Below are 57,671 nucleotides of genomic sequence, written 5' to 3'. Positions count from 1 at the left end.
GTTTTTTATTGTTGGCGTTCGGATCAGCAGAAGGTTCCTCAATGCTTGTGTAATCATCGCCCATACCTTCGGCCGAAGTTCCATAATTTACAACCATACCGCCCATACCCAATTCTTCTGGTGGCTGGAAAGAACCAATCACAATAATAAAGCTTATGGCCAGTAAAAGAGCCATAATGCCCATTGAAATGGCAACCGCTTTTGGATAATTATTTTCTTCTTTATGAGTCATTATTTTTTAGGCTCAACAGCTACAACAAGCTTTAATTTTAATTTATTTGCAATATCGTTTACAACAAATCCATCCTGATAAGTCACATTGCGTGATACATATAAAAGAATGGTCATATCGGGTGCTAATTTTTGATAACCTTCTAATACTGGTTGCAATTGTTCTATGGTTACTGGTTTTTTATCAACGAAATATTTTAAATTTTCGTCTATAGTTACGGTAACTGCTTTTTTAGCAGTAGATTGTTGTCCACTTGATGATTGTGGCAAGAGTAGTTTAACTACCGTTGGATTTACCACTGCAGAGGCCAATAAGAAAAACAACATCAGAAAGAACATGATATCGTTCAGTGCTGATGTATGTACTTCTACACTTCCTTTTGTTCTTTTGCGTAAATTCATTATTTGCCTGGTTCTTCTAATAAATCAATAAAATCAATTGCATCGGTTTCCATTTTGAGAATAATTTTCTCAACCATTATATTTAAAATGTGGTATAAAACGTAAGCGATAATACCAATAATTAAGCCGGTTGCTGATGTAATCATTTTGGTATATAAACCACCAGAGATGGTTCCGATTTCGATAGCACCTTTAATGGATACCTGGTGGAAAATTGTAATTACCCCAACAATTGTACCCACAAAACCTAGCATTGGCGCAATACCGGCCACAATTCCTAAAATGCTAATGTTTTTTTCTAATTTGGAAACCTCTAATTTTCCTACGTTTTCTATTGCTCCTTCGATGTCTTTAATCGGACGACCAATACGTTTTAAACCTTTTTGCAACATGCGGGAAAGGGGAGAGTTGTTGTTTCTTAACATTGCAGATGCGCCTTCCAAATTACCTGATTGAATATAAGATCTAATCTGGCCCATTAAATTAGATTCATCTTTAGTAGCTTTTTTGATGGTTAAATAACGCTCGAAAAATATAACTAAGGCTAAAACGGCCAAGAAAGCCAAAGGAATCATTACCCAGCCACCTTTAAAAAGCAAATCAATAAAATGTATTTCTGGTGCGGGCTGACTTAAATTTGGATTAACCGCGTTTGCCGTGTCCTGCAATGCTTGTGTGGTGTCTTGAATAATTGTTAATAAGGTTGTCATTATGGTGTGTTTATCTGTTTAATATCTAATTCTTTTATTCTAACTTTTTTACTTAAAGCTGGTCTGGCATCGAAAGCTTCTTTCTCTGTTCTAAATGATGCAATACTTACTTTTTTATATGGGCCTTCAATAGGTACAATTTTAGCAGAAATTCCATAACCTTTCATTTGTTGTATAAACTGTTCGGCTTTTCTAGTTGTTTTAAACGAGGCCCCAATAATGTCGTATGTTACTGTGGGAGTTTTTGCAACAGCTGCGATGGCTTTTGCCGGAACAGCAGTAGTTTTTTTAATAGAATCCTTTTTCGGTAAAACCTGGTTCGCTTTTAAAATACTATCTGTCTTTGCTATTGAATCCTGTTTTAGCTTTGCAGTATCCACAATAACTTTCGGCGAATCTGCAATTGCAGCGGGAATTGGGTTTTTATCAACTTTAGCTACTGGATTAAATAATTCTGGATTGACGAAATAAACAATTGCGGCAATTACAATTAATATTAATATGGCAACAAATACCTTTGGCCAAACTGATTTACCTTCTTCAACTGGTTCATCCAAAAGTGGATCGTGGCCAAAACGATTTGGATGTTCGGCGTGCTGTTCCTTAATAAATTCTGGAGCTTCTATAACTTCCTCATGAGGAACAATTTCTTCATGTTCCTTAACTTCATCATGTAAATTGATGTAAGTTTTTGGCAACTCAGTTTCGGGTGTATGCCCAAAACGGTTTGGATTTTCCTCATGCTGTTCTTTAATAAATTCAGGAACAACAACAACTTCATCCTTTTCTTGTTCTAAAAGGTCATCTGATTCTGGCTTATGCCCGAAACGATTAGGATGTTCTTCATGCTGTTCTTTTATGAATTCCGGAACCTCAACCTCAGCTTCTAATGGTTTTTCGCTATGCTTTAAGGTGTTTTTAAGATCATCATGAACTTCATCCAATTCTACATTTTCTATGATGGGAAAAGCAGTTTCGATCTCTTTTGTTGTTTCGGTTTGAGCTGGCGCCGATGGTGCCTCAGCAATCTCATCGTAAATCTCTTCTTCATCTTCTTTTTTAGAAGGAGATTTTATTTCTTCTACAGCAGTTTCAGTTTCTGGCACCACAGGCAAACCATAAAATTCTGAGCCGTAGTTTGTACTTTTTGCAGGTTCGAAACTTAAACCTTGGTGTTCCGTGTAAAACAGTCTACCTGTGTTTACCAGCTCTGCTTCGTGTTCAATCTCTAGCTTTTTATTAACATCCTCAACAAACTGAGCGATGTAATATTTAGCGCTTTCTAATGAGATGTTTCTTTTGCTAGAAACAAACTGCGCCAGAGATTCTTCATCTTGAACATCTGTAGTAAACTGCAAAGTATATCCCGGAGGTAAAAACGATTGTTTTTCCTTATCGTATCTGCCTGGAAATTTCTTTTTATAGAAAGTTCCCAAGCCAGTAATACCGACTTCCTTGCTTTGTTGCAAAAGTTCTAAAAGGTATGATAAGATATCCATTCCGGTAAAATTAAGCGTTTTTTCTAAACCTACACAATAATTAATTTAATGCGCTTAAAATGAATAGGTTAGTCCGCCAAAAATGTTAAATCCGTTTACCTGATAAAATAAATACTTGCTGTAGTTGCTGTTTAAAATGTTATTGGCCTTTGCAAAAACAGAGAATTTATTATTGATTCTATATTCTGCACCTAAGCCTAAATCAACATAACCTTTAACGGTAACGATAGATTCTATTGCAGGATTTGGAACAACATATTGTAATGGATTAACCGGTGCCGATATATTTATTTTGGCCTTAACATCATCTTGAATAACTACACCAGCGTTAAAGCTTAGTTTTTTATTGTAGGTATAAACGAAGTTAGAGCTTACCTTTAATCCAGGTTTAAACCAGCTGTATGTTTCTTGAGCAGGTTTCCAATCATCAATGTTTAACTTTCCAGTCCATTTTAATGCATCACTTACCTGAACGGAAATTTCACCCTCTAAGCCTGTTAACTTTGTTTTCCCGAAATCATAAATTACATCGAATTTATTAAAATCTGTGTAGTTGTTTACGAAAAGAGGCATATCATCAAATTGCTTAACGTAAACACGGGCTTTGTAACCAAAACCGGGTCCGCCGGTACCTTTAATACCAGCACTAAAGCTTAACTTTTCAACGGTGTTTTTAACTAATATATTGCTGTTTAACCAAGGATTTTCATCGGTAAATCCTTTTAAAGAGTTTCTATTAACATCGCCTTTTACTTCTCCAAAAATTTGCAAATAATCTGGAATCAAGGTAAAGTCTGCGGTAACAGCCGGAAAAATTCTCGAACTGCTATAAGCGCCGAACTCTTGAACAAAGTTAACTCCAGCTGTAATTTTTGCACCTTTAACCTGCAAACGGATGTACGGATTTAAGCGCAGTAAATTATTGCCCACACTTGTTAAAACATCTTTGGTATTTCCAAATTCTGCTGCCGCTGCCAAACCTAAGTTTAAAGAGCTGATGCGTTTATTTAAATAACCATTAACAGTGAAATAATTTTCTTTAGCACTAAATTTATCACTCCAAACATATCCATCGGCTTTTAATGCATAACTTAAAGCATCTTCATCCTCGGTAAAGTTTTTTACCAATTCACCTTCAGCTTCAAACATGGTTAAAGCTTGTTTTTCTGGATTCGGGTTTAAAGCGGGGCGGTCGTTATCAATGCCGTAAAAATGAACGCCATTACGTTCGAAGTTGACCCGGCCACTAACGGTATTTTCATCTAAAATGCTACGACCGAAAACACTGAGTTGCTGACTGCTGCTGTTTTGTTTATTTAATTTTCCTTCTTGACTGAAATGTTTAAAATAACCACCAATCTGGAGACCTTCATCTTTTCCGGTGTTAAAATAAGCTTCACCTAAAAGGGTAGCTTGAGAACCAAATGCACCTTTAACGTAATTGTTAATGAGTTCGGTTTGTTTTTCATCTACAAGTTGTTGGGCCTGGAGTTTTTTTATATCGCTGTTAAGCTCTAATTTTCTATCGGTAAGGCTATAATTTAATTTTGCTTTGTAAGTTTTAACGTCATCCAAATTCGGACTTCTTCTTAGCTTTACAGCTTCTGCCAAAATGGGCTTATAAGGACGTACCACTTCAATTTCTTCGTTAACAGCAGCTTTTTCTTCAGGCTTTTTATCCTGAGCCTGCGCCGTCATTAATCCGGCCGTCAAGAAAAAAAGTAAACTATATATATATTTGATCGACTTCATAATTCTACTTCTTCTGGTTTAGTTTTTCTAATTTTTGTTTCGCAGTAGGGATGATATCATCCTTACCATCATAATTATCGATAATGCTTAGAAGTGTGCTTTTTGCCTGTAAATTGTCTTTCAGCGCAATGTAGTTATCTGATAATAAGATGAATGCTTTAGCTACCCAATAATCATAAGAAGCCATGTTGTTAATAATATCGAAGCACGATTTTGATGAAGTTTTATAATCACCTTTGGTATATTCCAATTGAGCCAAATTGTATTTTGCTTCGGCAGCTGCAATGGTTTTCGTGGTTGCAACAACGTTTTTAAACTCTTTTACAGCAGTTGTTGTATCGCCTTTTAATAGATATGCTTTACCTGCATACAAGCCCGAGCTATTTTTTTCTTCTTCAGATGCTTTTTCAGATTCTTTAGTTAGCTGAGCATATTTTAACATATCATCAGGCATATTAAGCGCAGTATATGCCTTTAATAAACTGTTGATTGCATAACTGTAATGTGCTTTATAATCGGTTGTTGTTTCTAATCTTTTTAGATATACAATTGCCTCGTTGTATTTTTTCTGATCTAAGAAGACCTGAGAAATACTCAATAAAGAGCGCTCCGTATAATCACTTGTCCAATCGTTTAATATAAACTCGTAATCCGCAACAGCTTCATCTGGGCGCTTAAGTTTAACTAAAGATTCTGCTCTAATAAACTTTGCTTCTTTTTCATGAATTGCTTTTGGAAATTTATCGAAATATGCATTAACGGCCTGTAACGCTCCATTTACATCGCCTTTAAGGTATAAGTTATTGGCAGCGCTAAATATGATATTATCCTGCTCAGCATTAGAATAATTTCCAAGTGGTGTGGTTCCTGCGTAAGCAATAAAGCCATTTGCATCACCCTTATCCACATAAATGTTCTTGATAGATTCTAAGGCCTGTTTGGCTTCATCAGCGCTTGGGTAATCGCGAATAACCTTTTTGAAAGATTCTAACGCCGCATCGTCCTGATCTTGATTGTACTGAACCAAGCCAATCGTTACCAAAGCTTTAGGAACATAGCTGCTTCTTGGATATTTAGCAACGAGTTCTACCAAATCAGATTTAGATTTATCAAAATCGCCTTTATTAAAGTAAGTGTACGCGGTTTCAAAACCAGCATCATCAGCATAGTTAGAGTTAGGAAATGTTTTTAACAAACTTTGCATCGTCGCAATTTTGGTATCATACTGAGTTTCCAAACCTTGAATCATCCCTTTTTGAAACAAGGCATAATCTTCTGCACTGGTTTTGCGACTGATGATCTTGTTATAATTCGCCATTGCATCGCCATAATTTTTATTTACAAAATAAGAATCGGCTAAGCGGATGGTTGCATCGTCTATCGTTTTTTGATCTTTATCGTTTCCAGCTAAAAATTTCTCAAAGTAGTTGGCTGCCTTACTGTATTTTTCATCTTCAAATGCGGCGTAGGCCAAAGCATAATTGGCAAAATTGTAAACCCCGGTTTTATCGGCATCAGGCATTTTTAGGAAAAGCTCAAATGTTTTAACAGCTTCGCCAAATTTACGAAGCTCATACATAGATTCTGCTTTCCAATACGTGCTCAAGGCATTTATCTCATTGTCTTCAGGGAATTTTTCCGAACGTAAAAACATGGATAAAGCGTTAGGGAAGGCCCTTTCGTTATAAAACTCTAATCCGCGGAAATAGGTCACTTTTTGATAAGCTTCCCTAGCTTCTAGCGTTTTATTCGGAATAGGTTCCAGAATATCTACTGCAGCCTGATAATTTTTCGTGGTCAATAAAACTTCGCCCAATAAGGTTTTGGCCTCGTTTGTTTTTTTAGAATTTGGGAATTGTTTTAAGAAACCCTGAGTGGCGTCTAAAGCCTGCTGATGAAATTCTAGCTCGTAACTTAACTTAGCATAATTTAGCCAGGCTTCTTCTTGAATGGCCTTATCAAAAGTTAATCTAGATGCTCTAAAAAATGCACTTTGCGCTTTAGGTTTATCGCCCAGCTGAATAAATGCTTTTCCTAAAGTATGCATTCCATTTTGAAGGTAAACATCATCGGTGTTAAGCTTTTCTAAAACGGAAACCGATTCTTTATATTTTTTATTTTGGAATAACGAATAACCATATTGGTAAATAAAGAGGTTGTTCTTGGTATCGCTTTTATCTTTTGCATAAAATTCGGCAAAATATTTTTCTGCATTTTTAAATTCAGATTTGGCGAAATAAGAAGCCGCTACCAAACTTAACATTTCCGGTTCGAACTGTTGTTTGGTTTTTTGCATCGCTGGGATTGCATAACTAATCACATCATCATAACGCTCATCTAAGTAATACATAGATGTGATATAATACGGATAACTGGCTTCGTAAGTGGGAGAGCCCTTTAATTTTTCGAAGTTTGCAAGTGCCGTTTTGTATTCTTTGTTTAGGTAATTGATGTAAGCAAAATAGTAGGTCGCACTTTCCTGGAAATCGCCCTTTTCTTTTTTCACCTGCTCAAATAAAGGCTCAGCCTTTTCGTAATCTTTTAATTCGAAATAAGCGTAACCTTGCTTAAATTGATATTCGTTGCGTTGCTTCCCTGAAAGTGTAGATGGATCTGTTTTTTCGAACCACTCCAATGCTTTTTTATAGTTTTTCTGGTTGAAATAAGTTCTGCCAACATAAAAATAAGCAAGCTTTGTATTGGGATTTAAAGGATAATCGCGAATAAATGCCTGAAATAAACTTTCGGCATCGCTGTTGGTAAGCTCTAAAGCGCACACGGCAGCATAGAACTTTGCATTTTCTTTTAGTAAAGATAACTCGGCATTGCTCTCGGTTTGTGTAGAAGGTTTAAAGCGTTGTTGTTCAACAAGTTTAAACTGTTGCGAGGCAGCGGTATATTTTTCTTTATCTAATAATTCTAAACCCGTTTGATAGTTTTTATTGAGGTTTTGCACTGCGCTAACCTGAGCGTATGTACTAAAACTTCCTGCTAAAAATAGCGGAATTAGTAAGTATTTTTTCTGCATTGGTTTCAAATATGGTTGGTACTAAATTATAAATAGTATCAAAGCTTATCAACAGAAGTAATTAACATCTGTTAATAACACAAATAAACGACGGGATTTTTGGTTTGGTATTCGGATTGGGGCAATTGTGGAAAATTAGACTGGTTCATTGGTTCAGTCGTCATTAGTTGATAGGTAGAATTGGCTCAAATTGGGTTAAGCACTTAATTGTATAAATCGGTTAATTGGGGTTAAGCGCTTAATTGTATAAATCGGTTAATTGTCTATCAAAGCTTGGTTGATCGCGATAAACCATTGACTATTGAACCAATGACTAATTAACTATTTTACCCTTGACTTGCCAATAAATAAAGTACGGCCATTCTTACGGCCACTCCATTTTCTACCTGCTCCAAAATAATAGATTGCTTACTGTCTGCAACATCGCTGGTGATTTCCACGCCACGGTTAATTGGACCTGGGTGCATTACGATGATCTCTTTATCAAGATTATCCAGTATCTGTTTGTTTAAGCCATACATCATTGCATATTCCCTGAGCGATGGAAAGTATTTAATGTCTTGACGCTCCAGCTGAATTCGAAGCATGTTTGCCACGTCGCACCAGTTTAGTGCTTTAATTAAGTTGTGCTCAACCTTTACGCCTAGTTGATGGATGTGTTTAGGAATTAGCGTAGTTGGTCCGCAAACCATGACCTCGGCGCCTAAACGCTGTAAGCAAAGAATGTTGGAAATGGCAACCCTAGAGTGTAAAATATCTCCAACAATGACCACTTTTTTACCTGCAACGTCACCAAGTTTCTGGCGAATAGAAAATGCATCCAATAATGCCTGGGTTGGGTGTTCATGTGCGCCATCGCCAGCATTTACAATTTGTGCCTTAACATGTTTGCTCAAAAACTGACCTGCACCAGCATACGGATGGCGCATAACAACCATATCAACTTTCATCGATAAGATATTGTTAACGGTATCTATTAAGGTTTCGCCCTTACTTACCGATGATGATGAGGCTGCAAAGTTTACAACATCTGCAGAAAGCCTTTTTTCTGCCAGTTCGAAAGAAAGTTTTGTGCGGGTAGAATTTTCAAAAAAGATATTGGCAATGGTAATATCGCGAAGAGAAGGCACTTTTTTAATGGGCCGATTGATTACTTCTTTAAAATTATCTGCAGTTTCGAAAATCAATTCGATATCATTCCGGTTAATATCTTTAATGCCTAAAAGATGTCGGGTTGATAGTTTGTCTGCTGCCATTTTTTATTTATTGTTTTTCTGATAATAAAATCACTTTGTCTTCTGCGCCCTCACTTGCCCAAGTTACTTTTACCTGTTGCGAATTTAAGCTGTCTACCTGATGGCCAATATAATCAGGCTCGATAGGTAAGTGTCTGCTAAATCTCCTGTCAATTAAAACCAAAAGTTCAACTTTCTCTGGTCTGCCGTAAGCCAAAAGTGCATCTAATGCAGCTCTGATGGTTCTGCCCGTCCAAAGTACATCATCAATTAAGATTACTTTCTTGCCTTCAATTATAAAATCGATAGAATTGCTGCTGGCCGTTACCAAACCATCTTTTCTGCGGAAATCATCTCTAAAGAAAGTTATATCCAGGTTTCCCTTTAAAATTTTCTTTTTCTTAAGAATAATCTGAAGCTCCTGCTGAATCCGGTCGGCCAAAAAAATTCCCCTCGGCTGGATGCCAATTAAAACGGTATTCGCGAAATCGTCGTGGTTTTCAATTAATTGATGGCAAAGCCTCTTAATTGTAATCTGAATTTTTTGTCCGTCAAGAAGTGTTTTCTTTTGCATTGAAGAAGGATTGGGCAAATATATAAAAATGTTTTAAGGATGGAAAGTTGCGGGCAGATTGTTTTATTGTATCAAAGTTAAATCATTCTGTTACAAGGCCAAAATTGTTTTTATAAATGATTTGAAAAGCAGGTTTCGGTTTGCATCGGATACATCAGTCCGGCTTTCCGCTTTACTTTCCCGAAGAAAAATCGGGATGCGTGCCCGCTTCAATCCGGTTTAAAGGGCAGGTTTAAGTGCACCTATTTATTGTCTAAACCCTTACCTTAAACTTGCTGATCTAACTCAATTAAAGTTAAAAGCTTTTGGTTAATTATATCCGTAATTGTATTTTTCCCATCGCCAATTAATTTTCCATCCACTTTGCTTACCGGAAAAGCATTTTTTGTAGAACTGCTGATAAATGCCTCTTTCGCATTATATACTTCATCCAAAGAAAAATCTCTCTCGGTAAAAGTATAATTCGGAAGCTCCAAGCTTAAAATTTTACTTCGCGTAATTCCATGTAAAATCTCGTTTTTGGCAGTTATAATCTCGTTTTCGGTAACGATGAAAAAATTTGCCCTTGGGCATTCTCTTACTTTTCCATTATTATGATAAAGAAGATCATCGGCATGGTTTTCCTGTACAAATCGCTGCAAACGGATGGCCTGTAAATAATCGATGGTTTTAACCTGTGGGATTTGGCGTTGATGATTGTAACTTACCAAAGCCATGCCCTGATTGGGTAAACTTTTTTTAATTTCTAAGGGGGTTTGTATAATAATCAAGTTAGGTTTCATCATGGTATAACCATCTTCAGCATAACCTCCTGTTAAAATAATTTTGATTCCCGAATTTGGGATATTGTTTTCCGCTATTAATTTTTGAATGGTATTTCGAAGTTGTTCTCGATCCAATTCTACCATCAAATTCATTTCCCTGGCAGAGTTGTAGAAACGATCTAAATAATTTTCAATAAAGATTGGTTTGTTGTTAATCGTTTTTAAAAAATCAAAAATGCCATAACCTCTTTGGATGGATAAATCAGAAACCGATATTTTGGCCTCTTCATTTAAAAACAGCTCATTATTTATAGAAATATACATGCTTATTGCGCTTTAATAAGTTGAGCTAATGTACAGGAATATTCATTTTATTGCCAATAAAATTCTCATTTCAGATATTAAAAATACAGAAGTCTGATTTTTATTAAAGCTTTAATACCTAACTTTATCTATGGTTCAACCGGTAATATTCTTTGATGGCGTGTGCAATCTCTGTAATGCATCCGTTCAATTTGTTATTGAACACGATCAAGAGAAACTGTTTAAGTTTACAGCCTTGCAGAGTGCTTATGCAAAAGAGATTTTACCACAATTTAATGTTGATCCGGAGAAATTGAATTCTACGTTGTTGTTGGAAAACGGAGTGCTTTATACAAAGTCTTCTTCAGCATTGCGGGTTGCCCGAAGGTTAAGCGGACTATGGCCTTTGCTTTTCGGATTTATTATTATCCCAAAATTTATTCGCGATTGGTTTTACGATCTAATTGCAAAAAACCGATACAAATGGTGGGGAAAACAGGAAAGTTGCTGGGTACCAACACCCGAATTAAAAAGCAGGTTTTATTTGTAAATCTGCTTTATGATTGCTTAATCTTTCTGCTCGAGATCCAGAGCCAAAGGGTTAAAATCACCAGAGGGATCGTTATGCTCAGCGCCGTTAATTCCAATTGATTTCGTTGGCTTACAATATCAGCTTCTGTTGATGTGTAAATATAAACTGTTTCTTTAATCGCAAACACGGTTATTACAGTACAAAGAACGGCTAGGATTTTACGCATATTTTATTTTGCAACAAAGATTGGATTATTTTTCGAAAACTGTAGTTAAAAAAGCCAGACGGATTTTTTATAGTAGTTGCTATACCTAAACCCGAATTTGTTTTTTCCATGCCTCTTTAATTAATTTAAACAGTGGGTAAGCCAGAAAGCTCAAGAATTACGCAAAAAGAAAATTAATTTTCTAAATACCTTTTAGAATAATTAATCCCCATTAAATCGTATCGTTTAAATTGGGTTTTCAAACGTTTTAAAAAATCGGGGTAGTTGCGTTTATCTTTTGGACTCCATAAAATTTCGCTCAAAGCATCCAATCGGGGAAATAACTGATATTGCACTTTGGCCGGATTGGTAATGTATTCGCTCCACAAACAGCCTTGTCCACCCCAAATGTATTTCGCCTGTTCTGCAGTTAACTCAGTAGCAACGGGCTCATAACTGTAAACATCAACCAGGAGCGATGGTTTGTTTGCGGTTAAGCTATCTTCTTTTATAAACTGCGCATGATTGAAATACATTTTGTTTTCGGGAGTCATAATTGCTTTATGATTCTGTTGAGTTGCTTCAATACCGCCCTTTTCGCCTTGCCAGCTCATGACTACAGCATTTGGTGCCAAGCCACCCTGCAAAATTTCGTTCCAGCCTATAATGGTCTTACCCTTACTATTAACGAATTTTTCCATTCTTCGGATAAAATAGCTTTGTAATTCGCTTTCATCTTTCAAACCATTTGCCTTCATAAACTGCTGTGAAACTGCAGATTGTTTCCACCAAACTTTTGATGCTTCATCGCCACCAATGTGAATGTATGGAGATGGAAATAATGCCATCACTTCAGTTAAAACATTTTCTAAGAACTTAAAAGTAGTATCTGAGGCCTGCAAAACATTATTGTATTTGTTCATCATGCCCCAGGTTTCGGCAACCTCATATTTTTTGTTTGGCTCGGTTCCCAGCTCGGGGTATGCTGCAAGTAAAGCCATACTATGTGCGGGCATTTCAATTTCGGGGATAATGGTAATGTACCTTTTCGCGGCGTAATCAACCACATCTTTTATTTGCTCTTGGGTATAAAAACCGCCATATCGAATGCCATCGGTTTTAATCACCGCATCTTTTGGGGTAATTTTTATCTCTGCGGGCAGCACTTGGTATTTTATGTTTTCATTTCCTTTTCCTGGCCACAAACCAATAATACTTCCATTGCGCCAAGCGCCGATTTCCGTAAGTTTAGGGTATTTTTTGATTTCTATCCGCCATCCATGGTCATCTGTTAAATGCCAATGGAAATAATTCATTTTGTGTAAGGCTAAATAATCGATGTACTGTTTGATGAATGCTACATCAAAAAAATGGCGACTCACATCTAAGTGCATTCCACGATAATCGAAACGAGGGTAATCGGTAATGGAAACCGATGGGATTTGCACAGGAAGAGCCATGCGTGAATAGGGTAAAAGCTGTATTAGCGTTTGTATACCATAGAAAATTCCTTTTGAAGATGAAGCTATAATCTGAATCTCCTTAGAATCGGCATTAAGCTCATAACGATCAGGGGTGGAGGTTTTAATATTATTTACTGCTAACTTAATCACATTGCCTTTTTTGCTTAAAGTAGTATCTCTTTTGATGTTGATCCCATAATATTTTGAAAGGTAATCTTTAAAAAAAACAATGCTGTTAATTAGGGAATCTGGAGCAACGATCTGCGTGTTGTTATCGATTGTGAAAGGGGATGCTTTAGAATTTAGTGTCAGTTTTACAGGCTGAGGAATAATATTTACTTCTTGTGCCCAAAGATTTAAGCCAAAGGCAATGGATAAAAACAGAAAGATGATCTTCTTCATAACATGAGGTTTCCTTCCCAAAAGTAGTAATTATAGGGGGATGAAAGCAAAAGGAAGATAGTACGAATTACTTATATTACATAAACCCGTGTTTCGACAGGTTCAGCATGACAGAAGTTTCAAAAAGATTGAACGAATAGCGAGGCAGGAGTTACCGAAAGGCTGTTGCTCTATTTTTCAAATTATTTAACCATATAAGACATGTAAGTAAATATAAGCTCAAAACTTAAATGCTCTCAAATTCCTTATATGGTTAATTAAGGGAAGATTGCCCTTTTTGGTTTCAATGAAACAGATGCTTCGACAGGCTCAGCATAATAATCGTAAAAAGATTAAACGCATAGAGCAAATAATACTTTTGGTTAAAAGCACATTCTTTTGTTTCCCTCTCTTCAAGGAGAGGGACTGCACTAAAAAACAAAAACCTCTACCTTTGATAGGGTGAGGTTAAAATTCTGTGCTTCTTTAGAATCGGATTGCGGGCGTGAGTTACCGAAAGGCTGTTGCTCTATTTTTCAAATTATTTAACCATATAAGACATGTAAGTAAATATAAGCTCAAAACTTAAATGCTCTTGAATTCCTTATATGGTTAATTAAGGGAAGATGCCCTTTTTGGTTTCAATGAAACAGATGCTTCGTGCCTCAGCATGACAGAAGTTTCAAAAAGATTGAACGAACAGCGGGGCATGAGTTACCGAAGGGCTGTTGCTCTATTTTTCAAATTATTTACCATATAAGACATGTAAGTAAATATAAGCTCAAAACTTAAATGCTCTTGAATTCCTTATATGGTTAATTAAGGGAGATTACCTCATCGGCCGAAAAAGCCTCCTCGCAATTACGAAACTTTGAACATAAAAAAATCCCGATAACTTTCGCTATCGGGATTAATATATTTAGTTAAAAAGACTAGCCTTTTTTAGCTTTGCTTTCTTCGCCTTCTAATTGCGATTTCAATTGAGCCAATACGTCTAAATCTCCTAATGTAGATTTCTCTACAGAATCTTTAACTTTTTTAACTGCTGTGATAGATGCTTTAGCTTCTTTCTTTTTAGCATTTCTTTCTTCTGCTACAGCTTCAGCTTTAACTTCTTCCCAAATACGAGCGTGAGAAACAACGATGCGTTTAGCTTCTTTGTTAAACTCGATGATTTTGAAATCGTTAGTTTCTTCTGCTTTAACTGAAGTACCATCTTCTTTAACCATGTGTTTAGTTGGTACGAAACCTTCAACACCGTATGGTAAAGCAATAACAGCACCTTTATCAGTTACTTTAACAACTGTACCTTGGTGAACCGAATCTAAAGTGAAGATCGTTTCGAATGTATCCCAAGGGTTTTCTTCCAATTGTTTGTGACCTAAGCTTAATTTACGGTTATCAACGTCTAATTCTAAAACAACTACGTCTAATACATCACCAACCTTAGTGAATTCGTTAGGGTGGTTTACTTTTTTAGACCATGATAAGTCAGAGATGTGGATTAATCCATCAATACCTTCTTCGATTTCAACAAACACACCGAAGTTAGTCATGTTTTTAACCGTTGCTTTGTGCTTGCTTCCAACTGGGAATTTAGCAGCAACTTCTTGCCATGGATCGTTAGATAATTGTTTAATACCTAAGCTCATTTTGCGCTCGTCTCTATCTAAAGTTAAAACTTCAGCTTCGATCTCATCACCAACTTTTAAGAATTCTTGTGGATTTCTTAAATTTTGTGACCAGCTCATTTCAGAAACGTGGATTAAACCTTCAACACCTGGGATGATTTCTAAGAAAGCACCGTAATCTGCAACAGTTACGATTTTTCCTTTTACTTTAGAACCAACTTGAATGTCAGCACTTAAGTTTTCCCAAGGATGTGGAGTTAATTGTTTTAAGCCTAAAGCGATACGTTTTTTCTCATCATCGAAATCTAAAACAACTACATTGATTTTTTCATCTAATGATAATACTTCTTTCGGATGCTCTATGCGGCCCCAAGAAATATCAGTAATGTGAAGTAAACCATCAACACCACCTAAATCGATGAATACACCGAAATCAGTAATGTTTTTAACAGTACCTTCTAATACTTGTCCTTTTTCTAATTTAGAAACGATTTCTACTTTTTGGCTTTCTAAATCGTCTTCAATTAACACTTTATGAGAAACTACTACGTTTTTAAACTCATGGTTAATTTTAACAACTTTGAATTCCATTGTTTTACCCACGTATACATCGTAATCGCGGATAGGTTTAATATCAATTTGAGAACCTGGTAAGAAAGCCTCAACGCCCATGATATCAACAATTAAACCACCTTTAGTACGGCTCTTAACGAAACCGTTGATGATTCTATCATTTTCAAGCGCCTCGTTAATAGCTTCCCAAGATCTTTGAGTTTTTGCTCTTTTGCGAGAAAGGATCAATTGACCGTTAGCATCTTCCGGTGCTTCAACGAATACGTCAACTGAATCGCCGATTTTTAAATCTGGTGTATCACGGAATTCTGAAGTAGAAACTAAACCGTCTGATTTAAAACCTACGTTTAATACTACGTCTTTGTTGTTAATTGAAACAACGATACCGCTAATGATTTCACCTTTAGTGATTTGATTGAATGTTCCAGCATACATATCTTCAAACTTTTTACGGTCTGCATCATTGTAATTACCGAAAACTTTTTCATCTGCATCCCAGTCGAAATCTTCGGTTGGTGTTGCTAATGATGATTTGATCGATTCGATCGAAACTGAATCAGCTTCTGATTCAATAGTTTCTTTTTCAGTTAGGCGTCCGCCTTCTCCCTGAAGTTCAGCTGTTTTAGCTGCTAATTCTTTTTCTGCTACTTGTTTTTTAGCCATTAATTAATTATCTCCTTTTTTCCCTATTTAGGGACTGCAAAGGTAAAACTTTTTTAATTAATAGAAAAGATTTTTTTAATAAATGTTGCTGATTTTAAGCTCATTATAAATCTGCCAATCGTCATGCTGAATTTTTCATATTGTATATGTTTGTTTTTCATTTTGCATTCAAGAGGGCTACGCCGTTTATTTCGGCATCTAAATCGTAAAATTCACGAATATGGAATTGATTTTTATTAATTATTTGGAAATGAGCGTTCAGTAATTCTTCGGTCAATGTAGCCCCGCTTTCGCTTATAGTCCTCGCCCGATAGAAAAAATCGGGCTCTGGGCTATTCAGCTCTATCGGGTTTAGATTGAATGACTTGTGTAGAAATCTAAACCAAAAGTTGCGCCTATCATTAATGATTTAAAAGATTATTTTTTTGTAAAAGTTCCCCTCGTAAAACCCTCACCAACTAAGGTATTATCATCTCTAATAAGAAGCATAATCGTATTTTGCTGATCGTATAGTTTAATCATTTCACCATCAATAACATATTTTGATGTAAAAACAGAATCTGTATAAGCATCTGTTACAGTAACCGAGTCTTTCGATTTAAAATTAAAATTCTTGTACTGTATATCTTCACTACTAGAAAAAGTACCCGAAACCACCTTTGCCTGAATAAAAGTAATGAAGCAAAAATATCCTATAACTAAAATTACAATTACAGAAAAAGCAATTAAAAACTTGTTTCCGCTGGCATATTTTATTGAGAAATATAGAATGGTGAATAGTATAAGGGCAACAATTACAAAAAAGATAATATTTGTATAATCTTTAGTTTCTTGTGGTACCGATGCCGTAACTGTTGATTCTGCAGTCGTTGCTTTTTTAACTGGCGAAACCCTAACTAAAAACTCCTTGCTTACCCAGCCTTCGCCATTGGTTACCTTAATTTTGAAATAACTTGCATCAGCAGAGTCGATAACAGCCACATTTTCCTTTTCAGGCAAATAACCAATTACCTTGCTTTTTGGGTCTGCCTTTGCTCTAACCCGCAAATTATCAGTTGTAACCCGATAAATCACATCCGCTGTTGTACCGGCGTTTGTAGCTGTTGGTGCTGTATCTTGTTTAGCCTCAGTTGTTGGTGGAGTAGTGGCTTGTGCAACTTTTTGGACAAAATCTTTACTAATCCAGCCCTCGGTATTTTTAAGCTTTACTTTATAAAACTTAGCGTTGGAAGCATCTAAAACAACAATATTTTCATTCTGATTTGCTGTTGCCACAACTTTACTTGTTGAGTTATTGCTTGCCCTTACATTTACTTTATCTGCCGTAACACGATACGTATCTTGTGCATGAACACGATTTGAAAAAATAATAAGAGCAATTAGTAAGTAAAAAATTTTAGTCATGGATTTTAGATTTCAGCAAAGCATTTATAAGATTGCAACGTCGAACAGCGCAAACATCGTGCTAAGTAAGGCAAAATTAGGAAATACTTTTAAACAGATACCAATAAGTTTTAGCCTATAAAACTTACCAGCTGCCGCCTGTTCCGCCACCACTGCTGCTTCCACCGCCCCAACTGCTGCTAGATGAGGATGATGAGGACGAGCTGCTTGATGAAGATGAACTAGACGAATCACTAGACTTTGTGAGCATAGCCAAAGTAATCCATTTTATAAACTCGGTTTTTTTACAAAAGCTACATTCATTTATTCTTTTAGCCTGTCCATCATGGCTATAAGTTGCAGCGGTAACTGTTACCAATAGATTAAGTTTGTAAGTTCTAAAACCACACGCAGGACATTCTATATAGTCGCTATACTCTTCCGCTGGCCAGGCTTTAATAACATGTTCTTTATGATCTTGGCTTTCCCAAATATCATAATCATAAGCTTTTATAACCTCTTCTTTGCGTTGCCCAGGGGTTAAAAATGGTTTGCCTTCAATATTTACATCTCTATCTATTCGAAGCATTTCATTGTTTTTTCTATCCAGAATGGGCTTAAAGCGATCAACAGTTTTACTTCTTTTAATTAAATGAACAATTATGGCAATTGCAATTATTGGTGAAAAAAAGATTAACCACCAATTCTTTCTATTAAATGACTTTACATCATTAAAAAAGTTTTTATCATCGTTGTGTGCTTTTCTTAAACTGGAAATATAAAAAAGATACCTAAAGAAAAGGCCAATAGCCAGAATGGCATATAAGATTATTGGAATGTGTACTAACCTTATTTTTTTGAATAAATCAAAACTTTCTGTAAAAACTATAACAAAAATGGAGATGAAAGCTATAAGAAAAAGAATACCACAACCTTTAGCAATTGCAAGATCTGAACTTGGTTTTTTTATAGAACTACTGCCTGAAATGTTTTTAGCCTGTCTGTTAACAATTTTAAATATTCCGAAAAATACGAGTAGAATTATAGCACTTGGAAGCCAGACATTTCCCCAGTCATTATTGTATTTTGTTTGCTGAGTAAAAAATTGATTGAGCTCTGATTTATTTTCTGGTTTTAATATTATAAGCCCTAGCGCATCAACAGTATTAATTATTCCTGTGCCGAAATCATTCTCTTTAAAGGCGGGGATTAAATGGTTTTCGGCAGTATGTTTAAGCGTAACATCTGGCAAAACGCCTTCAGCGCCGGTTCCGGTTATAAACCTGTACTTACGTCTGGTCTTCGAAATGAATAGAAGAACTCCATTATTGCTCGTTTTTTGCCCAATTCCCCATGTATTAAAAAGTTCGTAAGCAAAATCGAAGTCTTCTTTATCGTGGTCAAAATCATTTACAATAATTACTGCAAGCTGTAAGTTTGTTTTGCTTTCAAAATCTGCAATGGTATTGTTAAGTGTCGAAACCTCATCGCTGGTCAAAATTCCATCGGGATTACTTACATAACCACCTCCGTTATTCTTTGGGTCGGGAATTTCACCTACTTTATATTCAGTTTGAGCAAGTGTTGCTATTGAAATAAATAACGTAAGTAAAAATAACCCAATTCTTTTATTCAAATATTTTTTTAACATTTATTTTGAGGTTAAAATTTATGCGTTGCACATTTTAACAATAGGAAGTCGGATTTTACTCTTTTAATATTTTTTCCAGAATCTGATCAAGCTTTGCTTTATTTTTAAAGTAGGGCTCTAGATTATAAAGTTGTACGGTTTTAAATTCTATCGGATGGCTTTCGCTTTGAAGTGCAATGTAACCAGATGTTAATGCTTTTCCATCAACTTTAACTTTTGGATCAAAATTGGAAACATTACCACCGCCAACTTGTGGTTTTGTATATTCTAACACAACTTCTCCATCAATGATGTGTTTAACGACAGAATCCTGTAATACCAAAAATTCGGCTGTTACCCATTGATCGCCAGAGTAAGTCTTTGACTTTGAATCTAAGCAGTGTGGTGTAAATAAGGCGCCATTATAATTAATAACTGTTCCTGGTGTACAAACATTGCTGGTATGTCGCTCATGTTCGCCATCTCCGCCCAAAATCTGCCCTTCAATAGAAATTGGAAAATCCTGGTCTTTTAACATTGTTGATGGATCTTGGCAATGCAACATTGCACCGCTATTTCTTAAAGCCCAGCCTTCTCCGCCTTTTGCCTGCTCTCCAACAAAACGGTAAGTTACTTTTAGTAAATAGGCTGAAAATGGTTTTTTGTAAAAAATATGCCCATATTGCTGATCAAAATCCTTATACCCATCATAACTTACTTTTATTAAACCATCGTCAACACGAAAAGTATTGGCATAATTTTCTTTATAATCATGCTTAGAAATCTTGATGTTCCAATCTTTTAAGTCTTTTCCATTAAAGAGATTGATCCATCCTTTTTGGGCAAAAAGATGTTCGACAGAGATTGTGGAAAAGAAAAGTAACGCACAAAATATTTTAATTTTCATATGTAGGAGAATTTGGTTCTCGCTAAAAATATGAAATTAATTTAAACAGACGCAGTGATTAAGTTAAAAAAGGTTCTACTCTTTCTAGTGCAAAAGCCAATTGCTCATCTTGCGTTAAATCTGTATTGTCTAAGATAACGGCATCGTCTGCTCTAACCAGCGGACTTTCTTTACGCGTTGTGTCTGCGTAATCGCGATGTGCAAGATTTTCAAAAACTTCTTCCAAAGTTGTTTCATTATTGCCCTTGCTTTCCAGTTCTTTGAACCTTCGTTCTGCTCTGATTTTGGGATCAGCTGTCATGAAAAATTTAACAGGCGCATCGGGAAAAACCGTAGTGCCAATATCACGCCCATCCATTACAATGTTTTTTGATTTTCCCATTCGCTGTTGTTGTTTAACCATTTCATGGCGAACAATTTTATGCGCAGAAACTTCGCTAACATTTTCAGAAACGGGCATTAAACGGATTTCATCCGAAACTTCCTCACCGTTTAATGTTATATGCGATTGATAATCTCGAGAATGAAAATTAAGTTCGATGTGTTTTAAGGCATCAATAACTTTGGCATCATCAGAAATATCTATATGGTTTCTTAGGAAGTATAAGGTAACCGCACGGTACATGGCGCCGCTATCGATATAAATAAAACCTAATTTTTTAGCCAGCGCTTTTGCTAAAGTACTTTTTCCGCAAGATGAATAGCCATCAATAGCTATAACCAAGTTTTTTTTCATTACCACAAAGGTAAAAAAAGACAATGTACTTGCTTAATTTTTTATCGCAAGGATTCTAAAAAACTATACCTTATTTAAATTCAGCTTTTTATTTATCGAATTTAGCAATCCACACCGCTGTGTAAGGATGAAGCCAGCCCTTGTGCTGCAGATACCAGAATAAACCCTCGTTTATATGGAACTCGAATAAACCGTGCATGGCATGAGTGGCATTTCTGGTTGTATAATTTTTACGATAATGAAATGGAGTAATTAGAACGGCTTTTTTATAAGTTCCTTCATCAGTAACCTCAATTGTACATGGATCAAATGCAGCAGCGAATCTAAAATTGCCATTTAAACGCTCATTCCATTTATTCCATGCTACTACATTCTTGCCTTTTTTATCTAATAAAGGTTTGATATCCTGAGCCCTCAAATATGCATTACTATAAAATACCCTTGTTTTATTTTCTTTAGGAAACAGCATGTAAAAATTCATTACGCTGGCTTCGCGAAGTGGGATATAATCCAGAACAATGATCATTAGCACATTGCCATAAATACCGCATTTTTCTTTAAAGGTTAATGATTTTCCTCTGTTAACTCTAGCTTGAAAGCCAGCGGCGTTACTATTGTACTGTGATAGGTTATATGGTGTAGCGATTAGAAAAATTAATAAACCAACCACTAAAATAGCCGAAAGATCTCTCCTTTTTTTTCTTCGGAAGTAAAGAATTAAACCAATGGCTAAAACAATAACAAAAACGTAAAAAATGCTTAATGAGTAACAAAATGTCCAAATTGTTAAAAAGAGATAGACAATGCAAAGAATAGTAAACAAGAATGCTTTTAGAAAGCGCTTGAGTTTTTGGCCGAAAGATTTTAAAGTCATGGGACGATTGATGGGTATTTAGAGCTTAATATGGATGAATTTTTGAAGTTAGGATTTTATATACGAATTAACAAAAAGTGTATTCGTTTAAAGCATATTTTAACATTATTGGTTTAATTTTTTCTAAATATATTTGCATTTTATAAAAATCACAAAAATAAGATGTTACCTACCAGAGAAGAAATTTTAAAATCAGCTGTATTCAAAACTTCTCGAAGTGGGGGCAAAGGTGGTCAAAACGTAAACAAAGTTTCGAGCAAGGTAGAATTGATTTTCAATTTGGCAAGTTCTGAATATCTAACAGAGGATGAGAAATTGCTTATAAAATCCAGAGTTGAAAATCGACTGGATTCAGAAGGTTTGTTACATATTGTTTCGCAAGAGGATAGGAGCCAGCTTTTAAACAAAGAAAAGACCATTGCTAAATTAATCGATCTGCTTAAACGTTCCCTGGTAGTCCAAAAAAAACGCAAGCCCACTAAAACTCCAAAAGCTGTAATTCAAAAAAGATTGAAGAATAAATCTGTTAATGCAGAGCGAAAGGAAAGTAGAAAAAAGCCTAGTTTTGATTGATTTTAGATTTTGCCAAATCTGTAATATAAACTTAAGCCACCATAATTCTGTGCTTTCGCAACACTTTTAACTTCTTTGGTTTTAAAGATGATGTTAAAATCTGCCGTAAATCTTTTAGAACTATAATTAACGCCAAACTGTTGCTCAAAAACAATGGGTTTAACACCAAAAGTTACTGGACTATCATCATTAAATAAACTTCCCTGTATTGTAGCATCATACGCAACTACATTTAACTGGGGTTTTGCATAAAAGAAAAATTCTGATTTGTTTAGGCTGGCAGTTTTAGAGTTTCCTATAACTGCATTATGATAAGCGCTGTTAAATAATTGATTTAATCTTCCTGCTCTAAACAATACTGAAGCACCTAGGCCAGAAAACGTTGTGCCTAAGTTGGCATAACCCTGTCCGCTAAAATCGATAACATTATCATCTGTACGGTAAAGCAGTTTACTGTAATTGGCAGCTAAATTTACAGCAACTTCGTTTTTTATTTGATAATCCCAGCCAGCAGGGGTGTAGAAACCTACGGTTTTATGAAGAAATCTTTGTGCATCTTGAGCAAGTGAATTCGGGCCAACCGTTCCAATTTCAGTGCTCAATTTCAGTACGCTTTCATTTTTATAAAATATAGAATAAGCACCTCCGGCATATAAATATCCTGCAAAAGGTCTGTCTTGATCTGCTTTATTAGGCACCTGGCCCCAATATGGCGTGTACATTTTTTGGCCAGCAGAAATTTCGTAAGTTTTTTTCTCTATTTTTTCTCCAAATTTTTTAGGATTTATCGCCCTGCGGAAATAAATAAACAATCCATTGGTATAATAACGATCGTTTAACGTGGCCAAATAGGCGTCGTTTTCGGTTTTAAAGCCAAACTCGTTTTTATAAGATTGTGCAAAGCCCGTAGATAGAACTAATGAAAAAATTACTGCGGATAAAAAAGATTTCATAAAAAAGCCTAGGTATTTTTAACCTAGGCTGTAAAAGTATTTATTGTAATCGAATTTTAGTGCTGATGAGCCAAAAGATTACAAATTAGTTAACGATTGGAGCAACTTTAATACTTAAATCCAATGGTTTTTTAACTTTATTTTTTGTTAAGGCAAGTTCAATTACTTCGCTCATTTCAGTAACGTAATGGAAAGTTAAGTCCTTTACGTAGCTTTCCTTAATCTCTAAAATATCCTTGCGGTTGCTTTTACAAAGGATAATTTCTTTGATGTTTGCTCTTTTAGCTGCTAATATTTTTTCCTTAATTCCACCTACTGGCAATACTTTTCCACGTAAGGTAATCTCGCCAGTCATGGCTAAATGTTGTTTTACCTTACGTTGCGTAAATGCAGAGGTTAAAGCTGTTAACATCGTTACGCCGGCCGAAGGTCCATCTTTAGGCGTTGCGCCTGCAGGAACGTGAACATGAACATCCCAATTGTCAAATAACGAATAATCGATTCCAAATTCTGAAGCATGTGCCCGTAAATAAGCCAATGCAATTACCGCAGACTCTTTCATCACATCGCCAAGATTACCTGTTAAAGTCAGTTTTCCTTTACCTGGACTTAAGCTGGATTCGATGAAAAGAATGTCGCCGCCAACACTTGTCCAAGCTAAACCGGTTACAACTCCGGCAACTTCATTGCCTTCATATAGATCTTTATCGTAAATTGGAGCACCTAAAATACGTTCAACATCAGCAATGTTTAAATTTACATCATAAGCTTCTTCCATTGCAATTTTAGTAGCAACACCACGAACCAATGAACCGATTTTTTTCTCTAAACCACGTACTCCAGATTCTCTTGTGTAATCTTCAATTACTTTTTCAATCAAAGATGTTTTTAAATTGATGTCTTTGTTTTGAAGTCCGTGATTTTCTTTCTGTTTTGGCAAAAGATACTTCTTTGCAATCTCAATTTTCTCTTCTATGGTGTATCCGTTTACCTCGATAATTTCCATACGATCTAACAAAGCTGGCTGTATGGTACTTAAAGAGTTGGCTGTTGCGATAAATAGAATATTCGATAAATCGTAATCCATTTCCACATAATGATCATAAAATGCACTGTTTTGTTCGGGATCCAAAACCTCAAGTAAAGCCGATGAAGGATCGCCACGATGATCAGTACCTACCTTATCAATTTCATCTAGAACAAATACAGGGTTATCTGCACCAGCTTTTTTAATGGATGAAATGATACGGCCTGGCATTGCACCGATGTATGTTTTACGGTGACCTCTGATTTCGGCTTCATCACGGATTCCGCCTAAAGCCATACGTACATATTTACGTCCTAAAGCTTTTGCGATTGATTTGCCCAAAGATGTTTTACCAACTCCCGGAGGGCCAACCAAACATAAAATCGGTGCTTTCATATCGCGTTTTAACTTTAAAACCGCTAAGTACTCAATAATGCGTTGCTTAACCTTTTCTAGCCCAAAATGGTCTTTATCCAAAATACGTTGAGCACGTTTAAGATCAAAATTATCCTTTGTAAACTCGCTCCAGGGTAAATCCAGTAAAAGTTCTAGATAATTCAATTGGATCGAATAATCTGGCGCCGCCGGATTCATTCTGCCCAGTTTATCTAACTCTTTATCAAAATGTTCATCAACTGCCTTGGCCCATTTTTTCTTCTTCGCTCTTTCCTGTAGGGCATCGAATTCCAAATCTGCAGAATTTCCGCCAAGTTCTTCCTGAATGGTTTTTAATTGCTGATTTAAGAAATAATCACGTTGTTGCTTATCAAGATCGGTACGAACCTTAGATTGGATTTGATTTCTCAGCTCCAACATTTGCAACTCCACCATTAAAAGCTCCATAACTTTTTGAGCTCTATCCTGCAATTTATCCATTTCAAGGATTTTTTGCTTATCAGCCATTTCGGCATTCATGTTCGATGAAATGAAATTGATCAGAAATGAATTGCTTTCAATGTTTTTTAATGCTATGCTGGCTTCGCTAGGTATATTTGGAGAAAGTTGAATAATTTGAGACGACATCTCTCGGATAGAAGCAATTAAGGTTTTGAATTCTTTATCCGCTTTATGTTTCTGTTCTTCAAATTTCCTTACCACAGCTTTAATATAAGGCTCGTTTTGAACCTCTTCTATTAAACTAAAACGTTGCTTGCCCTGAATAATAACGGTTGTGTTACCATCAGGCATTTGAAGTAATTTTATAATATTGGCAACCGTTCCAACGGTGTTAAGTTGCTCAAAGGTAGGATCTTCTATAGAAACATCTTTTTGCGAAACAACTCCGATAATCTTGTTTCCCTTATATGCTTCTTTAATTAATTTGATGGATTTATCTCTTCCAACGGTAATTGGAATTACAACTCCGGGAAATAAAACAGTATTTCTTAATGGCAAAATTGCCAACGTTTCAGGCGTCTCCTCGTTATTCATTTCCTCTTCATCTTGTTGAGACATTAGGGGGAAAAACTCGGTATCTTCATTTATGATCGGCATCGCTGAATTGAAATCAAATATATCTTGTTTACTCATTATCTACATCTTCCTCTAACGACAAACTGGCAGTATTATCGTGTATTCTTTGCTTAATTTAATTGTTAAGGTAATAATTTCAATCCTTATGCCAAAGTGAAAATAGTATTAATCTTTTGTTAAAAAGGCAGATTCATTTTTAAATATTTATTGCATTATCATATTAAGCAAAATTTAGCGTTAAAGCTAATGTTTGCAGCATGCGGTTGTGTGAAAGAAATTAAAAAAACTTTTAAATTCTCAGAATAGGATTATATTGCGGAAAAATATTCCTTATAAATCCCACTGATGTGTAGATTTGTTAACTTATTATTAATACATGAACTATTTTAAACAAGCCGTTTTAGGACTTATTCTTTTCTCATCAACCAGCAGCTTTGCCCAGAGCAATTATGATAAAAGCATGCAGGCAATGATGAAAGGCGATTATAAAACTGCAGTTGTACAGTTGGAAAAGGCCGATACAAAGGATCCTGATAATGCAAACGTTTTAAAAATGTTGGGTTATTCTTATTTTCAAAATGGAGAATACGAAAAATCTATTTCTACTTACAGCCGTTTGGTTGTTATAAAACCAGGCGAGGTTTCTGCTTATTATTATCGGGGAAAAGCCCGCTTAAATATTGCGAACGATCCTAAAGAGTCGTTAAACTCTATGCGTGAAAATTTTTACACGGCTTCCATCAAGGATTTTACCAAGGCAATTGAAATTAGTGGGGAAGAAGATTCGCAAATGTTGCAAAATAGAGCTTTGGCCTATAAGGATTATGCTATTTTTAGATCTTTCAAAGTAAAGAAAAAGGAAGAGAAAGCGGCATGTGTAGCATTGTTTAATAACTCTATTGCTGATTTTCAGAAAGTGTTAACCATGCAGCCTTTAAGAAAAGATATTATTGATTGGGTAGCCTACGATAAAGCTCAGATTTTGAGTTTAAAATAAGTTATATAAATAACAAAAAAAATAGTCCTGAAATTTTTCAGGACTATTTTTTTTATTTTATTTTTCCGCTAATACTGTATTTCTTTGAACTCAGTAATCTTATTTTTTGTTGCTTTTTAATTAAATACAAGCTGTCAGGATAGTAAGTTAAGGTATCATTTGAAGTATAAAGCAGGTTTTTATTCGAAATAAAAATTTCAACTTTCTTGATGTTATTGCCCTGTTTTTCGATTACAATTTTTTTTACCGGAATCCTTTTGCTTGAGGAGGTATAGTTTTCCTGAGAATCGTTTTTAGAAGCCACAAAACTTCCTTTCCACGAAGTTTTATTAATGTCGGCATCAACAAAAACAGCAAGTTCCTTATTCCAATCCTTAATCACCAAAGCTTTACTTTCTGTTGCTCCGTTTATACTCACAGACTTTTTAACAAGAGGTTTAAGCTGTTGCAAGTGTGTAATTTCTTTCGCAAAATATCCCTTAACGTCAAAATAAAGAAAATCTGTATTTGCTTCAGATTCTTTTCGCTGATTACAGGAAAAAAATGCGAAGGCAAATACAAATAAATATTGTTTTTTAATCATTATACCAAAACGTTTCCTGTCATTTCTTCTGGAATGGCTACACCTAGTATTTTTAAAACGGTTGGTGCAATGTCTCCTAATTTGCCATCGGCAATGGTTTTGTAATCGTTATCAATTAAAATACATGGAACCAGATTGGTTGTGTGTGCGGTATTTGCAGAACCATCATTGTTTACCATAAATTCAGAATTGCCATGATCTGCTAAAAGGATGAAGGAATATCCATTTTCTAAGCCTTTATTTACTACGATTTCAGCACATTTATCTGCCGTTTCTACTGCTTTGATCACTGCGTCGAAAACACCTGTATGGCCAACCATATCAGGGTTGGCAAAATTTAAACAAATAAAATCGGCCCAGCCACTTTCTATTTCGGATGTAATGGCTTCCGTAATTCCTGCAGCGCTCATTTCTGGTTGCAAATCGTAGGTGGCTACTTTAGGCGAAGGAATCAAAATGCGTTTTTCATTTTCAAACTCAGACTCTCTGCCACCTGAAAAGAAGAATGTTACGTGCGGGTATTTTTCTGTTTCTGCAATGCGGATTTGATTTTTTTGATTGCTTGCCAATACCTCGCCTAAAGTTTTACTTAAATCATCTTTAGTGAATACAACATTTACTTTTTCAAAACTTTCATCATAGGTTGTCATTGTAACATAATACAATGGCAATTTGTACATTTCTTGTTCTGGAAAGTCTTTTTGAGTTAGGGCTGTTGTAATTTCCCGCCCTCTATCGGTACGGAAATTAAAACAAATTACCACATCATCATTTTGAATAGTTGCTACAGGCGTACCATCATTTTTTGTTAACACAACCGGTTGTAAAAACTCATCTGTTACTCCAGCATCATATGATTTCTTAATTGTAGCTAAGGCATCTTGAGTTTTTTCTCCAATTCCGTTAACCATCACATCGTAAGCTTTTTTTACGCGTTCCCAACGGTTATCTCTATCCATTGCAAAATAACGACCAACCATTGTGGCAAGCTTTGCATTTGAGTTTTGAATGTGGTTTTGTAAATCGCCAATAAAACCTAAGCCAGAATTTGGATCGGTATCTCTACCATCAAGAAACGCATGTACAAAAGTTTTTTCAACGTTGGCTTCATCAGCAGCATCACATAAAGCTTTTAAATGTTCTATATGTGCATGAACACCACCGTTGGAAACCAACCCAATAAAATGAACAGCTTTATTATTTTTCTTTGCGTAATCAAAAGCACTTAACAAAACAGGATGGCTATGTAATTCTCTGTCCGTAATTGCTTTATTTATTCTTCCCAATTCCTGATAAACAACTCTGCCAGCGCCTAAATTCATGTGGCCAACTTCAGAATTTCCCATTTGGCCTGCAGGCAAACCCACAGCCTCGCCAGAAGCTTCTAGCTTTGAATTAGGATAGTTTTGTAACAGTGAATCAAAAAATGGAGTATTGGCCGCATAAGCAGCATCAGAGTTGTCTTGTTTTCCGTAGCCCCAGCCATCTAAAATAATAAGTGCAAGTTTTTTATTTGTCATTAGTTTTTGTTTTTATGATAACAATTGCTCAAAAGCTAAAAATCTTATCCTTCGATTTGCCTTTCGTAATTTTATCAGAAGTAATACTGTAATTATCAAACATTTTTAAAACATTCTCATATGGAACATGTTTTAGTATTTATTACATCACAAATATAGCTTTATTGAAGGTTATACAAATTAAGAAATCCTTTTTTTGATAAGCTAATGGCATAATTTTAGCTGTAGGGTTCTGTATAAAATGCAGAAATGATCCGGAGCTTATTTTTACTAGTTATTAGTTTGTCGTCATTATACCGTTCTACAGCCATTCAGGCTGATATTATAGATGATTTATCTTCGTATTTTAAATCTAGCAACTCGAAAGAAATTGCTAAAAATTTTGCTTCGACAATAGAATTGATCATTATTGATGAAGAGGATGTATACTCTAAAGCACAGGGTGAACAGATTTTGAAAGATTTTTTTATCAAACACCCCCCGGTAAAAACGAGTATTTTCCATAAAATTAATACCAATCCAAATTACCGTTTTGGAGTTATTCTTTTAAGTACATCTAAAGAAACTTTCCGTGTTTCAATTACCATGAAAAAGTTTAACACCAACTTTTTAATTACAGAGCTGCGCATCGAACCCGCTAAAGATTAAACCAATTTTTATTTCTTAAATGAAGCTTTTAAATTAACTTTTAAGCTTGTTGGGCAATTGTCTGCTGATAAATAATTCTTATTTTTGCGATCAAATAACTTGTTTTGGACAAAGAACTTATAGATCAATTCATAAAAAATGCGCTTGCTGAAGACGTTGGCGATGGCGATCACACTTCATTATCAACCATTCCTGCTGACACTCAGGGTAAAGCAAAGCTTATCATCAAGGAAGATGGAATTTTAGCTGGTGTAGAACTTGCTCTTGAAATTTTTAAAGTTGTAGATGCAAATTTAAAAGTAGAGGTTCTGTTAAAAGATGGAGATCAGGTAAAAGTTGGAGATATTGGCTTAACGGTGAGTGGAAGTACACATTCTATTTTAATTGCCGAACGTTTGGTTTTAAATTGCATGCAAAGAATGAGTGGTATTGCGACTAAGACTAATCATATTGTTGCGCTTTTAAAAGATACCAAAACAAAAATATTAGATACCAGAAAAACAACTCCAGGTTTACGCTATTTAGAAAAATGGGCGGTTAGGATAGGAGGGGGTGTGAATCACAGAATCGGTTTATATGATATGATTTTAATAAAGGATAATCATGTAGACTATGCAGGTGGCATTTCAAATGCAATTAAATCTGCTCAAAAATATTTATCCGATCAGCAAAAATCTCTACAAATTGAAATTGAGGTGAGGAATATTGAGGAACTAACCCAAGTTTTGGAAATAGGTGGAGTAGATCGGATTATGCTTGATAATTTCAGTTTTGATAAACTTAGAGAAGCTGTAAAATTAATCGATGGAAAGTTTATTACTGAGGCTTCAGGAGGCATTACCGAAGAGAATGTAAAAGAATATGCAGATTGTGGCGTAGATTATATCTCGATGGGTGCGTTAACCCATTCGGTTAAAAGTTTAGATATCAGCTTAAAAGCATATTAACATGGTAGGCTGCTTAATAAAAGGCTTATTTTTTGTATCATTGTAGGCTATGGTCACGGTTTATTCTCTCAGCGCTCTATTGCTTGCATACCTTTTTGGGTCGATACCAACGGCTGTCTGGTTAGGCCAGGCTTTCTATGGCGTTGATGTTAGAGAATATGGCAGCGGTAATGCCGGTGCTACAAATACCTTTAGGGTTCTGGGCAAAAAGGCCGGTATTGCTGTAATGATTATAGATATTGCAAAGGGTTACACAGCGACCAATCTTGCCTATTTAATTGGAATGTCTGTAACTGGGCCACAAAATTCTGTTGTTTTTGTTAACTATCAATTGGCCCTCGGTGTAACTGCAGTGATGGGGCATTTGTTTCCGGTGTTTGCTGGTTTTAGGGGTGGTAAAGGTGTTGCTACACTTTTTGGAATGATTTTGGCAGTTAATTTCGAAGCATCTATGCTTTGTGTTCTGGTTTTTGTGGTCATATTATTATTAACTAAATACGTTTCATTGAGTTCGATATGTGCAGGATTTACATTTCCGTTGAGTGTTGTTTTCCTGTTTCAGGTCTCCATAAAATCTGAAGTGCTCTATGGGATGGTTGTTTGTATTCTGATTTTAGTTACCCACCAAAAAAACCTCGAAAGATTGCTTAAGGGCAAGGAGTCCAAAGTGTATTTGTTTAGGAAAAAAACTAATTAATTAACAAATCACATCAACTTTGAAACTTATTTGTAAGGTAAATGTTAATACATTACTTACGATTTATTCGGAGCAATTTAAAACCATATTTTTTATGAAAAAGTTATTACTAACCGCTAGCGTTGCGGGTTTGCTATTATTTAATTCTTGTTCTACGGTTCCTTTAACTGGGCGTAGTAGGTTAAATTTAGTTGGCAACGACCAAGTTTTACCGATGGCTTTTCAGGCTTATAGCGAATTCTTAACTGAAAATAAAACAGCCGTTTTGCCAGCATCAAATGCACAGGCATTAAAGGTTAAAACAATAGGAAGCCGTTTAATTACTGCTGTACAAACTTACATGAACAATAATAACTACGGAAACTTAATCCAGGATTATAAGTGGGAAGTTAACGTTGTTCAGAATAATGAAAAAAATGCATGGTGTATGCCAGGCGGAAAAATTGTTGTTTACACGGGCATTTTACCAGTAACCCAAGACGATGCCGGTTTGGCAACTGTTATGGGGCATGAGATCGCCCATGCAATTGCAGGGCACTCTGCAGAACGTATGTCGCAAGAAATGGTTGCCCAAGGAATTGGAACCGCTGGTGGCGTTGCTCTATCTAAAAACCCTAAGGCACAATCTACATTTAATACCCTTTATGGGGTGGGAGCACCAATTGCGATGTTAAAGTATTCTCGTAATCAGGAGCTAGAAGCGGATAGATTAGGATTGATATTTATGGCAATGGCTGGATATAATCCACAGTCATCTGTAAGCTTTTGGAATAGAATGGCTTCGGCATCTGCAAATGCGCAAAAACCTGCCGAATTTTTAAGTACGCACCCAAGTGATGCTACACGTATTGCTCAAATTCAAAAATATTTACCAGAAGCACAACAATATTATAAAAAATAAGGCTTAATAATAGATGAATTAAGGTAGAAAGTTTGCTCTGAGCATAATTTTCTACCTTTTTTATTTTATGGATAATCAAACATTGGTTATTGTTTCAACCAATGACCAATGACCAATGACTAATGATCACCTAACACCTTGAGAATCGCACTAGCCTTAAGCAAACACTCCTCATATTCTTTTTTTGCATCACATTGATAGGTAATGGCCCCACCAACCTGAAAAGAAAGATATTTTGACGCTGAATTATATAGGATACTTCTAATTATAACATTAAAATCGAAATCTCCGTTTGGATTTATGCAACCGAATGATCCTGAAAAAATACCTCTTTTTGTTTCTTCGTATTGTTCAATCAACTGCATGGCTTTAACTTTTGGTGCTCCAGTCATTGATCCCATTGGGAAGGTATTTTTGATTGCATCAATAAAATGAACGTTTGGATTGAGCTGGCAACTAATGGTCGAAATCATTTGATGAACTTGTGGAAAGGTATAGATTCCGAAAAGTTCTTCTACCTTAACAGAACCTTTAATGGCAGATTTTGTTAAGTCATGGCGCACTAAATCTACTATCATTACATTTTCAGCCTGCTCTTTAATATCACTTCTCAAAGAATATTTAATTGCTTGGTCCTCTGCTGGATCAGGACTTCGTTTGGCTGTGCCTTTTATAGGTTGTGAAATTAATTTGTTTCCTCTCTTGCACAAAAATCTTTCTGGTGTGGCAGATAAAATATAATGATCCCTAACTTTGAAATAACCAGCGAAAGGGGTGGGTGATAATTGATTTAATGCTTTAAAGGTTTCTACAGGGGCTATTTTTGCATGTTCTGCAAAAAATTCCTGACAAAAGTTAATCTCATAAATATCGCCTCTTGAAATGTGTTCTTTTAGGGAATCGATTTTTTTAATGTACTCTGCTTCTGATAATCTGGCTTTGAGATTTAATTTTTTGTCTTCTTTTTTATGGATTTGCCCAAAATTTTCGATATCATTCAAAATGGAGTTGTCACCAATTAAAACTTCCGTAAGCCCATCTTTGTAAGCAATGAGATATTTTGGAACGAAGAAATAGAGGTCGGGAAATTCCAGCCCATCCTGATTATTAGAAGAGAGGTCTTCAATTTGATTTTTTAGATCATAACCAAAGAAACCGAAAGTCCACTGTTGATGTGCTTCATAAAATTCTTTTAATTCTTCAAATGAATTTACACTAGATGATTTTAATTCGAACTGAAAATCTGCTGCCAATAGAAAATCAAACTCTGAATAATTGTCTTTATATTGATTTGAATCCAGAAAACAACAAACATCAAACTGGTTTGCCCAGTTCAATGCCTTGTACTTAAAATCGGTAAAATTTTGTTGGTTTTTCAAGCTGAACAAAGGTAACTAAACCCAGCTTAAGTGGAAAGCTCGCATAGTAGAATCTTCAAATTTCTCTAACTTTAGTTAAGCATGGTTTGATTGGCTTTTGGAGAAGGTATGGATTAGGTTGGCATAAAACAATGTTACAAACAAAAAGCAACCCAATATGGATTGCTTTTTGTTTTAGTTCAATATTTAACCAGTACAAAGATCTCTCCGCTATGGTCGAGATGACGAGCATGGATTAACGTAATTCTAAAGTCTGTGCTCTATCTGGTCCTACTGAAAGGAATTTAATTGGCACTTCAAGCTCCTTTTCTAAGTATTCGATATAAGCTGTTAATTTTGCGGGAATTTCGTCAACTGAAGTGATTTTTGTAACATCGGTTGCCCAACCTTCAATGGCTTTCAAAACTGGCGTTGGTTCGATTGAAATAATGTCGTAAGGCATATAATCGATTGTTTCGCCATTATATTCGTAGTGTGTACAAGCATAAATGGTATCGAAAGTATCTAAAACATCAGCTTTCATCATAATTAACTCGGTAACACCATTTAACATGATTGCATATTTTAGTGCAGGTAGATCGATCCAGCCACAACGACGGGCACGGCCTGTAGTTGCACCAAATTCATGACCTAAGGCACGTAGGTTTTCTCCAACTTCGTTATCTAATTCTGTAGGGAAAGGACCGCCACCAACACGAGTACAATAAGCTTTGAAGATGCCGTAAACAGCACCAACTTTATTCGGCGCAATACCTAAACCAGTACAAGCACCAGCAGTTGTTGTATTGCTTGAGGTTACAAAAGGATATGAACCGAAATCAACATCTAATAAAGTTCCTTGGGCACCTTCTGCTAAAACCGCTTTTCCTTCTTTCAAATAGCCATTTACGAAATGTTCGCTATCTACGTGAGGAATGCTTTTCAAGAATTCGATAGCTTCAAAAAACAAAGCTTCTTTCTCTGCCAATTCATATTCAAAACCTTCATAATGAGAAAGGATTTCTGTATGTTTTTCTACTAATTTAGCATAACGCTCCTTAAAATCTGGCAAGGTGGTATCACCAACACGTAAACCATTACGTCCAGTTTTATCCATATAAGTTGGGCCAATACCCTTTAAGGTTGATCCAATCTTATTTTTACCCATTCTAGCTTCGTTCGCTGCATCCAGTAATTGGTGAGTAGGTAAGATTAAATGAGCTTTACGGGCAATAACTAATTTGCCTTCAGCAACTGGATCATGACCAGCCTTTTTTAAATTATCAAGTTCTCTTTTTAATATGATCGGATCGATAACTACACCGTTACCGATAAGGTTCATGGTTTTTTCGTTAAAGATTCCTGATGGGATGGTATTCAGAACAAATTTTTTACCATCAAATTCCAATGTATGTCCGGCATTTGGCCCACCCTGAAAACGGGCGATAAGATCATATTTTGGACTTAGAACATCAACGATTTTTCCCTTTCCTTCATCGCCCCATTGTAGGCCGAGAAGTACATCTACTTGCGTCATTATTAAAAAATTAAGCGGGTTTTATTATTTTGGATTGATTTAATTTGATTCAAGTTTTGCTGCAGCAGCATTTTCACTCACTTTTCTAGATACGCTACAGTCAGAACAGAAACCGTACATATTTAGTGAATGGTGTTTAATATCGAATTTTAAAAGATCACCAACCATAGTCTGGATTTGGTGTACGCGTGGATCGCAAAATTCTACCACTTTACCACATTCAATACAGATTACGTGATCGTGTTGACGATAGCCGTAAGATTTTTCGAATTGTGCCATGTTTTTACCAAACTGGTGCTTGGTAACTAAATCACACGAAACCAGTAACTCTAAAGTATTATAAACCGTAGCACGACTTACACGATACTTTTGGTTTTTCATGTGGATGTAAAGGGTTTCTACATCAAAGTGATCGTTTCTAGAATATATTTCTTCCAATATGGCGAAACGCTCTGGTGTTTTACGTAGATTTTTGTTTTCTAAATAAGCCTCAAAAATCTTGCGAACGAGCTCATTTGTTTTTTGTTCAGACATAGTTTTCTAACTCCTTTCAAAGGTAGGTAAATTGTTTTGAAAAATGATTACACCAATTAAATGATTACACAGATTTGGTAATTAGTTAGAGGTCTGAAAGTCGATAGTCAAAAGATATTAGCTCTTAATCGAAGCTAAATATCATTTGGCTGTTAATCCTCCAATTCAAACTCCTGACTTTCGGACCTCGGTCTAATATTTTTCCTATTTTTTATGCATCAAACCTTGTTACTCCGGTAACGCCTCTAACTTTTAATAAATTCTTAATCAGGTTTTCCAAATGCTCGGTATCGTTAACGAAAATCATAATAGAGCCTTCAAAAATACCATCATTAGTATCAACCGTAATCGATCGCATATTAACTTTAAAATCGGTAGAAATTACTCTTGTAATGTTATTGATTAAGCCTACATCATCAATACCAACAATTTTTAATCCGGTTAAAAAAGTAAGTTCTTGTTGTTTGTTCCATTTGGCCTTAACCACGCGATAGCCATAATTAGCCATCAGTTGTGTAGCATTTGGGCAATTCGTTCTATGGATTTTAATGCCATCACTAACCGTAATAAAACCGAAAACATCATCACCGGGAATTGGATTACAACAGGCTGCAAGTGTATAATCAATACGTTGCATGTCTTCACCAATTAACAAAATATCAGATTCGCCACCCTTAATTTTATTTTTAATTCCATCTACAGAAAGGTTTTCTGGGCGTTCAGGTCCGCGGTTTTCTACCTCTTTCTCGCTACTTAAATATTCCTTAATGTCCTTAAGTTCAATTTTGCCCAGGGCAACATTTACAAAAAGCTCTTGTGTTGATGGAAGTTTAAAAAAGTAACTTATTTTTTGAAGATTATCGGTATTGTAAGTAATCTTTAGCGATTTCAGTTTGCGTTCTAAAATCTCTTTTCCATTATCGGCAATCTTTCTTTTTTCTTCTTTTAAGGAAGATTTAATCTTTGACTTAGCTTTCGCCGTAACCACAATATTAAGCCAATCTTCTTTAGGGGTTTGCTTATTTGAGGTAATAATTTCTACCTGATCGCCGTTTTGAAGTTTGTAGGAAATGGGAACTAATTTGTGGTTTACTTTTGCGCCAATACAGGTTGCGCCAACCCCGGTGTGAATTTCAAAAGCAAAATCTAAGGCAGTTGCACCTAATGGTAACTGAATTAAAGATCCTTTTGGTGTAAAAATGAAAATCTCGTCAGAGAAAAGATTCATTTTAAAATCATCCAGGAAATCGAGTGCATTTGCCTCGGGATTGCTCAGCATTTCTCTAACTTTCTGAATCCATTGATCCAAACCGTTATCGTTGCTAGATTCTTTGTATTTCCAATGTGCCGCGAAACCTTTTTCAGCAATTTCATTCATCCTTTGCGTACGAATTTGTACCTCAACCCATTGTCCGCGTGGGCCCATTACCGTTGTATGCAAACTTTCGTAACCATTTCCCTTTGGAGACGAAACCCAATCACGTAAACGGTCGGGGTTTGGGCGGTATAAATCCGTAACGATAGAATAGGCTTTCCAGCAATCGGCTTTTTCATTTTCCGGCGGACTATCCAAAATAATCCTAATGGCAAAAAGATCGTAAACCTCTTCAAAAGGAATATTTTTTTTCTTCATTTTATTCCAAATGGAATGGATAGATTTTGGTCTTCCATATACATCTGCAACTAAGCCCTGTTCGTGTACAATTTCATCAATTGGTTCCACAAACTTTTTGATAAACATGGCACGTTCTGCCTTTTTCTCGTTTAATTTTTTGGCAACAAATTTATAGGTATCAGGCTCAAGATATTTCATCGAAAGATCTTCTAACTCTGATTTTATGGCATATAAACCCAAACGATGTGCAAGCGGAGCGTACAAATAAATCGTTTCCGAAGCGATTTTTAACTGCTTATGGCGAGGCATAAACTCCATAGTTCGCATGTTGTGTAAACGATCTGCTAGTTTGATCAGAATTACCCGAACATCATCCGCTAGGGTGAGCAACATTTTTCGGAAATTTTCGGCCTGCAGGGAGCTGTTGGTATCAAAAACTCCTGAAATTTTGGTTAGGCCATCTATAATTTTGGCTGTTTTTTTGCCGAATTCGCGTTCGATGTCTTCTAAGGTAATATCTGTATCTTCAACAACATCATGTAAAAGTGCACAGACAATAGAAGTTGTACCCAAGCCAATTTCTTCTGCAGCAATTTGCGCTACTGCAATGGGGTGGTATATGTATGGTTCGCCAGATTTACGGCGCATGTCTTTATGGCTTTCTAAGGCCATATCAAAGGCTTTTCGGATTTCTTTTTTATCTCCTTTTTGTAAAGTAGACTTGCTTGCCCGTAATAATGCCCTGTATCTTTTCAGAATTTCTTGTTTTTCCGCCTCTAAATCAATCACTAACTCTGTTTTCATTTGTATTTTTTGCGTAAAAAATTGCGTCTTATTTATGAATAAAACCTATATTAGTTTTGTGAAACACCTAATATATGAAATAACACCTAACTTTGTAAAAGTATAAATTTATGAAATTTAAAGGGCTCTTTTTTCTGTGTTTTGTAATGATTTTTAGCATCACGCTAAAAGCACAAGATCCTGTTGCGCCAGTTTTTCCGAAAATGGGCAAAGCCGATACAATAAGAGTTGCCTCTACAAATGATAATGGTGTAATGATTCCGTGGATGCAGCTTAATGATGTTCAAATTATGGCGGCCAGAATTTGGAAATCGCCGGCAGAGCAGGCTGCTTACAACCGTTTGCGTTACAATGTTTTAAAGGTAATGCCTTATGCCTTATTTGCGAAACGCAGATATGAGCAATTGGAACAGGATTTGGCAAGAACACCTGAGAAAAAGGAGCAAAAGCAATTGGTTAAAGCCTGTGATAATGAAATAAAAGACATGTTTAACCGCGAAATAAAAGAGTTAACCATAACACAGGGACAAATTTTAACCAAGCTTATAGATCGTGAAGTTGGAAGAACAACCTACGATATAGTTAAACAGACCAAAGGTGGCTTCGCGGCGTTTTCTTATCAGATTGTAGCCCGAGTTGTAGGCCACAATTTAAAAAGCACTTACGATCCTAATCAAGATAGAGATATAGAATCCATTATTCGTACCTCTGGATATTATCAATAAACAAATGCAGGAGAGCGTTCCGAATATTTACCCATTCAAAGTCAGGAAAATTAATGGTGAAGAACAACCTTTATCTGCTTTTAAAAATAAAGTTATTTTAATTGTAAATACCGCTTCTGAATGTGGATTTACGCCTCAACTTAAAGAGCTTCAGCAACTCAAAGACGAAATTAACAATTCTGATTTTGAAATTTTAGGGTTTCCAACTAACGATTTCGGAAAGCAGGAACCTCTTAATGGATCGGATATTAGCGCATTTTGTGAGATTAATCACGGTGTGAAATTTCCTGTTTTTGATAAAATTATGGTTCGTGGCGCTCATGTTCATCCATTATATCAATTTTTAAGTGATAAAAAGCAGAATGGAAAATTAAGTTCAAAACCGAGATGGAATTTTCATAAATACCTTATCAACAAAAATGGTGAGCTTGTAGATTTTTTCTTTCCTTTTACAAAACCCTTGAGCTCAAAGATTAAAAAGAAAGTTCAGCGTTTGCTGAATTTAGATAATGAATGAACTAAAGAGTGATCGAGTTTTTTTAAATCTTGACAAATTTGTTCGAAATTAAACACATGAAATTAGATATTTTAGTAATTGCCGTACACCCTGATGATGCAGAACTCTGCTGTTCGGGAACCATTTTGAAGCATATTGCATTAGGTAAAAAAGTAGGAATTGTAGATTTGACCAGAGGCGAACTTGGAACCCGCGGAACCGCAGAAACCAGAGACGAGGAAGCTGCGGATTCGGCAAAGATTTTGGGTTTACACGCTCGTGAAAATCTAAGATTTAGAGATGGTTTCTTTCAAAATGATGAACCTCATCGTTTAGAGGTTATCAAGATGATTAGAAAGTATCAACCAGAAATTATCTTAAGTAATGCTTTGGAAGATCGCCACCCTGATCATGGTAGAGCCGGAGATTTGGTTTACGATTCTGTGTTTTTATCTGGCTTACCTAAAATTGAAACCGAAATAGATCATATAAAACAAGAAGCCCACCGTCCGCGATTATTGCTTCAATATATTCAAGATCGATACATTAAACCAGATATAATTGTTGATATCTCCGATCACATGGATGCCAAAATTAAATCCGTTCAAGCATTTAAAACGCAGTTTTTTACACCAGGCGTTGAGGGGTTAAATACCTATATATCTTCTCCGGAATTTTTCGAAAGCTTTATTGCCAGATCTAGAGAATTTGGAAAAAGTATTGGTGCAACATTTGGAGAAGGTTTTACCTCGAGAAAGTTATTGGGCGTAGATAATTTGTTCGATTTGAAATAGGGAATTTTTGTAATCTACCACCTAAGACATCATAGAACATCACAATTTTGTTGGCGAAAATTTCATCCTATTTTTTCTTGATAAATCGGATTGCTATATATTGGATGATTTAAGGTTTCTTTAGATCTAAGGATTTTGTGTGCAATAGCAAAGCAAAAATGTGGTTGCAACAAAACCAGCAGTTATTTGTTACTCTTAAAACGAATAATAATGGCGAATATATTCTCTTCAATTAAAAATGCTTACAATCTTTTTAAACACGTAGATTTCGACAAGTTAGAGGCTTTGTCTAAAAAAGTTGATCTTCCAAAAATGGTTGAAACCATCTCAAGTCTGGATGACAAACAAATTCAAGGGATGATGAAAATGATGGGCAGCTCTGGAAAAAAGAAGGAATTGCCACCTATCGAAGGTGATTTCTATCATTTGGGAGACGAAGCACTTAAAGATGAAGACAGAGAATTGCAACTTAAAGTTAGAGCCTTTTTAGAAAAAGAAGTAAAGCCAATCGTAAATCATTATTGGAACAAGGCTGAATTTCCTTTCGAAATAATTCCAAAATTGGCAGAATTAAATATCTGTGGTTTAACTTATCAAGGTTACGGCTGTCCGGGTAAATCCAATTTGATGGAAGGAATTTTAGCTATGGAAATGGCTCGGATTGATACCTCAATATCTACTTTTTTCGGCGTTCAGAGTGGGTTGGCAATGGGTTCTATTTACCTATGTGGATCGGAAGCTCAAAAACAACAGTGGCTTCCGCTAATGCAACAGTTTAAGATTATCGGTGCCTTCGGATTAACCGAGCCTGAAGTTGGCTCTGCTGCTGCAGGTGGCTTAACAACAACCTGTAAAAGAATAGGGGATAAATGGGTTTTAAATGGTCAGAAAAAGTGGATAGGGAATGCAACTTTTGCAGATATCTTAATTATCTGGGCTAGAGATGAAGACAGCAATGCGGTAAAGGGTTTTATTGTTAAAAAAGATAATCCGGGATTTGCAGTAGAAAAAATGCAAGATAAAATGGCACTTAGGATTGTGCAGAACGGGATTATTACGCTAACAAATTGCGAAGTTGAAGAAGCAGACCGGTTACAAAATGCAAATTCTTTTAAAGATACAGCCAAAGTTTTACAAATGACTAGAGCTGGTGTTGCCTGGCAGGCTGTTGGCTGTGCCAGAGGGGCTTATGAAAATGCTTTGGAGTACACCCGAACTCGAAAACAATTCGGAAAACCAATTGCTTCATTTCAACTGATTCAGAATCATTTAGTTGAGATGTTATCTAATTTAACGGCAATGCAAACCCTGTGTTTTCGTTTATCCCAATTACAGGATCAAGGCTTATTGAAAGATGAACATGCATCGTTAGCCAAAGTTTTTTGCTCTTTAAGAACTCGTGATGTAGTGAGTAAGGCTCGTGAAGTTATGGGTGGAAACGGAATCTTATTAGAATATAATGTGGCGAGATTTGTGGCAGATGCCGAAGCAATTTACTCTTACGAAGGCACCAAAGAAATTAATACATTAATTGTGGGTAGGGCTATAACCGGATTTTCAGCATTCGTTTAGTTGATGAATTTTAAGTTGTAGACCATCAATCAATGAATAAAATCGTTTTTATAATTGTTGAGCGACCTTCCCAAAGGCACTAAACTTTGTTTATAAACCCGATTGGAACGGATGCCAATTTCTTCAATTGGCAGGAGGTAAAGCAGGCCTGAAAAGGCGAAAAGTTCCAAACCGCTCATTTCCAAAAAAAAACGGTCTTTTGAAGAAACAGATAAGGTTAAGAATTTTTATTCCTACTGCGTGGAAGTGAAGAATAGCTATAAGCAACCTAAAATATTTTAGAACGGATGCTTATTAAATGCTACCTGGCTCATTGCACTTTTTTCGTATAGCGCTATACACGATTTATTATATTGAGGATCAAAGTTTACTTCTCCTGGTTCCAACGTTTTAGGCACGTTGGTATTTTCCATAAAAAAGTAAACTTTGGTATTGCCATATTTTGTGTGGGGCATAATATTTCCGTAATCTTCCATTTCTTTCCAAATGCTGTCTTTTACTGTAGCTATGTAAATTCTTTGCACTGGCCCTGTATTGTTCGCATTTCTGTATTTTACAATCTCCTTAAACCCAGACTTCATATCATCAATTCCGGGCTGGTTAAGCGTATCTTTTACAATAAAAAAAATCAGAATTAAAATACCAATAATAAGAATGTAGAATAGGGACTTTCTGCTCATGCTTACAATAAAGGCAATATTTTTTCCATAACTGTCAAGCCTTCGTCAATATGTTTTTGCTCTATACAAAGGGCAGGGCGGAAGCGGATGGTTTTATCACCACAGCCTAAAAACATCACTTTATTTTCTATGCCTTTGCTGATGAAGTTATTTCTCATTTCCTTGCTTGGAAAATCAAATGAACAAAGTAAGCCTCGTCCACGAACATTGCTCATTATATCATATTTCTGGGAAAGTTTTGAAAGATTATCTTTCAAATAAGTACCAAGTTTCGCTGCATTTTCACAAAGGCTATCTTCTTCCAAAATTTGAAGAATTTGTGTAGAACGTACCATATCAACCAGATTGCCACCCCAGGTAGAATTAATTCTGCTTGGAACTTTAAATACATTGGTTTCAACCTCATTAACCTTATTGCCAACCAAAATTCCGCAAACCTGCATTTTCTTGCCAAAGGCAACAATGTCCGGTCTTGCTTTTTCGCTAAAATGCTGGTGGCACCAAAATTTGCCCGTTAAACCAACTCCTGTTTGTACCTCATCGTAAATTAAAAATGCTTCATTTTCATCAGCCAAGGTTTTTAATTGAATTAAAAATTCTTCGCGTAAGTGGTTATCTCCGCCTTCTGATTGGATGGGTTCAATAATTATTGCACAAATTTCATCTTTGTTCTCTGCAAAAGCCTTTTTTACCTGAGCAATAGAGATTTCTTCGGTTTTGATGGCATGGTCTAAATTGCTTCCTTCTAATGGAAATTTAACTTCAGGAATACTTACACGGGGCCAATCAAATTTGGCAAACCATTTTGTTTTATCGGGTAGCGTATTGGTTAAGCTTAAGGTATAACCTGTGCGCCCATGGAAAGCACGTTCGAAATGAAGGACTTTAAATCCTTTTTCTTCTGAATAGCCTTTTGCAAAATTTTTCTGCACTTTCCAGTCCATAGCTACTTTAATCGCATTTTCGACAGCTAATGCACCGCCTGCAATAAAGAATGCATGTGGCAAGTAATCCGGAATGCCAATTTTGGAGAACGTTTTAACAAACTGGGCATATTGTTGTGTATATACATCAGAATTCGATGGGTTGGCAATTGCTGCCTGAAGAAGGCTGGTTTTAAAAGCTTCATCATTGATCATTTTAGGATGATTATAACCCAAAGGAACTGAAGCAAAACAAGTAAAAAAATCGAGTAATGTTCGGTTATATTTAGAATCGTAAATGTATGCCCCGTTACTTTTTTCCATATCATAAGTCAGGTCGAAACCATCAGCTAAAATATGTTTACTTAGAGCTTCATTAACTTGGTCTGCAGGTACTGTTAATTGGTACATAAATTCGGTTTTGATGTTTTTCAAATTTAGTTAAATGTGCCTAAAATCAAAATTTAAGCACTTTTTATACCCGAACAGCAAAAAATAGGTTTAAACTGTTTAAAGTATGATTTTATCTTAAATTCAACATTTATGCAATAAAATGTGGAAAACTTTTTTAACAATAAAGACTTGTGGAGTGAATGCCTAAGAGATTTATGAACATGATTAGAGTTAATCTCTCCCCATTATTTAGTATAAAACTTTGCCCTTGTGTAATTTGATCAATAGTTATTGATAAATATCATTAAATCAGCAAATTTGCTTAATTTCTGTAGTATTAATCATAGGTTTTATTATGTTTGTGTATGGAATCGCTCAATAAAGTTCAAATGTTAAATACCTTTCTAGCTAAAGTGAAGCAATTGAGGGGGTTTGGTGATATGAATTCTTACTTCTTGGCTAGCCAATTTAAAGGTATAGATGAGAAAGTTAAAGAGAATGAAGTGAATGAAATCATTACAGAATTTTCATCTCCAGAAACTTTTGATGAAGGCAAAATACACTTTATCAATGGCATTAATGCCTTGCTAGAAGACATTTTACACAACTAGATTTAATATAATACTATTTATTTTTAAAGCCCTTAGGATTTAACTAAGGGCTTTTTTATGTCAGTTACTTTTCCAACAAACTTAAATTACCCCATTTGCAGTTCGAAATTGCAGATCGCTGTATTCAGCCAGATTTTTGATCAGCTTTTGCGCAATTATGTTCCATTTGGTTCCGGCTTTTATATAAATATACACTGTACTTGGAAATTTTGGAGTACTTGGTTTTGAAAAATCAGGATTTGCCAACAAATCATCGGCATTTGTAAAAAAAGAATAAATATTAAAATCCTTTTCTCCAATAGAATTATTTAAAATCCCCTGTGTTAAGGTTTTCCCGATCGATATTTTTTCGACTTTGGTTTTCCCCTTAAACTTAGCTGTCCAATTATCTGGGGCCTTTGGTACACAAACAATTTTACCATAGCCTTCGGCCTTATTCTCATAAATAAACATGGGTACATTGCTGATTACTCTTTTTGTATCCTTTGACTGTAGAAAGCCCAGCCACGCTGTATGTACAAATTTAGAATCTTTAAAAAAATCTCTATTGATTGCAACATGCGGATTTGTAGTAATCGAGGGCGATTCTATATGAAAAGTTATCAGCATACAAATGCCTGTAAAGAATGATGGGATATTCATTTTGGTTATAGTAATTGAGGGATAATTCTTGCAAGTTATTACATAAAAAGCCATTTTTTATAGCCTAAACGTACATTATGACGATAAAAAGATTATCGGGTAGGTTTTGTTATTTGAGGTGCATTCATTTAAATACAATAGTGGTAACTTGATTTTGGTTGTGCTGTAGTAGGTCAACAACTTTTATTATTAGCATGTTTATACAGGGCTGTAGTTTTATCCATTTCAATTTGCGTTAGAAGGTAGAAAACGATAATTTTAAAGTGGTTATTGGCTAATTACTACTACAGGTTGTTAAATTTTTGTAATTAAATTAAACTTTAATTTATAAGAATTGTTGATGTTATTAATTAATTTCTTCGATAAAAAGTGCTTTGCTGTAACTTTTAAATAGAAGAATAATTATTGTTGTCTATCCTTAAATTTTATAATAATCTGAAAGAAGATTAATATGATAATGTTACTGAGGATTTAATTAATATAAAAGTGATTTCAGCGCTTTTGGGCGAGAAACCTATTGTAAAAATGAATAAAGAATCCTATTATACTCAAAGCGATGCCTGCATGAAATTCTTGCTGACACCCGAAGAATTTAGAGAGATATTACAAGTACACGAAATAAGTCATATTAAAAAAGAAATTACACTGTTTACCGCTCCCGATACTTCGCCGCTCAAGGTGAAGGAAATTCATGTTGCCAAAAAAGATTTTGAGCTTGCTCTTGAAATTTACAGAAATGAATCGAACGTTAACAAATAACTTAGGTATTTATTCCAGCTAGAATAAATTAATTCATCATTAGTTTGCTCTTCCCATCTTCTTTAAAACCAGATAGTGCGAACGCAAAGCAGCGCCAAAGGTTGTGCTTTCATGATAAGGCATTCCATACTCTAAGGCGGTTTGCTTTACAATTACAGAAATTTTGCCATAATGAATGTGACAAATCTTAGGAAACAGGTGATGTTCAATTTGTCTATTAAGTCCACCTAAGAAAAAAGCGGCAAACTTGCATTGAGTAGCGAAATTAGCGGTTGTTCGCATCTGATGTTCTGCCCAGGCTTCTTCCATATTTCCGTGAATATTTGGCGAAGGAAAGATTGTACCCTCAACTACATGTGCCAATTGAAAAACCAATCCCATGGTTAATCCTTGTGCCAAATGCAAGAGTATAAAACCAATGGTAATTTGCCACCAGGCAACATCCATAATTAATAGTGGCAAGCCAATAAACATAAAGTAGTAAAGTGCTTTATAAAAGAAAAGATTGAAGTATTCGATTCTCGGATGCTTACTTTCACATGCGCCAACACTTTTTTGAAAGAATTTTTTGTAGTCTTTTCTAAAAATCCAAGATAAAGATGCCAGGCTATAAAGTGGAAATGCATACCAATGTTGAAATCGTTGATGGGGTTTAAGTTCATCATCCTCAGAAATACGGATCAAACCCGGTGCAACTTCAATATCCTCATCATGCCCAGGTATATTAGTGTAGGTGTGGTGAACAACATTGTGCGTAATGTTCCAAACGTAGGGGTTTGCGCCAACCATGTGAAACAAAAAACTAAAGAACTCATTTACCGATTTATGTTTCGAAAAGGAGTTGTGAATGGCATCATGGCAAACATTAAAGCCAATAAAGGCCGAAGTAACTCCAAGCAAAATTGCCATCCCTGTTAAAATGATAAGGTTTAGTGGAGCAAGTAAAATTGAAAGATACAGGCAGAAGAATATGGCTAAAAACAAAGTCGTTTTAAACCACATCGCAATATTGGCATGGGTACTTTTGTTATGATCTTTAAAATGTGTATTAACCTTTTTTCTAACTTCCGAATAGAATGTAGCTCCGGTAGAGCAAGGAAATTTTGCTTTTGATTTCATGGAATTTTGGTGCTGTACTCATGTTCGCAGACCTTTAGTTCCAGGATCAGTAAGTTTTATTTTACAATTACTTTGGTTTGCAAGTTACACTTACTAATGCATAAACGAAAGTATAAAGTGTTTGGATTCTCGGCTTAGCGATTATAGCCAAATGTTTTAAATACGTGGCGATTCCTGATCTCAATTCGAAAGCTAAGATCATATATGTCGATAGATAAGATTTTATTTGAATCTGTAATCGAGAGAATTATCTTTTTGTGCGACTATGGATATTTAAAGAAGATATTTTTTTAATTATTATGCGCTTGCATTAATGACGATCTCCCTTTATCACCTTAAATAAATGGAGCACTTGAGGAAAAAGGGCATCTATACTTTCGCTTGCGCCTTTTACTGATCCTGGAAAAGTCATGACCAAAGTTTCGCCAATTAAGCCTGCTACACCTCTTGATAGCATGGCATAAGGCATCCGATTTTGACCATATTGCCTTGCCGTTTCCATTATTCCCTCTATTGGTTTCTCAATTAAGGGCAAAATCGCATCAGACGTAACATCTCTTGGTGATAAACCCGTCCCTCCGGTAAAAATTAAAAGCTGTACCTTTTTTGAAATCTGTTTAACCTGGTTTTGTATTAAATCAAAATCGTCAGCAACAACTTCATAATGAATGGTTTCTATTCCGAACGATTCTAATTTTGCAATTATAGTCTTTCCCGATTTGTCTTCTCCCTTACCTGCAGAAATGGTATCCGAGCATACAATTACGCCAGCTTTCAAGGTTGCAAAATCTGCTTTGTTGAAATCTGTTTTGCCACCAGATTTTTTTAAAAGTTTAACGGATTCTATTTCTACTGCCTTATCAATCGGCTTAAGCATATCGTACATTGTTAAAGCGGTAACCGCAGCACCATGCATAGCCTCTACCTCAACTCCAGTTTTATAAATGGTGTGTACCTCAACAGAAATAACAACAGATAAATCTACTATTTCGTAAGTAATGGAGGTGAATTCTACAGGCAAAGGATGACAATCTGGAATAACATCACTTGTTTTTTTTACGCCTAATAATCCAGCTGCTCTTGCAAATTCAAATACATCGCCTTTAGGTACTTTTCTTTGTTTAATGGCTTCAATCGTTTCAACTTTAGATACGCGTACGGTTGCTGTAGCAATCGCAATTCGCAGTGTATTGGATTTGGCTGTGATGTTTACCATGTTATTTATTTTCTTTCCATTGATGTGACCCGTCTTCAAAAAGTTCTTTTCCCCAAATTGGCAGTTCTGCTTTTAAACGCTCTACAACTTCCTCGCATGCATTAATTGCAGGTTTTCGGTGAGCGGATGAAGTGAAAACGAACAGACAAATTTCTCCGGCACTTACCCTTCCTAAGGATTGGTAAATGTGCATGCAGCTAAGTGGATATTTTTCGAAGATATTTTCTCGGATTTCGTGCATTTTTTCAAGCGCTAAATCTTCGAAAGCGGTGTATTCTATTGCGGAAACTGATTTTCCATCAATTTCATCTTTTCTTACCTGACCTAAAAAAATACTGTGTCCGCCAATCTCTGTTTTGGAGCTATGTTTGGCAATACTTTCTGAAATGAACGAAGGGCTTATTGCGCCGTTTACAAATATATTCTTGATTTTTTTATCGCTCATGATGCACTTGTGAAATAATTTTTCCAGCGGATAACACCACCTTTTAAACTGTAAATATTTTTCTTGTCGCCATATTTTTCATGAAGAAATTCAGCGGCGGCTAGGCTTCTAATTCCATGCTGACAAAGCAAAACGATATTTTCTTCTTCGATATCCTGATTCAAAAAACTCTGAAATACTGACATTGGTATCTGTTTGTAATCTAGCGGATTTAAAACAGGAACTTCGTAAGTTTCTCTAACATCTATTATAAGGGTTGAGTCTTTTTTCTGGAGATTTTCCAACTCTTTAATGTCTATTTCGAGAACTTGATTAGGTGTAGATTTCAAACTGTAATTCATTTTTAAAAATTCATTCTCATTTTCGGGTAGTTTATAGGTTCCCGATGGAGATGAGGTGATGGCTATCTCGTAAAATTGTTGATTTAGAAGGTTGTAATTTAAAATTTTATTAATCAAAGGTTCTCCGATTCCGGTAATTAATTTGATTGCCTCAGCAGCCATCATTGTTCCGATTATTCCTGGCAAAACGCCCAGTATTCCATTTTCCGCACAGTTTGGAATTTCTCCTTTGTTTGGTTGAATGGGAAATAGATCTCGATAATTTGTTTTTTCACCACCCGAACTTTCAATATTAAACACAGCAAGCTGACCTTCGTAGCCTGAAACCGCGGCAAAAATTAATGGCTTTTTTAGCAGTGCACAACCATCATTAATCAAATAACGAGATTCGAAATTATCGGTGCCATCTATAATAAAATCATATTCGGAAAAAATCTCGAGGGCGTTTTCTTGCGTTATAAATTGCGAATAGGTCTCGAGTTTAATATTAGGGTTTATTGCATTTAATCTTTGAGCAGCAATATCTACTTTTAATTTTCCAATATCCACTGTGGTGAACAGTAATTGCCGATGCAGATTGCTTAACGATACAACATCACCATCAACCAAACCGATTTTACCCACACCAGAAGCAACCAGATATTGTAGCGCCGGACAACCCAAACCACCAGCGCCAATAACCAGCACTTTGGCTTTGGAAAGTTTCTGTTGTGCTTCTTCTCCAAATCCCTTTAAAATTAACTGTCTATTGTATCTTTCGGTGTCCATTCGTAATGTTTATCCGCCAGAAAACGGGGGCATTATAGCTACTGTTGCCTGATCTGTAATTATCCTATTTTTCTGAATGATTTGCTTGTCTACAGCGAGTTTATATTTTATTTCGCTAAGCTGCGGAAATTTGTCTTCCAAATATTTTTTTAATCCATCCGTATCCGAAATCCCATCAATACTTAGTTTTTTAATGGTTATAAATTCGGCTATTTTACCAAAGCTTAACAATTCGATTTCCATTATACTAATTTACCTGAAGAATAGTGATTTTACTCAATCCTTTTACAAATCGTCTTCCAGTTGCTTTATCACTTGGTGTAATTAATGCGATGTTTCCTTTTTCGGTTTTAACGGGATCGGCATCAAAAGAGGTCAATACCAAGACATGATTTCCGGTATCTGAGTTGAAAATTTCGTTCCAGGAATATACCACCTTATAATTATCGGTTGCCGTACAAACGATGTAATATTCGCTTAATTTTTTTGGAGATTCTTCTGCAATTTGGACTTTAGAAAGTACATCCTTAAGTAATACTCCCTTAATGTTTTTGATGCTGCTTTTGCGCTGTTGTAGGTGATTATAAATTACCGTACTATCTAAACTGATGGTTTTATAGGCTTTTAATGATTCTAGATTTACATCTAGGGGTTTTAAAACTTTGCCTTCAATAGTAAATTGTTTACTTTCTTGCGCCTGTACCTTTAAGCTTAAGAAAAGAATTGCGATGATTAAATATTTCATATTATGCATAAGTGAAAAGTAATTTATAAGCAGCCAGTGCGAGCACGCAGGCCAATACATTTTTAAGTATAGTTTGAGGAAATTTAAGTGCTCCAAAATAGGCGCCACATAAACCGCCAATAAAGGCTACAATAACATAGGCAATCATATCGCTATTAAAATTAATTCCTTTAACCAATTGACCGCCCAAACCTGCAACGGAATTAACAAATATAAAAGCTGCACTAATGGCCGCGGTTTGTTTTTGATCTGTCCATTTTAAAAGCAATAAAATCGGAGAGAGAATAATTCCACCGCCAATACCAATCATTCCCGAAAGTAAGCCGATTATTCCTCCAATTAATAAGGATAAAGCAAAGTTTGGATGCTTAAAATCTTTAGGGTCGGTGTTTTTAAAAAAGAAAAAACGAATAACCGGAATTAGTAATAAAGCACCTAAAATCTTTTTGTAAATGTTGCTGTCAATTGCCATTGTACCTCCAACAAAAGAAAGTGGGATGGAGGCCAGTGCAAAAGGCCAAAACGTTTTCCATTTAAAATGCCCACCTCTATAAAATTGAATAAAGGAAACGGAAGAGACAAAAAGATTTAACAATAAAGCTGTAGGTTTCATAACCAATGGCGAAATGGCAAAAATGGCCATTAGGGCCAAGTAACCGCTAGCGCCACCGTGTCCTACAGATGAATATAAAAAAGCAACAATAAATAATAAACTAAAAAATAGTAAAATTTCTGCTTGCATAAAGGATTATTCAGGGATTAGTAAAATATTTAGGGTTGTATCTTTTTCGAAGTGGTCGCTGTCTTCATCTAAACAGATCAAGCAGTTTGCATATGCAAATGAACTTAAACGGAAAGATTCCTGAGCGCTTAAAGGGGTTGCGAGACCATCTTTATAAGTACCTTTTAAAAAATGGGTTAATCCAGCAGGTTTATGGTAGGCGTCAGTCAGTTTTGCACTTATTTCTTTTACTGGATTATTTTTGTGAGCCATTTGATAAAGTGCGGGCAATACATAATTGTAAAAGCAACTTAATACTGATGAAGGATTTCCTGGGAGTCCAAAAACGGGTTTATTATCTTTCATCCCAAAAAAGAGCGGTTTACCCGGCTTCTGTTTTACTTTATGGAAAATCTGGTTAACCTTACAAAGGCGAGAAGCTTCGAGAACGAAATCGTAGTCGCCAACACTTACGCCACCGGTAAGCAAAACCACATCACTTTTTTTAAGAGCTTGTTCAAAAATTCTGCTCAAAATTTCAAGATCATCATCTGCACTAATTACTTCAGCTTTATAGATACCGGCTTGCTCCAATGCAGCTTTTAGTGAATATGAATTTGATTCGTAAACCTGCCCAAATCCAAGTGTTTCGCCAGGGGCACAAAGTTCTTTTCCGGTAACAATTATCGAAACTGTGGGCAAAGGGTAAACAGAAATTTCTGTAATTCCGATGCCTGCTAAAAAACCTATTGCTGCCGGACTTAAAAAACTGCCTTTGTGCATGGCCAATGTACTAGCCTTAATTTCTGAACCAATTCCTCTAACATTTAGCCCAACTTGGAGGCGATCATCCAAGATGGATATTCTACCATCATTTAAAGAAATCTTTTCCTGCATTACTACCGTATCAGCGCCATCTGGAAGCGGTGCGCCCGTAAAAATTCTTGCAGTTTCTCCTTTTTTAATAGTTAAAGCATTTGCACTACCCGCAGCCATTTCTCCATGCACGAAAAGAGGTAAATCCTTATCTTCAAATCGAATCGCATAACCATCCATAGAAGATTGTCTGAATGCCGGAATATCAGCAATTGCAAAAACATCTTCAGCTAAAATATGCCTGCTGGCTTTTTCTATAGGTAACTTAACCGCATCTAGCGTAAAAATATTTTCGGCAATTAAGGCTTTAGCTTCGGCTACAGTTATCATCTTTATTAAGATTATCCACCAATGGTGATCATGCTTCTATTCGTTAATAATTCGGCATCAATGTTTTCAAAATGTGTATGAAGTTGACCGCCAAGTTCTTTTTCTTTAGCCCAAATGGAAGATTTAATGAGGGGCAAAACTTCTTCACCGGCACGTAAAGCTGTTAAAAGATCGGTTTCTCCTTTTGAGAATAAACAATTTTTAAGTTTGCCATCGGCAGTTAAGCGCATGCGATTACAGCTGCTGCAAAAGGGAGATGTCATTGTGCTAATTACAGCAAAAGAGCCATCGTGGCCGGGGACCATAAAGCTTTTAGCGGTATCGTGTGGCGCAGCCTTAACAGGAAGAATTGTATATTCTTTTTCGATTACAGCTAAAATTTCTTCAAGAGAAAAAAGCTTATTGCTGGTCCAACGGTTTCCGCTAAAAGGCATAAACTCTATAAACCGAACTTGAATGGGATTATGTTTCGTCCATGCGATAAAATCCAAAATTTCATTATCGTTTAGGCCTTTCATTACCACCATATTTAGCTTTACGCCAATTTTATGTTGCAATAAAAGTTCGATATTGCTTTTAACCTGATGAAAAACATCACGTCTGGTAATCGTAAAAAACTTTTCAGGCTGTAAAGTATCTAAGCTGATGTTTATGCTTTTAATGTTTGCTGCTTGTAAAACAGGTAACATTTCATTAATTCTTGTTCCGTTGGTTGTAATGTTCAATTCTACGGGTAGTTTGCCTAATGCTTCGATAATTTTGGCTGCATCTTTTCTAACTAAAGGCTCACCACCAGTAAGTCTTATTTTTTTAACCCCTTGAGCAACAAAAATCTCTGCCAATCGGATAATTTCATCAGTCTGCATCAATCTCGATGCTGGTGTAAAATCATAATCTTCTTCTGGCATACAATAAAAACAGCGAAAATTGCAATTATCCGTTAAAGAGATGCGCAGATAATCGTGTACCCTACCAAATGAATCCTCTATCATACGTTTACCCGCTTATTTATGGTTCTGTAAATTTAAGTAATCTGATTGAGTATCTATATCTATTTCCCCATTTTCAAAAGGAACCGAAACAAGATCATTTGGATAAACTTTAAGGATCTTTTTAGCACCTTCTTCACCAGTTAACGCTTTTAAATCGCCAAAGTATTTTTTATCGAATAATACTGGCGTACCGATTATATTTTGATAATGGCTGGCAACAATACCTTTATTGGTATTGTTTTTTGCATCAATAAGTGAATCAAATATCGCTCTGCTAATAAATGGTTGATCGCAAACTGAAATAATGATACTTTCGATTTTATTGTTGAAGTTTAGCAAAGCTGATAATCCGGCATTTATGCCAGAAGCCATTCCAATTTCCCAGCTTTGGTTATCCACTATCAGAATCTTTTTATCTTTTATTTCCTGCTGGATAAGGTCTGAATTTGATCCGGTTACCACAGCAATGACCTGAATTTTTGCATTTTCTGCTTCTTCAATTACATGTGAGATTAAAGTTTTTCCATTTAACTCCAACAATTGTTTCGGGCGACCCAGTCTGGACGAATTTCCGGCGGCAAGAATAATGACTCCTGTATCCATTAGTTTTCGAGTTTTTCTGCACCAACATGAATCGGTGCATTTTTATCCCTTAAGGTTTTTCCAGATCTTCCTGCAAAAACGGCTCTAATTTCAGATACGATCGAAATCGCAATTTCCTCAGCAGTTTCTGCCCCAATATCCAGTCCAACAGGCCCGTGAACATGGCTAAGATCTCTACTTTCTTCAATCTGAAGTTCATCCAGCATCCTTATCAGTTTTTTCTTCGGACCAAGAACACCAATATAAGGCGTTTTAATTTTCAATAATCCAGCTAATATTGCCAAATCGTAATTATAGTTGTGGCTCATTAATACAATCGCTGTCCGTTCATCTATTTCAATTTCATTGAGCAAGGCATCAGCCTTATTAACCAATATTCGATCTGAGTTTGGAAAACGTTGAAGTGTAGCATGTGTTTGCCGACCATCTGCTACAGTAATTTGCCAGCCCAATACGGATGCAATTTCTACAAGTGGCTGAACATCGTTACCTGCACCTGCAATAATTAGCGAAATGGGTGGCGTTATAAATTCTAGAAAAGCATCGAAGTTTTGGCCATTAATAACGTACGATTCAAATCTTGACATTTTAAGTTTTAATACATCAAATGCATCATTTTTTAATGAGCCTGAAACCTCTTCAGCAACTTTTTCTAAACAATCATTTTCTCTGAACAACATTACCGACCCCGGTTGACTTTTATCATCAAGTGAAAAAAGAGTCGCAATGACGCAGTTTTCTCTTCGGGCGTTGGCAGTTTTTAGTAATACGATTGGATTTAGACCATCATCCTTTATGATAGGTTCGAAAAGAATATGTACAATGCCATTACAGCCAAGCTGAACACCAAATTTAGCGTCATCTTCGTCCATACTGTCGTAGGTAACTAAGCGATTTTCTTGTTGATTAATGGCTAAAAGTGCTTTTCTAAGCGCATCGCCTTCTAAGCAACCGCCACTTATGGCCCCTGTTAATTGTCCATTTTCGCAAATTAACATTCTTGCCCCTGGTCGGCGATAAGAAGATCCTTCTACCCGTACAACCGTAGCAAGTGCAGTTTTTAAGCCTGCCTTTTCTGCCAATTCGTAGCTTTTTATGATATCCTTGATCTCTTTCATTAGGGTAGGGATGTAATAACCATTTTGATATTCGCAATTTAGATATAAAACTTACAAAAGTTTATCGAAATGAATGGGAAATTCATTAATTCTTTTGCCCGTTGCGTTAAAAATAGCATTTGCAATAGCGGGCGGCATGCCAACCAAACCGATTTCGCCTATGCCCTTACTTCCCAATTCGTTCACAATCTCATCTTTTTCTTCTACAAAAATCACATCCAAATCATGAATATCAGCATGAACAGGAATATGATATTCCCCTAAATTTTGATTCATATATTTTCCAAATTGATGATCGGAAATGGTTTCTTCTCTCAAAGCCTTACTTATACTCCAAACCATTCCACCTAAAATCTGACTTCTGGCTGTTTTCGGATTGATTATTTTTCCTGCAGCAACAGCCGTTACAGCTCTGGTTACATTAATTATACCCAGTTCTTCATCAACTTCAACCTCTACAAATGCTGCGCTATGTGCTGCTCTCGAATGTTTTTTAAGCTTTAATAGGTTGGGTACATTGAAGTTTTTCGTTTTAATTGGCTTTCCCCCATTGGCTAGAATGAGATCTTTGATGGAAATTTCTTTTGATAAATTTAACCTCAATCGGATAAATCCATTTTGAAATACTACATTATCTAGTTCTGCACCTTTGAACGCTGAATTGGGAAGTCTTTGAGCGATTTTTAGCAGTTTTTTACGCATTGCTTCTCCCGCAACTTTAATTGCCGATCCTACTGTTGAAACGGTAAATGATCCGCCTTGAATTGGTGCAAATGGCATTTTACTATCACCATATTCGAATGAAACCATACTAAGGGGTAATCCTAATTCATCTGCAGCAATCTGTGACATTACTGTTAGCGTACCGGTTCCAATATCGGTTACCGCACTTTTTACAATTAATCTTCCTTCGGTAGTTAAAATTGCTTCTGCTCTTGCAGGTAAAATCATAGATTCCCAAACGCCTGTGGCCATTCCATAGCCAACTAATTTATTCCCTCTACGCATACTTCTTGGCTCTGGATTGCGGTTTTCCCAGCCGAATTTTTCTGCACCTTGAATAAAACAGGCTCTTAGTTCTTTACTTGAATACGGACGGTTTACACTTTCATCCCGATCTGCATAATTAATCAACCTAAATTTTATGGGATCAATTTTAGCCTGATGTGCAAGATCATCAATAGTACTTTCTATGGCATGAAGGCCGGTACAGCCTCCAGGTGCTCGCATATCAATAGGGGTGAACACATCCAGCGGAACCAAATTATATTCCATTTTAGAATTGGGGCTTGGATATAACATTGGTGCCCAATTCACTACGGTTTCCGTATAATCTTCATGTAGGGAAGTCTCCCCAATAGCTTCATGATACAATGAGGTTATTTTGCCATTTACATCTGAGCCAAATGTTGTTTTTTGAATAGTTGGCGGTCTATGTCCGAAAGTAAACATCTGGCTTCTATCTAATGTTACACGAACATTTCTTTTAAGTTCTAATGCCGCCATTACAGATAGAAAGAGCTGGTATTGTGGCCTTAACCCAGCACCAAAAGCGCCACCAACATATGGAGAGATTACCCTCACATCTTTAAAGTGAAGGCCGAAAACGTTGCCAACATATAATTGACAATTTATAGTGCCCTGTGTTTTATCGTAAATGGTTACTTTGCCTTTACCTTCATAAACGGTTGTTGTAGCAAAAAGCTCAAGTGGATTATGATGTTCAGTACCATGGGTGAAATCTCCCTTTGCTGTAAAAGCGGCTGCATTAATTGCTAAATCCACATTGCCTTTTTCTTTTGGTGGTGGTGGTTTTAGCATGGTTGCTAGTCCGGGTTGTGGTTTTCTGGCCTTCGATAAATTTGCCTGAAGATGGGTTGAAAACTTTTCTTCTTTGTAAACGGCCTTTAAAAGAGAGGCCGCATATCTGGCCAATTCAAAGGTTTCGGCTACGATTAATGCAATGGGTTGACCATTGTATTTTATTTCGGGTTTATGTAGTGGCCTAAAAGGAGATCCCGGAGGGGCATCCATATCCGAATATTGCATATCAAACCAAGCCAATGAGGGCCGGTTTTCGTGAGTAAAGATTTCTATTATACCGGGTATTTTTTTAATCTCATCGCTATTCATACTGATGATTTTACCCTTGGTAATCGTGCTGTTTACAACATAGCCATAAAGTAAATCCGATACATTATACTCACCTGCATATTTGGCTGCACCAGTTACTTTCAAGTGTCCTTCCAGCCGGCTTATGGGCTGACCTATTAATGGTTTTATAGACATATCATTTTTAATAAGTATAAAAATTATGCTGATGGTTGTGCACCAGGTAATTGCGAAGAAGGGTTGAGCGCCATTAAGCAGTTTCGAATTATGGCTCGTTTGGCAAGTTCTATTTTAAATGTATTAAACTCAAAGCCTTTTGCATCTTGTAATATTATTTCTGCGGCTAAAGAAAAATTTTCTCTTGTTGGAGCCTTTTCCTGAAGAAAATCTTCTGCTTCCTGAACCCGCCATGGTTTGGAAGCCACACCACCTAAAGCAATTCTAATTTCTTTTATTGTATCGTTTTCCAGTTCCATTGCCGTGGCAACAGAAACCAGCGCAAAAGCGTAAGAATTTCTATCGCGGAGTTTTAAATAAGAATAGTTTTTTTCAAAACCCTTTGCCGGCAGTTCAATACTTGTAATTAGTTCATTCGGCAAAAGATTATTATCCAACTCCGGTGTGTCATCCGGCAGGCGGTGAAACGCTGAAAAAGGAATTCTTCTTTCGCCCTCCGATCCGGTAACACAAACAGTAGCATTCAAGGCTGAAAGCGCCACGCACATATCTGAAGGAAATATCGCAATGCAATGTTCACTTGTTCCAAGTATGGCTAAATTTCTATTATAACCATTTATTGCTGAACAGCCGGAGCCAGGTTCGCGTTTATTGCAAGGTGTATTGGCATCGTAAAAATAATAACACCGAGTTCTTTGTAGCAGATTTCCGCCATTAGTTGCCATGTTCCTAATCTGCGCTGAAGCCCCGGCAAGAATCGCTTTTGACAGGAGTGGATAGCGTTGCTCTATAATAGGATGATAGGCAGTTTCTGCATTTGTTGCGAAAGCATTAAGCAAAACCAATCCATCTTTTTCTGTAACCGACTGA

At 36.0% G+C, this 57,671-nt stretch carries 53 protein-coding genes (2 of these 53 cut by a window edge); 13 read left to right on the top strand and 40 right to left on the bottom strand.

Annotated elements, in window-relative coordinates:
- From DF947_RS20730 to DF947_RS20690, 9 genes are all read right to left on the bottom strand, one after another.
- On the bottom strand, window positions 1-232 hold the beginning of the coding sequence (locus tag DF947_RS20730; protein WP_109932593.1) for an energy transducer TonB. 584 nt of this gene lie to the left of the window's left edge; only the first 232 of its 816 coding nucleotides appear in the window; it begins with the start codon at window positions 230-232; its stop codon lies beyond the left edge, outside the window.
- The gene (locus DF947_RS20725) at window positions 232-633 is read right to left on the bottom strand and encodes an ExbD/TolR family protein (RefSeq protein ID WP_109932591.1); all 402 of its coding nucleotides are present in this window, start codon (window positions 631-633) and stop codon (window positions 232-234) included. Before DF947_RS20725 ends, DF947_RS20730 begins: the two co-directional genes overlap by 1 nt.
- The gene (locus tag DF947_RS20720) at window positions 633-1,343 is read right to left on the bottom strand and encodes a MotA/TolQ/ExbB proton channel family protein (protein WP_109932589.1); all 711 of its coding nucleotides are present in this window, start codon (window positions 1,341-1,343) and stop codon (window positions 633-635) included. The genes DF947_RS20725 and DF947_RS20720 overlap by 1 nt, the downstream gene beginning before the upstream one ends.
- Window positions 1,343-2,842 (bottom strand): HU domain-containing protein, encoded by a 1,500-nt coding sequence (locus DF947_RS20715; RefSeq protein WP_109932586.1) that lies wholly within the window; start codon window positions 2,840-2,842, stop codon window positions 1,343-1,345. The genes DF947_RS20720 and DF947_RS20715 overlap by 1 nt, the downstream gene beginning before the upstream one ends.
- A gap of 54 nt (window positions 2,843-2,896) precedes the next feature.
- Window positions 2,897-4,594 (bottom strand): porin family protein, encoded by a 1,698-nt coding sequence (locus tag DF947_RS20710; protein ID WP_109932584.1) that lies wholly within the window; start codon window positions 4,592-4,594, stop codon window positions 2,897-2,899.
- Window positions 4,595-4,598: 4 nt separating this feature from the next.
- Window positions 4,599-7,622, bottom strand: a complete 3,024-nt coding sequence (locus DF947_RS20705; protein ID WP_109932582.1) for a tetratricopeptide repeat protein — start codon at window positions 7,620-7,622, stop codon at window positions 4,599-4,601.
- A 326-nt stretch (window positions 7,623-7,948) separates the two neighbouring features.
- Window positions 7,949-8,878 (bottom strand): aspartate carbamoyltransferase catalytic subunit, encoded by a 930-nt coding sequence (locus tag DF947_RS20700; RefSeq protein WP_109932580.1) that lies wholly within the window; start codon window positions 8,876-8,878, stop codon window positions 7,949-7,951.
- Window positions 8,879-8,885: 7 nt separating this feature from the next.
- Complete coding sequence (gene pyrR, locus DF947_RS20695; protein WP_109932578.1) at window positions 8,886-9,431, bottom strand: bifunctional pyr operon transcriptional regulator/uracil phosphoribosyltransferase PyrR; 546 nt, start codon at window positions 9,429-9,431, stop codon at window positions 8,886-8,888.
- 266 nt (window positions 9,432-9,697) lie between these two features.
- The gene (locus tag DF947_RS20690; protein ID WP_109932576.1) at window positions 9,698-10,519 is read right to left on the bottom strand and encodes an aminotransferase class IV; all 822 of its coding nucleotides are present in this window, start codon (window positions 10,517-10,519) and stop codon (window positions 9,698-9,700) included.
- Window positions 10,520-10,649: 130 nt separating this feature from the next.
- Here DF947_RS20690 and DF947_RS20685 point away from each other — a divergent pair, with 130 nt between their 5' ends.
- Entirely contained in the window at window positions 10,650-11,048 is a 399-nt protein-coding gene (locus tag DF947_RS20685) for a thiol-disulfide oxidoreductase DCC family protein (RefSeq protein ID WP_109932573.1), read from the top strand.
- Between the two features lie 381 nt (window positions 11,049-11,429).
- Here the strand turns inward: DF947_RS20685 and DF947_RS20675 are convergent, their stop codons facing one another.
- The 7 genes from DF947_RS20675 to DF947_RS20645 form a co-directional block, all read right to left on the bottom strand.
- On the bottom strand, window positions 11,430-13,100 hold the full coding sequence (locus DF947_RS20675) for a beta-N-acetylhexosaminidase (RefSeq protein ID WP_109932569.1): 1,671 nt from the start codon (window positions 13,098-13,100) through the stop codon (window positions 11,430-11,432).
- Between the two features lie 911 nt (window positions 13,101-14,011).
- On the bottom strand, window positions 14,012-15,946 hold the full coding sequence (rpsA, locus tag DF947_RS20670; protein WP_109932567.1) for a 30S ribosomal protein S1: 1,935 nt from the start codon (window positions 15,944-15,946) through the stop codon (window positions 14,012-14,014).
- Between the two features lie 417 nt (window positions 15,947-16,363).
- The gene (locus DF947_RS20665) at window positions 16,364-17,350 is read right to left on the bottom strand and encodes an SH3 domain-containing protein (protein ID WP_109932565.1); all 987 of its coding nucleotides are present in this window, start codon (window positions 17,348-17,350) and stop codon (window positions 16,364-16,366) included.
- 124 nt (window positions 17,351-17,474) lie between these two features.
- Window positions 17,475-18,980: a TPM domain-containing protein gene (locus tag DF947_RS20660; protein WP_109932563.1), complete on the bottom strand. Its 1,506-nt coding sequence runs from the start codon at window positions 18,978-18,980 to the stop codon at window positions 17,475-17,477.
- A 55-nt stretch (window positions 18,981-19,035) separates the two neighbouring features.
- The gene (locus tag DF947_RS20655) at window positions 19,036-19,866 is read right to left on the bottom strand and encodes a 3-keto-disaccharide hydrolase (RefSeq protein WP_109932560.1); all 831 of its coding nucleotides are present in this window, start codon (window positions 19,864-19,866) and stop codon (window positions 19,036-19,038) included.
- A gap of 58 nt (window positions 19,867-19,924) precedes the next feature.
- The gene (cmk, locus tag DF947_RS20650; RefSeq protein ID WP_109932557.1) at window positions 19,925-20,602 is read right to left on the bottom strand and encodes a (d)CMP kinase; all 678 of its coding nucleotides are present in this window, start codon (window positions 20,600-20,602) and stop codon (window positions 19,925-19,927) included.
- Between the two features lie 88 nt (window positions 20,603-20,690).
- Window positions 20,691-21,476 (bottom strand): hypothetical protein, encoded by a 786-nt coding sequence (locus DF947_RS20645; RefSeq protein ID WP_109932555.1) that lies wholly within the window; start codon window positions 21,474-21,476, stop codon window positions 20,691-20,693.
- A 162-nt stretch (window positions 21,477-21,638) separates the two neighbouring features.
- Between DF947_RS20645 and arfB the strand changes: the two genes are divergently transcribed.
- Complete coding sequence (gene arfB / locus DF947_RS20640) at window positions 21,639-22,049, top strand: alternative ribosome rescue aminoacyl-tRNA hydrolase ArfB (RefSeq protein ID WP_109932553.1); 411 nt, start codon at window positions 21,639-21,641, stop codon at window positions 22,047-22,049.
- Window positions 22,050-22,051: 2 nt separating this feature from the next.
- Here arfB and DF947_RS20635 read toward each other — a convergent pair whose 3' ends face one another.
- Together DF947_RS20635 and lon are read right to left on the bottom strand one after the other, a co-directional pair.
- Window positions 22,052-23,002 carry a lipid A deacylase LpxR family protein gene (locus DF947_RS20635; RefSeq protein WP_109932551.1) on the bottom strand — a complete coding sequence of 317 codons (951 nt, stop codon included), beginning with the start codon at window positions 23,000-23,002 and terminating at the stop codon, window positions 22,052-22,054.
- 85 nt (window positions 23,003-23,087) lie between these two features.
- Window positions 23,088-25,559 (bottom strand): endopeptidase La, encoded by a 2,472-nt coding sequence (gene lon / locus DF947_RS20630; RefSeq protein WP_109932549.1) that lies wholly within the window; start codon window positions 25,557-25,559, stop codon window positions 23,088-23,090.
- Window positions 25,560-25,878: 319 nt separating this feature from the next.
- On the opposite strand from lon, the gene DF947_RS20625 reads away from it, so the two are divergent.
- Window positions 25,879-26,499, top strand: a complete 621-nt coding sequence (locus DF947_RS20625) for a tetratricopeptide repeat protein (protein ID WP_109932547.1) — start codon at window positions 25,879-25,881, stop codon at window positions 26,497-26,499.
- 52 nt (window positions 26,500-26,551) lie between these two features.
- On the opposite strand, the gene DF947_RS20620 is transcribed toward DF947_RS20625, so the two are convergent.
- Complete coding sequence (locus tag DF947_RS20620) at window positions 26,552-27,082, bottom strand: hypothetical protein (RefSeq protein WP_109932545.1); 531 nt, start codon at window positions 27,080-27,082, stop codon at window positions 26,552-26,554.
- Window positions 27,082-28,602: a 2,3-bisphosphoglycerate-independent phosphoglycerate mutase gene (gpmI, locus tag DF947_RS20615; protein WP_109932543.1), complete on the bottom strand. Its 1,521-nt coding sequence runs from the start codon at window positions 28,600-28,602 to the stop codon at window positions 27,082-27,084. The genes DF947_RS20620 and gpmI overlap by 1 nt, the downstream gene beginning before the upstream one ends.
- A gap of 282 nt (window positions 28,603-28,884) precedes the next feature.
- On the opposite strand from gpmI, the gene DF947_RS20610 reads away from it, so the two are divergent.
- From DF947_RS20610 to DF947_RS20595, 4 genes are all read left to right on the top strand, one after another.
- Window positions 28,885-29,250 carry a DUF4783 domain-containing protein gene (locus tag DF947_RS20610; RefSeq protein WP_240615431.1) on the top strand — a complete coding sequence of 122 codons (366 nt, stop codon included), beginning with the start codon at window positions 28,885-28,887 and terminating at the stop codon, window positions 29,248-29,250.
- A 104-nt stretch (window positions 29,251-29,354) separates the two neighbouring features.
- On the top strand, window positions 29,355-30,197 hold the full coding sequence (gene nadC / locus DF947_RS20605) for a carboxylating nicotinate-nucleotide diphosphorylase (RefSeq protein WP_109932539.1): 843 nt from the start codon (window positions 29,355-29,357) through the stop codon (window positions 30,195-30,197).
- A 49-nt stretch (window positions 30,198-30,246) separates the two neighbouring features.
- The gene (plsY, locus tag DF947_RS20600; RefSeq protein WP_109932537.1) at window positions 30,247-30,894 is read left to right on the top strand and encodes a glycerol-3-phosphate 1-O-acyltransferase PlsY; all 648 of its coding nucleotides are present in this window, start codon (window positions 30,247-30,249) and stop codon (window positions 30,892-30,894) included.
- A gap of 94 nt (window positions 30,895-30,988) precedes the next feature.
- On the top strand, window positions 30,989-31,795 hold the full coding sequence (locus DF947_RS20595; RefSeq protein ID WP_109932535.1) for a M48 family metallopeptidase: 807 nt from the start codon (window positions 30,989-30,991) through the stop codon (window positions 31,793-31,795).
- 119 nt (window positions 31,796-31,914) lie between these two features.
- On the opposite strand, the gene DF947_RS20590 is transcribed toward DF947_RS20595, so the two are convergent.
- The 4 genes from DF947_RS20590 to DF947_RS20575 form a co-directional block, all read right to left on the bottom strand.
- Window positions 31,915-33,174, bottom strand: a complete 1,260-nt coding sequence (locus DF947_RS20590; RefSeq protein WP_109932533.1) for an anthranilate synthase component I family protein — start codon at window positions 33,172-33,174, stop codon at window positions 31,915-31,917.
- Between the two features lie 235 nt (window positions 33,175-33,409).
- Entirely contained in the window at window positions 33,410-34,690 is a 1,281-nt protein-coding gene (locus DF947_RS20585; RefSeq protein ID WP_109932531.1) for an adenylosuccinate synthase, read from the bottom strand.
- A gap of 39 nt (window positions 34,691-34,729) precedes the next feature.
- Entirely contained in the window at window positions 34,730-35,224 is a 495-nt protein-coding gene (locus DF947_RS20580; RefSeq protein ID WP_109932528.1) for a Fur family transcriptional regulator, read from the bottom strand.
- A gap of 211 nt (window positions 35,225-35,435) precedes the next feature.
- On the bottom strand, window positions 35,436-37,643 hold the full coding sequence (locus DF947_RS20575; protein WP_109932526.1) for a RelA/SpoT family protein: 2,208 nt from the start codon (window positions 37,641-37,643) through the stop codon (window positions 35,436-35,438).
- A gap of 110 nt (window positions 37,644-37,753) precedes the next feature.
- On the opposite strand from DF947_RS20575, the gene DF947_RS20570 reads away from it, so the two are divergent.
- The 4 genes from DF947_RS20570 to DF947_RS20555 all read left to right on the top strand — a co-directional run bounded on the left by DF947_RS20570 (window position 37,754) and on the right by DF947_RS20555 (window position 41,230).
- Window positions 37,754-38,368 (top strand): DUF4294 domain-containing protein, encoded by a 615-nt coding sequence (locus DF947_RS20570; RefSeq protein WP_109932524.1) that lies wholly within the window; start codon window positions 37,754-37,756, stop codon window positions 38,366-38,368.
- Between the two features lie 4 nt (window positions 38,369-38,372).
- Complete coding sequence (locus DF947_RS20565) at window positions 38,373-38,885, top strand: glutathione peroxidase (RefSeq protein WP_109932522.1); 513 nt, start codon at window positions 38,373-38,375, stop codon at window positions 38,883-38,885.
- Between the two features lie 56 nt (window positions 38,886-38,941).
- Window positions 38,942-39,658 carry a bacillithiol biosynthesis deacetylase BshB1 gene (gene bshB1 / locus DF947_RS20560; RefSeq protein WP_109932520.1) on the top strand — a complete coding sequence of 239 codons (717 nt, stop codon included), beginning with the start codon at window positions 38,942-38,944 and terminating at the stop codon, window positions 39,656-39,658.
- Window positions 39,659-39,868: 210 nt separating this feature from the next.
- Window positions 39,869-41,230, top strand: coding sequence for an acyl-CoA dehydrogenase family protein (locus DF947_RS20555; protein ID WP_109932518.1), 1,362 nt, complete (start codon window positions 39,869-39,871; stop codon window positions 41,228-41,230).
- A gap of 278 nt (window positions 41,231-41,508) precedes the next feature.
- Here the strand turns inward: DF947_RS20555 and DF947_RS20550 are convergent, their stop codons facing one another.
- Both DF947_RS20550 and lat read right to left on the bottom strand, forming a co-directional pair.
- A complete protein-coding gene (locus tag DF947_RS20550) occupies window positions 41,509-41,910 on the bottom strand; it encodes a hypothetical protein (protein WP_109932516.1) in 402 nt (133 codons plus the stop codon).
- 2 nt (window positions 41,911-41,912) lie between these two features.
- Entirely contained in the window at window positions 41,913-43,244 is a 1,332-nt protein-coding gene (gene lat, locus DF947_RS20545) for an L-lysine 6-transaminase (protein ID WP_109932617.1), read from the bottom strand.
- A gap of 347 nt (window positions 43,245-43,591) precedes the next feature.
- Here lat and DF947_RS20540 point away from each other — a divergent pair, with 347 nt between their 5' ends.
- Entirely contained in the window at window positions 43,592-43,837 is a 246-nt protein-coding gene (locus tag DF947_RS20540) for a hypothetical protein (RefSeq protein ID WP_109932514.1), read from the top strand.
- Between the two features lie 81 nt (window positions 43,838-43,918).
- Here DF947_RS20540 and DF947_RS20535 read toward each other — a convergent pair whose 3' ends face one another.
- The gene (locus tag DF947_RS20535) at window positions 43,919-44,479 is read right to left on the bottom strand and encodes a hypothetical protein (RefSeq protein ID WP_146202955.1); all 561 of its coding nucleotides are present in this window, start codon (window positions 44,477-44,479) and stop codon (window positions 43,919-43,921) included.
- A gap of 525 nt (window positions 44,480-45,004) precedes the next feature.
- On the opposite strand from DF947_RS20535, the gene DF947_RS20530 reads away from it, so the two are divergent.
- Window positions 45,005-45,238 carry a hypothetical protein gene (locus tag DF947_RS20530; protein WP_109932510.1) on the top strand — a complete coding sequence of 78 codons (234 nt, stop codon included), beginning with the start codon at window positions 45,005-45,007 and terminating at the stop codon, window positions 45,236-45,238.
- A 39-nt stretch (window positions 45,239-45,277) separates the two neighbouring features.
- Here DF947_RS20530 and DF947_RS20525 read toward each other — a convergent pair whose 3' ends face one another.
- From DF947_RS20525 to DF947_RS20465, 13 genes are all read right to left on the bottom strand, one after another.
- Window positions 45,278-46,357, bottom strand: coding sequence for a fatty acid desaturase family protein (locus DF947_RS20525; protein WP_109932508.1), 1,080 nt, complete (start codon window positions 46,355-46,357; stop codon window positions 45,278-45,280).
- Window positions 46,358-46,667: 310 nt separating this feature from the next.
- Window positions 46,668-47,573: a bifunctional molybdenum cofactor biosynthesis protein MoaC/MoaB gene (gene moaCB, locus DF947_RS20520; RefSeq protein WP_109932506.1), complete on the bottom strand. Its 906-nt coding sequence runs from the start codon at window positions 47,571-47,573 to the stop codon at window positions 46,668-46,670.
- 1 nt (window position 47,574) lies between these two features.
- Window positions 47,575-48,018, bottom strand: a complete 444-nt coding sequence (locus DF947_RS20515) for a molybdenum cofactor biosynthesis protein MoaE (protein ID WP_205940830.1) — start codon at window positions 48,016-48,018, stop codon at window positions 47,575-47,577.
- Complete coding sequence (locus DF947_RS20510; protein WP_109932502.1) at window positions 48,015-49,127, bottom strand: HesA/MoeB/ThiF family protein; 1,113 nt, start codon at window positions 49,125-49,127, stop codon at window positions 48,015-48,017. The genes DF947_RS20515 and DF947_RS20510 overlap by 4 nt, the downstream gene beginning before the upstream one ends.
- 9 nt (window positions 49,128-49,136) lie before the next feature.
- Window positions 49,137-49,370 (bottom strand): MoaD/ThiS family protein, encoded by a 234-nt coding sequence (locus DF947_RS20505; RefSeq protein WP_109932500.1) that lies wholly within the window; start codon window positions 49,368-49,370, stop codon window positions 49,137-49,139.
- Window positions 49,371-49,374: 4 nt separating this feature from the next.
- Window positions 49,375-49,872, bottom strand: a complete 498-nt coding sequence (locus tag DF947_RS20500; RefSeq protein ID WP_109932498.1) for a molybdopterin-binding protein — start codon at window positions 49,870-49,872, stop codon at window positions 49,375-49,377.
- Between the two features lies 1 nt (window position 49,873).
- On the bottom strand, window positions 49,874-50,614 hold the full coding sequence (locus DF947_RS20495) for a sulfite exporter TauE/SafE family protein (RefSeq protein ID WP_109932496.1): 741 nt from the start codon (window positions 50,612-50,614) through the stop codon (window positions 49,874-49,876).
- Between the two features lie 6 nt (window positions 50,615-50,620).
- Complete coding sequence (locus DF947_RS20490) at window positions 50,621-51,799, bottom strand: molybdopterin molybdotransferase MoeA (protein WP_109932494.1); 1,179 nt, start codon at window positions 51,797-51,799, stop codon at window positions 50,621-50,623.
- 11 nt (window positions 51,800-51,810) lie between these two features.
- Window positions 51,811-52,791 carry a GTP 3',8-cyclase MoaA gene (moaA, locus tag DF947_RS20485; protein WP_109932492.1) on the bottom strand — a complete coding sequence of 327 codons (981 nt, stop codon included), beginning with the start codon at window positions 52,789-52,791 and terminating at the stop codon, window positions 51,811-51,813.
- A 12-nt stretch (window positions 52,792-52,803) separates the two neighbouring features.
- Window positions 52,804-53,394: a nucleotidyltransferase family protein gene (locus DF947_RS20480; RefSeq protein WP_109932490.1), complete on the bottom strand. Its 591-nt coding sequence runs from the start codon at window positions 53,392-53,394 to the stop codon at window positions 52,804-52,806.
- On the bottom strand, window positions 53,394-54,512 hold the full coding sequence (locus DF947_RS20475) for an XdhC family protein (protein WP_109932488.1): 1,119 nt from the start codon (window positions 54,510-54,512) through the stop codon (window positions 53,394-53,396). The genes DF947_RS20480 and DF947_RS20475 overlap by 1 nt, the downstream gene beginning before the upstream one ends.
- Before the next feature lie 51 nt (window positions 54,513-54,563).
- A complete protein-coding gene (locus DF947_RS20470) occupies window positions 54,564-56,801 on the bottom strand; it encodes a xanthine dehydrogenase family protein molybdopterin-binding subunit (protein WP_109932486.1) in 2,238 nt (745 codons plus the stop codon).
- Between the two features lie 23 nt (window positions 56,802-56,824).
- Window positions 56,825-57,671, bottom strand: partial view of an FAD binding domain-containing protein gene (locus DF947_RS20465; protein WP_317046779.1) — the 3' portion only. 179 nt of this gene lie beyond the right edge of the window; the window shows 847 of its 1,026 coding nt (coding positions 180-1,026); its start codon lies beyond the right edge, outside the window — the gene reads right to left on this strand; it ends in the stop codon at window positions 56,825-56,827.

Origin of the sequence: Pedobacter paludis, assembly GCF_003173575.1 — a bacterium.
Taxonomy (GTDB): Bacteria; Bacteroidota; Bacteroidia; order Sphingobacteriales; family Sphingobacteriaceae; genus Pedobacter; species Pedobacter paludis.
The sequence above is the reverse complement of the archived record's forward strand: the minus strand, read 5'-3'. Positions and strand labels throughout refer to the sequence as shown.

What these genes read in the sequence shown, in the direction of transcription:
- DF947_RS20720 (WP_109932589.1), bottom strand. Translation starts at nt 1,343, where the DNA reads ATGACAACCTTATTAACAATTATTCAAGACACCACACAAGCATTGCAG.
- DF947_RS20625 (WP_109932547.1), top strand. Translation starts at nt 25,879, where the DNA reads ATGAACTATTTTAAACAAGCCGTTTTAGGACTTATTCTTTTCTCATCA.
- DF947_RS20515 (WP_205940830.1), bottom strand. Translation starts at nt 48,018, where the DNA reads ATGAGCGATAAAAAAATCAAGAATATATTTGTAAACGGCGCAATAAGC.
- arfB (WP_109932553.1), top strand. Translation starts at nt 21,639, where the DNA reads ATGTTACCTACCAGAGAAGAAATTTTAAAATCAGCTGTATTCAAAACT.
- DF947_RS20595 (WP_109932535.1), top strand. Translation starts at nt 30,989, where the DNA reads ATGAAAAAGTTATTACTAACCGCTAGCGTTGCGGGTTTGCTATTATTT.
- DF947_RS20575 (WP_109932526.1), bottom strand. Translation starts at nt 37,643, where the DNA reads ATGAAAACAGAGTTAGTGATTGATTTAGAGGCGGAAAAACAAGAAATT.
- DF947_RS20700 (WP_109932580.1), bottom strand. Translation starts at nt 8,878, where the DNA reads ATGGCAGCAGACAAACTATCAACCCGACATCTTTTAGGCATTAAAGAT.
- DF947_RS20655 (WP_109932560.1), bottom strand. Translation starts at nt 19,866, where the DNA reads ATGAAAATTAAAATATTTTGTGCGTTACTTTTCTTTTCCACAATCTCT.
- cmk (WP_109932557.1), bottom strand. Translation starts at nt 20,602, where the DNA reads ATGAAAAAAAACTTGGTTATAGCTATTGATGGCTATTCATCTTGCGGA.
- DF947_RS20635 (WP_109932551.1), bottom strand. Translation starts at nt 23,002, where the DNA reads ATGAAATCTTTTTTATCCGCAGTAATTTTTTCATTAGTTCTATCTACG.
- DF947_RS20725 (WP_109932591.1), bottom strand. Translation starts at nt 633, where the DNA reads ATGAATTTACGCAAAAGAACAAAAGGAAGTGTAGAAGTACATACATCA.
- DF947_RS20530 (WP_109932510.1), top strand. Translation starts at nt 45,005, where the DNA reads ATGAATAAAGAATCCTATTATACTCAAAGCGATGCCTGCATGAAATTC.
- DF947_RS20585 (WP_109932531.1), bottom strand. Translation starts at nt 34,690, where the DNA reads ATGACGCAAGTAGATGTACTTCTCGGCCTACAATGGGGCGATGAAGGA.
- DF947_RS20540 (WP_109932514.1), top strand. Translation starts at nt 43,592, where the DNA reads ATGGAATCGCTCAATAAAGTTCAAATGTTAAATACCTTTCTAGCTAAA.
- DF947_RS20525 (WP_109932508.1), bottom strand. Translation starts at nt 46,357, where the DNA reads ATGAAATCAAAAGCAAAATTTCCTTGCTCTACCGGAGCTACATTCTAT.
- moaCB (WP_109932506.1), bottom strand. Translation starts at nt 47,573, where the DNA reads ATGGTAAACATCACAGCCAAATCCAATACACTGCGAATTGCGATTGCT.
- lat (WP_109932617.1), bottom strand. Translation starts at nt 43,244, where the DNA reads ATGTACCAATTAACAGTACCTGCAGACCAAGTTAATGAAGCTCTAAGT.
- DF947_RS20490 (WP_109932494.1), bottom strand. Translation starts at nt 51,799, where the DNA reads ATGATAACTGTAGCCGAAGCTAAAGCCTTAATTGCCGAAAATATTTTT.
- pyrR (WP_109932578.1), bottom strand. Translation starts at nt 9,431, where the DNA reads ATGCAAAAGAAAACACTTCTTGACGGACAAAAAATTCAGATTACAATT.
- DF947_RS20690 (WP_109932576.1), bottom strand. Translation starts at nt 10,519, where the DNA reads ATGTATATTTCTATAAATAATGAGCTGTTTTTAAATGAAGAGGCCAAA.
- DF947_RS20510 (WP_109932502.1), bottom strand. Translation starts at nt 49,127, where the DNA reads ATGGACACCGAAAGATACAATAGACAGTTAATTTTAAAGGGATTTGGA.
- lon (WP_109932549.1), bottom strand. Translation starts at nt 25,559, where the DNA reads ATGAGTAAACAAGATATATTTGATTTCAATTCAGCGATGCCGATCATA.
- DF947_RS20715 (WP_109932586.1), bottom strand. Translation starts at nt 2,842, where the DNA reads ATGGATATCTTATCATACCTTTTAGAACTTTTGCAACAAAGCAAGGAA.
- plsY (WP_109932537.1), top strand. Translation starts at nt 30,247, where the DNA reads ATGGTCACGGTTTATTCTCTCAGCGCTCTATTGCTTGCATACCTTTTT.
- DF947_RS20570 (WP_109932524.1), top strand. Translation starts at nt 37,754, where the DNA reads ATGAAATTTAAAGGGCTCTTTTTTCTGTGTTTTGTAATGATTTTTAGC.
- DF947_RS20665 (WP_109932565.1), bottom strand. Translation starts at nt 17,350, where the DNA reads ATGACTAAAATTTTTTACTTACTAATTGCTCTTATTATTTTTTCAAAT.
- moaA (WP_109932492.1), bottom strand. Translation starts at nt 52,791, where the DNA reads ATGATAGAGGATTCATTTGGTAGGGTACACGATTATCTGCGCATCTCT.
- bshB1 (WP_109932520.1), top strand. Translation starts at nt 38,942, where the DNA reads ATGAAATTAGATATTTTAGTAATTGCCGTACACCCTGATGATGCAGAA.
- rpsA (WP_109932567.1), bottom strand. Translation starts at nt 15,946, where the DNA reads ATGGCTAAAAAACAAGTAGCAGAAAAAGAATTAGCAGCTAAAACAGCT.
- DF947_RS20675 (WP_109932569.1), bottom strand. Translation starts at nt 13,100, where the DNA reads ATGAAGAAGATCATCTTTCTGTTTTTATCCATTGCCTTTGGCTTAAAT.
- DF947_RS20535 (WP_146202955.1), bottom strand. Translation starts at nt 44,479, where the DNA reads ATGAATATCCCATCATTCTTTACAGGCATTTGTATGCTGATAACTTTT.
- DF947_RS20480 (WP_109932490.1), bottom strand. Translation starts at nt 53,394, where the DNA reads ATGGATACAGGAGTCATTATTCTTGCCGCCGGAAATTCGTCCAGACTG.
- DF947_RS20645 (WP_109932555.1), bottom strand. Translation starts at nt 21,476, where the DNA reads ATGACTTTAAAATCTTTCGGCCAAAAACTCAAGCGCTTTCTAAAAGCA.
- gpmI (WP_109932543.1), bottom strand. Translation starts at nt 28,602, where the DNA reads ATGACAAATAAAAAACTTGCACTTATTATTTTAGATGGCTGGGGCTAC.
- DF947_RS20580 (WP_109932528.1), bottom strand. Translation starts at nt 35,224, where the DNA reads ATGTCTGAACAAAAAACAAATGAGCTCGTTCGCAAGATTTTTGAGGCT.
- DF947_RS20470 (WP_109932486.1), bottom strand. Translation starts at nt 56,801, where the DNA reads ATGTCTATAAAACCATTAATAGGTCAGCCCATAAGCCGGCTGGAAGGA.
- DF947_RS20685 (WP_109932573.1), top strand. Translation starts at nt 10,650, where the DNA reads ATGGTTCAACCGGTAATATTCTTTGATGGCGTGTGCAATCTCTGTAAT.
- DF947_RS20710 (WP_109932584.1), bottom strand. Translation starts at nt 4,594, where the DNA reads ATGAAGTCGATCAAATATATATATAGTTTACTTTTTTTCTTGACGGCC.
- DF947_RS20505 (WP_109932500.1), bottom strand. Translation starts at nt 49,370, where the DNA reads ATGGAAATCGAATTGTTAAGCTTTGGTAAAATAGCCGAATTTATAACC.
- DF947_RS20500 (WP_109932498.1), bottom strand. Translation starts at nt 49,872, where the DNA reads ATGAAATATTTAATCATCGCAATTCTTTTCTTAAGCTTAAAGGTACAG.
- DF947_RS20705 (WP_109932582.1), bottom strand. Translation starts at nt 7,622, where the DNA reads ATGCAGAAAAAATACTTACTAATTCCGCTATTTTTAGCAGGAAGTTTT.
- DF947_RS20660 (WP_109932563.1), bottom strand. Translation starts at nt 18,980, where the DNA reads ATGTTAAAAAAATATTTGAATAAAAGAATTGGGTTATTTTTACTTACG.
- DF947_RS20495 (WP_109932496.1), bottom strand. Translation starts at nt 50,614, where the DNA reads ATGCAAGCAGAAATTTTACTATTTTTTAGTTTATTATTTATTGTTGCT.
- DF947_RS20555 (WP_109932518.1), top strand. Translation starts at nt 39,869, where the DNA reads ATGGCGAATATATTCTCTTCAATTAAAAATGCTTACAATCTTTTTAAA.
- DF947_RS20475 (WP_109932488.1), bottom strand. Translation starts at nt 54,512, where the DNA reads ATGAAAGAGATCAAGGATATCATAAAAAGCTACGAATTGGCAGAAAAG.
- DF947_RS20620 (WP_109932545.1), bottom strand. Translation starts at nt 27,082, where the DNA reads ATGATTAAAAAACAATATTTATTTGTATTTGCCTTCGCATTTTTTTCC.
- DF947_RS20550 (WP_109932516.1), bottom strand. Translation starts at nt 41,910, where the DNA reads ATGAGCAGAAAGTCCCTATTCTACATTCTTATTATTGGTATTTTAATT.
- DF947_RS20565 (WP_109932522.1), top strand. Translation starts at nt 38,373, where the DNA reads ATGCAGGAGAGCGTTCCGAATATTTACCCATTCAAAGTCAGGAAAATT.